At 62.9% G+C, this 55,553-nt stretch carries 58 protein-coding genes and 1 tRNA gene (2 of these 59 only partly in view); 23 read left to right on the top strand and 36 right to left on the bottom strand.

Translation table 11 applies throughout. From position 1 onward, the window contains the following. The 8 genes from ACVJGD_RS11085 to ACVJGD_RS11120 all read right to left on the bottom strand — a co-directional run. A protein-coding gene (locus tag ACVJGD_RS11085) for a glycosyltransferase (RefSeq protein WP_456634373.1) crosses the window boundary here: on the bottom strand, nucleotides 1-609 show its start. 714 nt of this gene lie to the left of the window's left edge; 609 of the gene's 1,323 nt are visible here — the first part of the coding sequence; it begins with the start codon at nucleotides 607-609; the stop codon falls past the left edge of the window. Nucleotides 610-810: 201 nt separating this feature from the next. Then, nucleotides 811-1,074 carry a hypothetical protein gene (locus tag ACVJGD_RS11090; RefSeq protein ID WP_456634374.1) on the bottom strand — a complete coding sequence of 88 codons (264 nt, stop codon included), beginning with the start codon at nucleotides 1,072-1,074 and terminating at the stop codon, nucleotides 811-813. Between the two features lie 92 nt (nucleotides 1,075-1,166). Next, nucleotides 1,167-1,370 (bottom strand): MscL family protein, encoded by a 204-nt coding sequence (locus ACVJGD_RS11095; protein WP_456634375.1) that lies wholly within the window; start codon nucleotides 1,368-1,370, stop codon nucleotides 1,167-1,169. A gap of 194 nt (nucleotides 1,371-1,564) precedes the next feature. Next, nucleotides 1,565-2,071, bottom strand: a complete 507-nt coding sequence (locus ACVJGD_RS11100; protein WP_456634376.1) for an ADP-ribosylation factor-like protein — start codon at nucleotides 2,069-2,071, stop codon at nucleotides 1,565-1,567. Then, a complete protein-coding gene (locus ACVJGD_RS11105) occupies nucleotides 2,071-3,798 on the bottom strand; it encodes an OmpA family protein (protein ID WP_456634377.1) in 1,728 nt (575 codons plus the stop codon). Before ACVJGD_RS11105 ends, ACVJGD_RS11100 begins: the two co-directional genes overlap by 1 nt. A 1-nt stretch (nucleotide 3,799) precedes the next feature. Then, the gene (locus ACVJGD_RS11110; protein WP_456634378.1) at nucleotides 3,800-4,090 is read right to left on the bottom strand and encodes a hypothetical protein; all 291 of its coding nucleotides are present in this window, start codon (nucleotides 4,088-4,090) and stop codon (nucleotides 3,800-3,802) included. Nucleotides 4,091-4,315: 225 nt separating this feature from the next. Next, nucleotides 4,316-4,969 (bottom strand): response regulator transcription factor, encoded by a 654-nt coding sequence (locus ACVJGD_RS11115; protein WP_456634379.1) that lies wholly within the window; start codon nucleotides 4,967-4,969, stop codon nucleotides 4,316-4,318. Between the two features lie 55 nt (nucleotides 4,970-5,024). Further along, nucleotides 5,025-6,101, bottom strand: a complete 1,077-nt coding sequence (locus tag ACVJGD_RS11120; protein WP_456634380.1) for a sensor histidine kinase — start codon at nucleotides 6,099-6,101, stop codon at nucleotides 5,025-5,027. Between the two features lie 69 nt (nucleotides 6,102-6,170). Here ACVJGD_RS11120 and ACVJGD_RS11125 point away from each other — a divergent pair, with 69 nt between their 5' ends. The 3 genes from ACVJGD_RS11125 to ACVJGD_RS11135 all read left to right on the top strand — a co-directional run bounded on the left by ACVJGD_RS11125 (nucleotide 6,171) and on the right by ACVJGD_RS11135 (nucleotide 7,951). Continuing rightward, nucleotides 6,171-6,566: a hypothetical protein gene (locus ACVJGD_RS11125; RefSeq protein ID WP_456634381.1), complete on the top strand. Its 396-nt coding sequence runs from the start codon at nucleotides 6,171-6,173 to the stop codon at nucleotides 6,564-6,566. Between the two features lie 62 nt (nucleotides 6,567-6,628). Beyond that, entirely contained in the window at nucleotides 6,629-7,096 is a 468-nt protein-coding gene (locus ACVJGD_RS11130) for a hypothetical protein (RefSeq protein ID WP_456634382.1), read from the top strand. Nucleotides 7,097-7,877: 781 nt separating this feature from the next. After that, nucleotides 7,878-7,951, top strand: a tRNA-Gly gene (locus ACVJGD_RS11135). A 139-nt stretch (nucleotides 7,952-8,090) separates the two neighbouring features. Here the strand turns inward: ACVJGD_RS11135 and ACVJGD_RS11140 are convergent. Next, nucleotides 8,091-8,420, bottom strand: a complete 330-nt coding sequence (locus ACVJGD_RS11140; RefSeq protein WP_456634383.1) for an addiction module antidote protein — start codon at nucleotides 8,418-8,420, stop codon at nucleotides 8,091-8,093. A gap of 5 nt (nucleotides 8,421-8,425) precedes the next feature. After that, on the bottom strand, nucleotides 8,426-8,722 hold the full coding sequence (locus ACVJGD_RS11145) for a type II toxin-antitoxin system RelE/ParE family toxin (protein ID WP_456634384.1): 297 nt from the start codon (nucleotides 8,720-8,722) through the stop codon (nucleotides 8,426-8,428). A 287-nt stretch (nucleotides 8,723-9,009) separates the two neighbouring features. Between ACVJGD_RS11145 and ACVJGD_RS11150 the strand changes: the two genes are divergently transcribed. Beyond that, nucleotides 9,010-9,405: a YciI family protein gene (locus ACVJGD_RS11150; protein WP_456634385.1), complete on the top strand. Its 396-nt coding sequence runs from the start codon at nucleotides 9,010-9,012 to the stop codon at nucleotides 9,403-9,405. A gap of 317 nt (nucleotides 9,406-9,722) precedes the next feature. Here ACVJGD_RS11150 and ACVJGD_RS11155 read toward each other — a convergent pair whose 3' ends face one another. Together ACVJGD_RS11155 and ACVJGD_RS11160 are read right to left on the bottom strand one after the other, a co-directional pair. Continuing rightward, nucleotides 9,723-10,127 (bottom strand): cupin domain-containing protein, encoded by a 405-nt coding sequence (locus ACVJGD_RS11155; RefSeq protein ID WP_456634386.1) that lies wholly within the window; start codon nucleotides 10,125-10,127, stop codon nucleotides 9,723-9,725. 2 nt (nucleotides 10,128-10,129) lie between these two features. Continuing rightward, nucleotides 10,130-10,522, bottom strand: coding sequence for a hypothetical protein (locus ACVJGD_RS11160; RefSeq protein ID WP_456634387.1), 393 nt, complete (start codon nucleotides 10,520-10,522; stop codon nucleotides 10,130-10,132). Between the two features lie 111 nt (nucleotides 10,523-10,633). Here ACVJGD_RS11160 and ACVJGD_RS11165 point away from each other — a divergent pair, with 111 nt between their 5' ends. Next, nucleotides 10,634-11,254, top strand: a complete 621-nt coding sequence (locus ACVJGD_RS11165) for a helix-turn-helix domain-containing protein (protein WP_456634388.1) — start codon at nucleotides 10,634-10,636, stop codon at nucleotides 11,252-11,254. Between the two features lie 10 nt (nucleotides 11,255-11,264). Here ACVJGD_RS11165 and ACVJGD_RS11170 read toward each other — a convergent pair whose 3' ends face one another. From ACVJGD_RS11170 to ACVJGD_RS11190, 5 genes are all read right to left on the bottom strand, one after another. Beyond that, a complete protein-coding gene (locus tag ACVJGD_RS11170; RefSeq protein WP_456634389.1) occupies nucleotides 11,265-13,541 on the bottom strand; it encodes a xanthine dehydrogenase family protein molybdopterin-binding subunit in 2,277 nt (758 codons plus the stop codon). Further along, nucleotides 13,538-14,020, bottom strand: coding sequence for a (2Fe-2S)-binding protein (locus ACVJGD_RS11175; RefSeq protein ID WP_456634390.1), 483 nt, complete (start codon nucleotides 14,018-14,020; stop codon nucleotides 13,538-13,540). The genes ACVJGD_RS11170 and ACVJGD_RS11175 overlap by 4 nt, the downstream gene beginning before the upstream one ends. Next, nucleotides 14,013-16,328, bottom strand: coding sequence for a xanthine dehydrogenase family protein molybdopterin-binding subunit (locus ACVJGD_RS11180; RefSeq protein WP_456634391.1), 2,316 nt, complete (start codon nucleotides 16,326-16,328; stop codon nucleotides 14,013-14,015). Before ACVJGD_RS11180 ends, ACVJGD_RS11175 begins: the two co-directional genes overlap by 8 nt. Further along, nucleotides 16,325-17,179 (bottom strand): FAD binding domain-containing protein, encoded by an 855-nt coding sequence (locus ACVJGD_RS11185; protein ID WP_456634392.1) that lies wholly within the window; start codon nucleotides 17,177-17,179, stop codon nucleotides 16,325-16,327. Before ACVJGD_RS11185 ends, ACVJGD_RS11180 begins: the two co-directional genes overlap by 4 nt. Nucleotides 17,180-17,346: 167 nt before the next feature. Next, a complete protein-coding gene (locus ACVJGD_RS11190) occupies nucleotides 17,347-18,021 on the bottom strand; it encodes an isochorismatase family cysteine hydrolase (RefSeq protein WP_456634393.1) in 675 nt (224 codons plus the stop codon). A 414-nt stretch (nucleotides 18,022-18,435) separates the two neighbouring features. Here ACVJGD_RS11190 and ACVJGD_RS11195 point away from each other — a divergent pair, with 414 nt between their 5' ends. Genes ACVJGD_RS11195 through ACVJGD_RS11210 form a run of 4 tightly spaced genes read left to right on the top strand, consistent with a single transcriptional unit; the run spans nucleotide 18,436 to nucleotide 23,128 of the window. Further along, nucleotides 18,436-19,515 carry a BMP family ABC transporter substrate-binding protein gene (locus ACVJGD_RS11195; RefSeq protein ID WP_456634394.1) on the top strand — a complete coding sequence of 360 codons (1,080 nt, stop codon included), beginning with the start codon at nucleotides 18,436-18,438 and terminating at the stop codon, nucleotides 19,513-19,515. A 16-nt stretch (nucleotides 19,516-19,531) separates the two neighbouring features. Further along, nucleotides 19,532-21,034: an ABC transporter ATP-binding protein gene (locus ACVJGD_RS11200; RefSeq protein WP_456634395.1), complete on the top strand. Its 1,503-nt coding sequence runs from the start codon at nucleotides 19,532-19,534 to the stop codon at nucleotides 21,032-21,034. A gap of 22 nt (nucleotides 21,035-21,056) precedes the next feature. Beyond that, a complete protein-coding gene (locus ACVJGD_RS11205) occupies nucleotides 21,057-22,133 on the top strand; it encodes an ABC transporter permease (RefSeq protein ID WP_456634396.1) in 1,077 nt (358 codons plus the stop codon). Beyond that, complete coding sequence (locus tag ACVJGD_RS11210) at nucleotides 22,130-23,128, top strand: ABC transporter permease (protein ID WP_456634397.1); 999 nt, start codon at nucleotides 22,130-22,132, stop codon at nucleotides 23,126-23,128. Before ACVJGD_RS11205 ends, ACVJGD_RS11210 begins: the two co-directional genes overlap by 4 nt. A 90-nt stretch (nucleotides 23,129-23,218) precedes the next feature. Here the strand turns inward: ACVJGD_RS11210 and cutA are convergent, their stop codons facing one another. The 5 genes from cutA to ACVJGD_RS11235 form a co-directional block, all read right to left on the bottom strand. Then, nucleotides 23,219-25,612, bottom strand: coding sequence for an aerobic carbon-monoxide dehydrogenase large subunit (gene cutA / locus ACVJGD_RS11215; RefSeq protein WP_456634398.1), 2,394 nt, complete (start codon nucleotides 25,610-25,612; stop codon nucleotides 23,219-23,221). Continuing rightward, complete coding sequence (locus tag ACVJGD_RS11220) at nucleotides 25,612-26,139, bottom strand: (2Fe-2S)-binding protein (protein WP_456634399.1); 528 nt, start codon at nucleotides 26,137-26,139, stop codon at nucleotides 25,612-25,614. The genes cutA and ACVJGD_RS11220 overlap by 1 nt, the downstream gene beginning before the upstream one ends. Then, nucleotides 26,139-27,017, bottom strand: a complete 879-nt coding sequence (locus ACVJGD_RS11225; protein WP_456634400.1) for an FAD binding domain-containing protein — start codon at nucleotides 27,015-27,017, stop codon at nucleotides 26,139-26,141. The genes ACVJGD_RS11220 and ACVJGD_RS11225 overlap by 1 nt, the downstream gene beginning before the upstream one ends. A gap of 138 nt (nucleotides 27,018-27,155) precedes the next feature. Further along, nucleotides 27,156-27,920, bottom strand: a complete 765-nt coding sequence (locus ACVJGD_RS11230) for an alpha/beta fold hydrolase (protein WP_456634401.1) — start codon at nucleotides 27,918-27,920, stop codon at nucleotides 27,156-27,158. 14 nt (nucleotides 27,921-27,934) lie between these two features. After that, a complete protein-coding gene (locus tag ACVJGD_RS11235; protein ID WP_456634402.1) occupies nucleotides 27,935-28,906 on the bottom strand; it encodes an isopenicillin N synthase family dioxygenase in 972 nt (323 codons plus the stop codon). A gap of 407 nt (nucleotides 28,907-29,313) precedes the next feature. Here ACVJGD_RS11235 and ACVJGD_RS11240 point away from each other — a divergent pair, with 407 nt between their 5' ends. Continuing rightward, nucleotides 29,314-29,685: a BA14K family protein gene (locus tag ACVJGD_RS11240; RefSeq protein ID WP_456634403.1), complete on the top strand. Its 372-nt coding sequence runs from the start codon at nucleotides 29,314-29,316 to the stop codon at nucleotides 29,683-29,685. A gap of 156 nt (nucleotides 29,686-29,841) precedes the next feature. On the opposite strand, the gene ACVJGD_RS11245 is transcribed toward ACVJGD_RS11240, so the two are convergent. The 5 genes from ACVJGD_RS11245 to ftsH all read right to left on the bottom strand — a co-directional run bounded on the left by ACVJGD_RS11245 (nucleotide 29,842) and on the right by ftsH (nucleotide 32,774). Further along, entirely contained in the window at nucleotides 29,842-30,054 is a 213-nt protein-coding gene (locus ACVJGD_RS11245; protein ID WP_456634404.1) for a hypothetical protein, read from the bottom strand. A gap of 173 nt (nucleotides 30,055-30,227) precedes the next feature. Beyond that, a complete protein-coding gene (locus ACVJGD_RS11250; protein ID WP_456634405.1) occupies nucleotides 30,228-30,395 on the bottom strand; it encodes a hypothetical protein in 168 nt (55 codons plus the stop codon). A 117-nt stretch (nucleotides 30,396-30,512) separates the two neighbouring features. Beyond that, nucleotides 30,513-30,686, bottom strand: a complete 174-nt coding sequence (locus tag ACVJGD_RS11255) for a hypothetical protein (RefSeq protein ID WP_456634406.1) — start codon at nucleotides 30,684-30,686, stop codon at nucleotides 30,513-30,515. Nucleotides 30,687-30,763: 77 nt separating this feature from the next. Beyond that, nucleotides 30,764-30,982, bottom strand: a complete 219-nt coding sequence (locus tag ACVJGD_RS11260; protein ID WP_456634407.1) for a host attachment protein — start codon at nucleotides 30,980-30,982, stop codon at nucleotides 30,764-30,766. Continuing rightward, complete coding sequence (ftsH, locus tag ACVJGD_RS11265; RefSeq protein WP_456634408.1) at nucleotides 30,930-32,774, bottom strand: ATP-dependent zinc metalloprotease FtsH; 1,845 nt, start codon at nucleotides 32,772-32,774, stop codon at nucleotides 30,930-30,932. The genes ACVJGD_RS11260 and ftsH overlap by 53 nt, the downstream gene beginning before the upstream one ends. 210 nt (nucleotides 32,775-32,984) lie before the next feature. On the opposite strand from ftsH, the gene ACVJGD_RS11270 reads away from it, so the two are divergent. After that, nucleotides 32,985-33,254 (top strand): hypothetical protein, encoded by a 270-nt coding sequence (locus tag ACVJGD_RS11270; protein WP_456634409.1) that lies wholly within the window; start codon nucleotides 32,985-32,987, stop codon nucleotides 33,252-33,254. Between the two features lie 3 nt (nucleotides 33,255-33,257). On the opposite strand, the gene ACVJGD_RS11275 is transcribed toward ACVJGD_RS11270, so the two are convergent. Beyond that, nucleotides 33,258-34,088 carry a c-type cytochrome gene (locus ACVJGD_RS11275; RefSeq protein WP_456634410.1) on the bottom strand — a complete coding sequence of 277 codons (831 nt, stop codon included), beginning with the start codon at nucleotides 34,086-34,088 and terminating at the stop codon, nucleotides 33,258-33,260. Between the two features lie 16 nt (nucleotides 34,089-34,104). On the opposite strand from ACVJGD_RS11275, the gene ACVJGD_RS11280 reads away from it, so the two are divergent. Continuing rightward, nucleotides 34,105-34,266 (top strand): hypothetical protein, encoded by a 162-nt coding sequence (locus ACVJGD_RS11280; protein WP_456634411.1) that lies wholly within the window; start codon nucleotides 34,105-34,107, stop codon nucleotides 34,264-34,266. 117 nt (nucleotides 34,267-34,383) lie between these two features. Here ACVJGD_RS11280 and ACVJGD_RS11285 read toward each other — a convergent pair whose 3' ends face one another. Continuing rightward, nucleotides 34,384-34,992, bottom strand: a complete 609-nt coding sequence (locus ACVJGD_RS11285; protein WP_456640226.1) for a sigma-70 family RNA polymerase sigma factor — start codon at nucleotides 34,990-34,992, stop codon at nucleotides 34,384-34,386. A 389-nt stretch (nucleotides 34,993-35,381) separates the two neighbouring features. On the opposite strand from ACVJGD_RS11285, the gene ACVJGD_RS11290 reads away from it, so the two are divergent. Next, nucleotides 35,382-36,308, top strand: a complete 927-nt coding sequence (locus tag ACVJGD_RS11290) for a catalase family peroxidase (protein ID WP_456634412.1) — start codon at nucleotides 35,382-35,384, stop codon at nucleotides 36,306-36,308. 31 nt (nucleotides 36,309-36,339) lie between these two features. Here the strand turns inward: ACVJGD_RS11290 and ACVJGD_RS11295 are convergent, their stop codons facing one another. Beyond that, on the bottom strand, nucleotides 36,340-37,269 hold the full coding sequence (locus ACVJGD_RS11295) for a helix-turn-helix domain-containing protein (RefSeq protein ID WP_456634413.1): 930 nt from the start codon (nucleotides 37,267-37,269) through the stop codon (nucleotides 36,340-36,342). A 651-nt stretch (nucleotides 37,270-37,920) separates the two neighbouring features. Between ACVJGD_RS11295 and ACVJGD_RS11300 the strand changes: the two genes are divergently transcribed. The 8 genes from ACVJGD_RS11300 to ACVJGD_RS11335 all read left to right on the top strand — a co-directional run bounded on the left by ACVJGD_RS11300 (nucleotide 37,921) and on the right by ACVJGD_RS11335 (nucleotide 46,995). Then, a complete protein-coding gene (locus tag ACVJGD_RS11300; RefSeq protein WP_456640227.1) occupies nucleotides 37,921-38,571 on the top strand; it encodes a response regulator transcription factor in 651 nt (216 codons plus the stop codon). Nucleotides 38,572-38,652: 81 nt separating this feature from the next. Continuing rightward, nucleotides 38,653-39,045, top strand: a complete 393-nt coding sequence (locus ACVJGD_RS11305; RefSeq protein ID WP_456634414.1) for a response regulator transcription factor — start codon at nucleotides 38,653-38,655, stop codon at nucleotides 39,043-39,045. Between the two features lie 14 nt (nucleotides 39,046-39,059). Further along, the gene (locus tag ACVJGD_RS11310) at nucleotides 39,060-40,379 is read left to right on the top strand and encodes a sensor histidine kinase (protein WP_456634415.1); all 1,320 of its coding nucleotides are present in this window, start codon (nucleotides 39,060-39,062) and stop codon (nucleotides 40,377-40,379) included. Between the two features lie 670 nt (nucleotides 40,380-41,049). After that, nucleotides 41,050-42,255, top strand: coding sequence for an NAD(P)/FAD-dependent oxidoreductase (locus ACVJGD_RS11315; protein WP_456634416.1), 1,206 nt, complete (start codon nucleotides 41,050-41,052; stop codon nucleotides 42,253-42,255). 90 nt (nucleotides 42,256-42,345) lie between these two features. Continuing rightward, the gene (locus tag ACVJGD_RS11320) at nucleotides 42,346-43,302 is read left to right on the top strand and encodes an MBL fold metallo-hydrolase (protein ID WP_456634417.1); all 957 of its coding nucleotides are present in this window, start codon (nucleotides 42,346-42,348) and stop codon (nucleotides 43,300-43,302) included. Between the two features lie 140 nt (nucleotides 43,303-43,442). Continuing rightward, complete coding sequence (locus tag ACVJGD_RS11325) at nucleotides 43,443-44,519, top strand: HlyD family secretion protein (protein ID WP_456634418.1); 1,077 nt, start codon at nucleotides 43,443-43,445, stop codon at nucleotides 44,517-44,519. Then, nucleotides 44,516-46,123: a DHA2 family efflux MFS transporter permease subunit gene (locus ACVJGD_RS11330; protein WP_456634419.1), complete on the top strand. Its 1,608-nt coding sequence runs from the start codon at nucleotides 44,516-44,518 to the stop codon at nucleotides 46,121-46,123. The genes ACVJGD_RS11325 and ACVJGD_RS11330 overlap by 4 nt, the downstream gene beginning before the upstream one ends. 215 nt (nucleotides 46,124-46,338) lie before the next feature. Next, nucleotides 46,339-46,995 (top strand): SDR family NAD(P)-dependent oxidoreductase, encoded by a 657-nt coding sequence (locus ACVJGD_RS11335; protein ID WP_456634420.1) that lies wholly within the window; start codon nucleotides 46,339-46,341, stop codon nucleotides 46,993-46,995. Nucleotides 46,996-47,055: 60 nt separating this feature from the next. Here ACVJGD_RS11335 and ACVJGD_RS11340 read toward each other — a convergent pair whose 3' ends face one another. The 4 genes from ACVJGD_RS11340 to ACVJGD_RS11355 form a co-directional block, all read right to left on the bottom strand. Further along, on the bottom strand, nucleotides 47,056-48,333 hold the full coding sequence (locus ACVJGD_RS11340) for a cystathionine gamma-synthase family protein (RefSeq protein ID WP_456634421.1): 1,278 nt from the start codon (nucleotides 48,331-48,333) through the stop codon (nucleotides 47,056-47,058). A 174-nt stretch (nucleotides 48,334-48,507) separates the two neighbouring features. Further along, entirely contained in the window at nucleotides 48,508-49,278 is a 771-nt protein-coding gene (locus ACVJGD_RS11345) for an SDR family NAD(P)-dependent oxidoreductase (protein ID WP_456634422.1), read from the bottom strand. A gap of 46 nt (nucleotides 49,279-49,324) precedes the next feature. Then, complete coding sequence (locus ACVJGD_RS11350) at nucleotides 49,325-50,818, bottom strand: aldehyde dehydrogenase (protein ID WP_456634423.1); 1,494 nt, start codon at nucleotides 50,816-50,818, stop codon at nucleotides 49,325-49,327. A 76-nt stretch (nucleotides 50,819-50,894) separates the two neighbouring features. Continuing rightward, nucleotides 50,895-52,115 carry an ABC transporter substrate-binding protein gene (locus ACVJGD_RS11355; RefSeq protein WP_456634424.1) on the bottom strand — a complete coding sequence of 407 codons (1,221 nt, stop codon included), beginning with the start codon at nucleotides 52,113-52,115 and terminating at the stop codon, nucleotides 50,895-50,897. A 287-nt stretch (nucleotides 52,116-52,402) separates the two neighbouring features. Between ACVJGD_RS11355 and ACVJGD_RS11360 the strand changes: the two genes are divergently transcribed. Next, a complete protein-coding gene (locus ACVJGD_RS11360) occupies nucleotides 52,403-53,146 on the top strand; it encodes an IclR family transcriptional regulator (protein ID WP_456634425.1) in 744 nt (247 codons plus the stop codon). 55 nt (nucleotides 53,147-53,201) lie between these two features. On the opposite strand, the gene ACVJGD_RS11365 is transcribed toward ACVJGD_RS11360, so the two are convergent. Beyond that, on the bottom strand, nucleotides 53,202-53,552 hold the full coding sequence (locus ACVJGD_RS11365; protein WP_456634426.1) for a 2Fe-2S iron-sulfur cluster-binding protein: 351 nt from the start codon (nucleotides 53,550-53,552) through the stop codon (nucleotides 53,202-53,204). After that, nucleotides 53,549-55,249, bottom strand: coding sequence for an FAD-binding protein (locus ACVJGD_RS11370; protein WP_456634427.1), 1,701 nt, complete (start codon nucleotides 55,247-55,249; stop codon nucleotides 53,549-53,551). Before ACVJGD_RS11370 ends, ACVJGD_RS11365 begins: the two co-directional genes overlap by 4 nt. A gap of 227 nt (nucleotides 55,250-55,476) precedes the next feature. Here ACVJGD_RS11370 and ACVJGD_RS11375 point away from each other — a divergent pair, with 227 nt between their 5' ends. Further along, nucleotides 55,477-55,553: the 5' portion of a hypothetical protein gene (locus ACVJGD_RS11375; RefSeq protein WP_456634428.1), read on the top strand. It continues 55 nt past the right edge of the window; the window shows 77 of its 132 coding nt (coding positions 1-77); its start codon is at nucleotides 55,477-55,479; the stop codon falls past the right edge of the window.

The raw sequence follows: 55,553 nt of genomic DNA on the forward strand, positions 1-55,553 counted from the left end.
CGGCATGGACAGCGGGCCCACGCCAAACTTCGCCAATACACCGTTCAGGCGCTCCGCCACGGGCTCGTTGACGATCCCGTCGAATTCCTGAGCGATGACGGCATACTTGTCGCGGTCGGCCTGGGTAGTTGCGGGCGGCAGCCCAAGAAAAAGTGGCGCGCCATCATCGCGGGTCCAGTGCAGGATCGAAGTCCCGCAGAGAACGACGGGAGGCCGGTTTGCGCGCTGACCGAGCAGCATCGGAAGCACGCCGAAGATCATGTCATCGCCCACGACGACGTCGGGCCTGACGTCCCGCAACGCGAGCTGCAATCCGGCATGTTGCGCCGGTATGGCGTCCACGAACAGCCGCTCCATGGCGATGCGAAGCCATTGCGGTCCCGGCGCGATAGTCTTGAGCTCGGGAACGACCTCATCCATCACGCGCAGATCGAAGTCGGCGCCGGCGGGAAGCGCGCGGAACCCCGCACCGATGGCCTCTACCCGCGACCGCAGCACGCTGCCGGTCAGGAATGTAACGTCATGTCGCTCCTCGATAAGTCCGCGAGCGACCGCAAGCAGCGGATTGAGATGGCCGGTTGCGGGCGTCGAAGCGATGAGAACTTTCATTGTGATCCTCCAGCGAGAACATCGGCGCGGAAGACCATCTCGCCTCGAGAAGGCCCGGCCGGCTCAAGGAGGACTTTGGCGGAGCATCGCTACGCTTCGGCTTCGAACAGCGACAGAATGGTTACGGATGAAATCGGTTTGTGTCAGCGGAGCGCGACCCGCCTCATATTCGCGAGCCGGCGACACCACACGCCCGCGGCATCAAGCTTTCTTCTTCTTGGCCGGCTTTGCCGGCGGCTTCTCTTCCGCCGCCTTCTTCATCGATCGCGCATAGCTGTCGGCCGCATTCTCCGCCGTGATCTGCAGCCGCCTTGCCGCCGCCGCTGCCGATGCGAGCGTGTTCTTGGCGAGGTGCTTATGACGCTCCCTGGTCTCCTTGTCCTTCGCCTTGGCGGCCAATCCCATGAGACGGCCGTGCCGCTTCCTGGCGGCATCGGTTAAGGCCTTGACCTGCTTTTTTGCCATCGACCGAATCAGAACGTCCAAATCCCCTGCCGCCATTTCTGTCCTCTGCGCTCAGATCTTGCGCAGCTTGATACACCGGCCTCCCGTTTCGATCAATTTGCCGTGCGCGCCCGGCGCAATCTCAATGTCCTGTGTGCCTTTTTGAATACCTGGATGACGACGAATACGACCACGACCGTGATCAAATCGTTGACCATCGACGACACGATCACGCCAAAGGCGCTGCCGGCAATGATGCCGATCGTGCCGTCGACTGCCCCACCCCTTCGTGCGGGTTTCCTGCGTTCTTCGAACATGGCGTCTGCTCAAGCTTCAGCGACGCCTCCGACGCTAGGCTGGCCGATACGCGGGCGGAAGATGACTTCCGTCACTTTCGGAAAGTCGAACAACGTGGTTCAGATTGGCAGTTCGCCGAGTCCCCCGAGCACGGCGAACGCGGCCGCCCCGGCACCCACCGAAGTCCACCCGCAGCCGGGGCGGCCGACGAAATTTAGAGCCGCCGGCGACGAATGGTCTCGGTCAGCTCCGCAAAGCTTTCCGCAATCCCGTTGCCGGTCTTGGCGCTCACGAATTTGAGGCTCGACTTCGCAAGCTCGTCGATAAGCCCGGCGCTTCCCGCGGCTTCCGGGAGATCGATCTTGTTCACCAAGGCCTTGTAGGGCCGTCCCGGAAACCTTGTCTCGAAGCCGTGAACCAATTCGACCATCCGCGTGATCGTTTGAGGCCGCGTTACATCGGATACGATGATCGCGGCCGAAGCACCGGTAACGTAGACGGTATCGAAAATCTGCGTGCCAAAATCGCCGTCTGTGTCCCACAGCACAAGACGCATCGCTTCGCTGCCGTCCCCGGCTGCGGGAGAGACGTCATGGCTGAGAACTTCGACGCCCAGCGTCGACTTGTACTGCCCCTCGAAACGATCGTACACGAGGCGGTACAAGATCGACGTCTTGCCGACACCCATGTCACCGAGCAGCATGACCTTTGCCGTAAGCATCAGCGGGGCACTTCAGCTCGGAACACGTTTTCAAAAGTTACCCTGCGGTTGCCGCCAATCGCGGCACCGACCCGGTCGGTGATCGGCATCGACGCCGAGCGCGAAACGACAAACAGCCTCGAAGACTCAATCCCGAGAGAGGTCAATCTCCGCATCACCAGCTCTGCCCTCTTGCGGCCCAGCGTCCTGTTGGTGGCGTCCGAGCCGGTCTCGTCCGCATATCCGACGATTCGAATTCTCAGATCGTTGTCTGCCAGCAACCCGGCCAGATCGCGAAGCTGCTGCTCGGCCTGTCCGCTTTCGAGAAATTCGACCTCATTGCCGAAAAAGATCGCCGTCGAAGCCATGAAGCCCTCGAGGCGCAAGGTGGGGCTGTCGACGACGGACTGTAGCCTCGCATATTGCTCGCCCAGCCCGGCGTATTGCTCGCGCAGTTTGGCGTATTCCTCGTTCCGGGATTTCGATTCCGCGGCGAGCGCTCCAAGCGTCTCGTCGAGACGCGCCTGCGTACGCGCAAGCGATTGCTGAGCGGTCGTGACATCGGAATGCAATGCTGCCGACTGCTCCAGCCCGGGCACGATGCCAATCCGGTTGACAAGCCGGTACGGAGCTGCGGCCTTGGCCAATGCCTCGGTCAACGGCGCGACATCGAGCTGACTGGGCTCGATGCCGGAAACCGAGAGACTGCGATTGCGATGATCAAAGTCCAACCGAAGTGGAAACGAGGCAAGCAGCGGCTGCTCTCCGACCAGTTGCTCCAGTGCCGCATTGGTCCTGCGCTCCAGCATGCTCCTGGTCACCCATATTCCGGCGAGCCAGAGGAGCATCGCGACACCGAGGGCAAGCAGGATAAACAGAACAACCCTTCCTCGCCGGCTCTTCTTGCGCGAGAGATGACCGGATTCGATCGAGGCCGCCAATGAGGCGAGTATCGCCGGATCACAATTCGCGCTGCTGTCGATGCGCTCGATCGTGTCGAAGAAGAGCGAATTGATCTTGGCATTGTCGGCGGGGCGGAGCGGACCGACGCACTCCGCCGCGAGGATGAACTGCGGCGATGCGCGAAGCACGATCTCCCTGCCGCCGAAGTCGAGCGTTTGCAGGTTGCCTTCTCCGGCCAGCGCCTGAAGGGAGAATTCCAGAATCGCCGCCACCATCGCACTGAGCAGGTCCGTGCGTTCGTCGGGGGTCTCGTCGCGCTTCCAGGCTGCGATCAACCGTCCATTGCCGCGCTCGAGCAGCAGCAGCCGTTTCACTCGCGGCGGGTTGCTGTCGGCCAATACGAACTCGCTGATCGGACGGCCGGTCACCAGCGACTTGAGGCGCCCGACCCAGAGTTCAGTGGACGTCAGCGCGCTGATGCGCTGCTCCAGAAACGCCACCAGTTCCTTGAAGGCATTCGCGACCGCCGCGCTCACCAGCCGGCCGGTAATGGGGTAGAGCGCATCAACCATCAAGTCGCGCGAATTCCTGATCTCGCTTCTGATCGCGGAGATCACGAGGGGCGCGACCGCGTTGGCGAGTTCCCGCGGCCGGCTAACTTCCGCGCGCTCCAAAGCCATAACCAACACATCTGCCGTTGCCATTTCGAGGCGGTCGGCAGTGCCCACATATTGCTGAAGGCGAGCAACATCCGTTTCAAGCGTCTGAAGACGCGACGCCTCCGGTTGAAACAGCAATGTCTTGAGCTGCTCGATCTCCCGGTTCTCGCCGACGGGAGCTCCCATGCTATCTTCCCGTGAGGCCGGATCCCAATCCACTAATGGTTGCACCGAGCTGCGAGATTGCCGCGCCGACGTCCTTCAGCGAAGCGAGCCGCTTCACTTCGGTGTCCCGCTCGAGTTCCGTGACCTTCGCTTGAACCGCGGCCAGTTCCTTCGCCAGGTCCGCCTGGAGTTGCTTGAGGGAGGCCTGCATCTCCTCGCGCAAGTCGGTCAGCTTGCTTTCGATCGACCGCTGCGCTCCGCCAAACAGGAGATCGCGGACCTGATCAATCGCCGCCTCGCCTTGCGCGGGCATGTCCGCCCCGTTGGTTGGGGCCGCCGAATTCGCAATTCGGCCCGTCCCTTTTCCCTGCTGCTCGATACCCTTCATAACCACTCCCTTATCCGACGCTACCCAAGTCTGCCGCCATCCGGAAAAAACAAATCGAAAGCGACCCCACAGCCAAGCTGTTCGGCCCAGAAAAAAGTAATCAATCGGAACAGGACAAATCCATCATTTGCCAGATCGCAGCGCCACCTCCTATGTTATTGCCCTTATTGCCAACTCTGTTCGGTTCTTCGCCTGGCATTTGTCCAGGATCACGCTGACATAGTTCTTTACCGTACCTTCAGCCAAATGCAGTTGCTCGCTGATCTCGGTATTGCTCTTACCCTCGACGATCAGCCTGAGAATTTCATTCTCACGCGCCGTCAGGTCATCACGAACCGGCGGCTTCGTCGCGCCGAGCGGACCACGCAACCGCTTGAACTCGCCGAGAAGCCGCGCGGCAACTCCTGGCGAAAGCCGCGATTGACCGTTCATCACTGCCCGGATCGTCGTTGCTATTTCATCGGTCCTCGCGTCCTTCAGCAGATATGCCTTCGCACCGGCGCTGACGGCTTCGAAGATCAAATCATTTGTCTCAAAAGTGGTGAGAACGACGATGTTGGTATGCGGGAACTCGCGCAGAATCCGCTGGATTGCGATGATGCCATCGACGCGCGGCATCTGCAAATCCATCAAAATGACGTCGGGCCGATATCGACGCGCAAATTCGATCGCCTGCTCGCCGTCGGCTGCGCCCGCGAGAAGTTCGAAGTCGTCGTTCTGTTGGGCGAGGAGCGTGGCAAGGCCTTCCCTGATCAGCGCCTGATCTTCGGCAATCAGCACCCGAATCTTTTCGATACTGCTCACGGGTGATCCTTAATCCTCTCGAAGATGCTGCGCTCCGCGCGCGGCGCCCAGTTGTTCAATCGGTCAACGCGCCTGAAGACGGCGCAACCGGCAGCCCTGCCAATGGCAGCGATATCCGAACCAGCGTTCCCGCCCCGAGCGAGCTCTCCACCGAGCACTCTCCGCCGACAAGTTCAGCAAATTCAACCATTCCGATCAACCCGAAATGTCCGGGCTTCGAGACGGCCGGATCAAAGCCGCATCCGTTGTCGCTGATCTCGACAACGAGTCTGCGGCCGACTGCAGTCTGCGCTTCGACTGCGCGAAAGCCAACTCGCCGTGCCTTCGCGTGCGTCTCGATGTTGCGCAGCGCCTCGCCGAGGATGCGCTGAACCGTCATCCCGAAGTTGCGCAATCCTTCGCGAGCTCCGTCTTCGATCTGCACCGACACCTCGGCGCCGGTGCGTTCGGCGAAGTCGGACAGAATCCTTTCAGGGTCCGGCGCAAGTTCAGGTTCATCGGGGATCCGCAGGCGCGCAATTGCTTCGCGCGCACGCGCCAGGCCGTTGATAGCCGCTTCCTCGGCAGTCGCGAGGCCATCGGACACACGAGCGATATCGGTTGCTAGAAAGTGCCGGGTCAACCTGATCTGGGTCAGAAGTGCCATGATCGAATGCACAAGCGTGTCGTGAAGGTCGCGTGCCAGCCGCAGACGCGTCCGCGCCAGCGAGGCAAAGCGCACCTCGGAGCTCGCGGCCTCGAGCTGTTGCTCGATCAGGCGTCGGGCGCGGCGCTCGCTCCCGAGCAGGACTTCGACCTGGCGCGCCGCAAAATCAAGCATCGCGATCACAAGGTAATGCGAACGATCCTTGTTCCACAGGAAGACCGCCGTCACCGGATGGTCCAGCCCCGGTGAGGTGCCACGCACGCCCGCCAGCGCAAGTACCTCCCGCTGCCCTTCAGCCAAAGCGGTCAATTCGGGTTCCATCCCGACAAGCAGCATGCACTGGCAGCAGTCCACACCGACCGCCGGAAGCCATTCGACCAGGCGTCCGATTTTCTGGAGCATCGTTCTGTCGGCTCCGACGACGGCGAGCCCTATGACGTCGGCTTCTGCGGCCGGAAGCAGCAACTCCGCGTTGAGGTCGATCATTCGCTGCTCAAACCAGTTCCAAGCGAGGCATGCCATTCTGGCGTACGCCCACGTCGATCGCAAACAAATATGACTTTCGTCACGATCGATCCTGACTTTCGTCAGATGCATCCGCCGCTCGAAATGCGCTTTGTGGTCCGCGAAAGTGCAAAGTCGGGGAGAGCCATGAAGATCGCGCCACAAGAATCGTCGCGCACGCAACAACGCGATATGGGTGGCGGGGCAAGCCCGCCGAAGCATCATTCCCTGAGCGCGCGACAGAAGGCCGTACTGCGTGCGGCGCTCGCCGGACGCCTGCAGCTCTATCCGCGCGGATATGCCGCGAGCAAATCCGGACCGTTTCATCCGCGAGGAGTCGTCGTCTCGCTTGCGCGCGCAGGTCTGCTGACGCTCAGCGCGACGAAGCGATTTGCGACGGCAACCGAGCGCGGACGCGATATCTATTCAGAGCAGACATCGGAGTGAAGCGAATGCGAGGATGCGCGCTCACGCTCTGGATCGGTGGGTTGACATTCGTTGGCGCCGGGTTGGCCGCCGTCTTCTTCGGATTTCGGGGACTGGAAACGCGGTTCGGAAGTTTGATGGTCATCGGCGGGCTGATCTTTGTTTCCTCCGGGTTCATGATCGGGACGCTGGGTCTTGTGCTCCGGCAACTCAACAGCGTGCGAAACGCCCTAAAGGCGGGTGTCGAGACTCCGCGTGAGGCGACCGCTGAAACCATTCCGGTCATCCCAACCGCGACACTGGAGCGTCCGTCTCCTGCAGGTCCAAGCAAGCCGAAAGCAACTGTCGCCCGAAATGCCGAGCAGGCCTTCGCGGTCGTCCGGTCCGGCACCGTCAACAATATGAATTACGAGCAGCGAGCCGATGGCACGATCGTCGCGACGTTGTCCGACCAAACGTTTGAATTCCGCTCAATCGACGAGCTTCGCAGATATCTGGCTGCGCTTTCGCAAGACAATGGAGATGCGGCTGCCGGCCGACGCTCGGTTTGATCCGAGACGCACGTTCAGCTCGAACGTCGCCGTCTCGATCTACAAAGCGATGACCAATTGCACGCTTGCGCATGACCAATCTCATCTTCCGTCGCCGTGGCAAGACCTGCAATGTCCAGTGACGAGAACGGCGGCCGCCGTCGCGGCCTCGCCACCACACTCGCTCGCTCGGTTTCGCTGTGCAGAAAGATTGGGCGCAAGACCATGTTGGACATGCTGAAGTGTATCGTGAGCAGGAAGCCTGGTCCCGCACGTGACAAACCTGCGAGGGCAGTCCCGCACACGGCCAAGCCGGACGACCGTGTCAAGCTTGGCCGTACAAGTCGCAAAGAGCCCGATCCGCTGAAATCTGCCACTGCCCGGCGCTGGATCGATGGGCCGCTGAAGCCGCCATCGACGAAGTAAGCGATGCGGAGTGCGCGGCACAAACCCGCGCAACAACCCTCGCAAGGGTCCAGACGCATCCAAGCCTGGGCCGATAAGCCGATAATAAAGACGCGGCGGAATCGCTCCCGCCGCGCCCGGTTCTCGTGCTCGCTGGTCCAGGGCTGAGAGCGCCCCGATGCCAAGCTTTGGACTGCTTAGCGGGCGATCCCAGCGAGGTGACAGCGCTTGAGATAAGACACTGGATCACCTCCTTTCATTGTTGATGGGACACGCAATATAGGCAACCGATCCGCGCCTGTTAAGGCCCGAAGGCGGATCGGCCGGAACCTGGCTGTTTGTAACGGCACAGGGCGGTTGAGGCCGCCGTCCCGGCATGATAGTGGATCGTTCCTACGCGGGTGTAGCTCAATGGTAGAGCAGCAGCCTTCCAAGCTGAATACGAGGGTTCGATTCCCTTCACCCGCTCCAATAAAATCAATCAGTTAGACGCCGTTTGTTTGAGCCCTAAGATTCAGAGGGTACTCCCCGGTGTACTAGCGAAAAACTAGCAGTCGCGGTCGCGACTAGAGCGCCAAGCGCAGCACCTGCGTCGACATTCCGTTCTGAGTCACGCGGCCCTCGCGCGCTTGCGTGGTGGCTGCTTCTTAGTGGCGGCACTGGCCGTCAGCTTCATGCCCATGGCGCGCATGATGGACAGCACGGTGCTGAACTCAGGGTTGCCGCTGTCGCCCAGCGCCTTGTAAAGACCCTCGCGCGTGATGCCCGCCGCCCTGGCGATCTCTGCCATGCCTCGCGCGCGGGCCACAGTCTTGATTGCCTCGCGGATTTCATCGGGGCTTCCGTCCTCCAGGACGGCGGCGATGTATTCCGCCTGAGCCTCTGGTGTCGCCAGGTATTCGGCGGGGTCGAACTTCTTCAGGTCTTTCACTCTAACCATGGCGGTTACTCCAGTGTGGCTGCGATAGCAGCCGCGCGCTTGATATCCTTGCTTTGCGTCCGCTTGTCGCCGCCGGCCAGCAGCACGACGACGACAAGGCCACGATAGGTGAAATAAACACGATAGCCTGGGCCGTAATCCACGCGCGGTTCATGAATGCCGGTTGCGCTGGTGGCCTTGACATCGCCAGGGTTGCCGCCGGCCAAACGTGTCAGACGGGCGGCAATCCGTGCAGCGGTGCGGGTGTCTCTTAGACCGGAAAGCCAAGCGCCGAATTCATTAGTGCGGCGGACTTCGCCCATATTCCCTGTTTGTAAACCATGGTTCACAGCACATCAAGCGAAATCGTGAACCATAGTTCACAATGAAAACCCCGCCGAAGTGACGGGCTTTGACGTAACATGAAAGTCCGTTAGCAACGATCATATGCAATTATTGCGTCGCGCTTCACATGGAACGACGCCGAAGACAGCCATGGAGGGCTGGCGGCGGCTCCGAAGGCCGGCCGCGAACACTCGCCGCGGCCATGTGTCGGATTCGGCCTGCCCCAGACGTCCTTTGCCCGGCAATCCAGCAACAAGAGGTCCCGATGCTCTACGCCATCCTCGCCTATCACGTCGAAACGGAGGTCATGTCCTGGACGCCGGAGGAAGATGCCGCGCTGATGGTCGACCTGCATAAGGTCCACGACCGCCTGACGAAGCAAGGCTGCCTCGGGCCGGCGGCGCGACTCGGCGAGACCGGGAAAGCCCGCACCCTGCGCGGTCCGGGCGCAGGCGTCGTGATCGACGGCCCCTTTGCCGAAACCAAGGAGCAACTGCTCGGCTTTTACGTCGCCGACTTCGCCAGCGAAGATGCCGCGATCGAGGCCGCGCGCGACCTGCGCCGGGTCAATCCAACGGCGGTGTACGAGATCCGGCCGATCACGCTCTATCTTCCGGGCACAGCCTTTCCGCTGACGGAAGCTGCAGGCGACAGCGATTAGAGCGGTTGGAGAAGAACCGAAGCTCGTCCGCCTTGCTCATCTCATCCGCGCTTCTGCTCGGAAACGATCGCGGCGAGAAACTCCGCGAGAGCGCTCTTTCCGGCCTCTTCCGCCGCCCTCTGGGATGAATATCGATCTCCGATCACTCTGACCCCCATCGGCGCGCCTCTGCGCTTGATTTCCCACTGCCACGCGGAGCGACACTCATCGCTGAAGGTCACGATGTAATATTCTCGCCGGACCACGAGGCGGCTAGCATCGTGCACCTCTTCCTGTTCGCCCATGCCACGGAAGCCCAGCTTCATGCGCCGGCCCGGTCACGCCGAGAGCGGCGGCGCCGCATCCGCCGGCAGCGCTCCGACCTTTTTCAAGAGCGGAACGTCGGCCGGACAGGGACCGCCGACGCTGACGATATGGCTGCCGCGATCGGCCGCGACGGCATGCTTGACGCCCACGGGCACGTGGACGATGCAGCCGGCATGGAACGGCAGCGCGATGTTATTGGTGTAGTCGTGGATCGTCCCCTCGCCTTCGAGGATGAAGATCGTGTCCTCCGACTGGGTGTGGATGTGCGGGACGTTGGCCTCGCCGGGTTCGAGGCAGACGTAATTGAGGTTCGCCTGCCAGGCACCGACACCGGGCCAGACCACGAAGCGTGCGTCCTTGGAGATCAGCGGCAGGCGCAGTGTCGGATGGTCGCGATGAAACAGGCGAATGGCCATGGTCAGCTCGCTGCGATGCTTGAATAGAGACCGGCATCGGCCGGGCACGGCCCGCCGATCACCTTGATGCCGGCTGCACCCGCCTCGATACGATAGCGGTCGCCGGCATCGATATGGACCATGTGCCCTTCGGCGACCTCGTAGCGCGAGCCACCGGCCGCATCGACAATCGCGCCCTTGCCCGCGATCACGTAGTATACGCAGTCGGACGCATGGCCGAGCTCGATGGTGCGCGCATTCTGCTGCAGCGACACCAAATGAAAACTGCGGAACATCGCGCCATTGTGCGGCGACAGCACAACCTTCGCGTTGCCCTCGCCTTCCACGATCGGTATTTCTGGACATCCGGCGGCGCTGTCGATGACTCGAATCTGGGAATATGAGGGATTGGCCATCGCCGCCTGTTTTTTATCACAACTAAAGTGTTTTTAGTATATTCAAAATCATACGACACGCAACGTCTTCTTTGCGAAGACCAGGACGAACGGCGCCGGGAGCGTCAGCACATGAGTCAATCCGAGACTGAGGCGAACACCGATCTTCCCCATCTATCGGAGGAGATCGCCGAGACCACCGCGAACACGCTCGCCGCCATTGGCGTCCGCATCCGCGAATTGCGGCAGGCGCGCGGGCTGACGCTGCAGGAGCTCGCCGACGTCTCGGGCCTCAGCACCTCCATGCTCAGCCTGGTCGAGCGCGGGCGCGCCTCGCCCTCGATCGGATCGCTGATCGTGATCGCGAGCGCGCTCGGCGTCACGATGTCGGATCTGCTGGTCAGCGGCAGTCTTGCCGAGGAGAAGATCGTGGTGCGCGCCTCCGAGGCCCGCGTCGTCGAGACCGCGCAGCATGTCGTGCGGCGGCTGATGCGCGAGGACCGCAGCCGTGGCGTCTCGGTCGCCGTCAACGAATATGCGCCGCATACCGGCAGCGCGGAACATCCGATCACCCATGACGGGTTCGAATATGGCTTCGTGCTGCAGGGGGAATTGACCGTCGAGGTCGACGGCATCAAGCACGTGCTGCGGCAGGGCGATCTCATCGCCTATAGCTCCCGCCGCAAGCACAAGCTCTGGAACCACGGCAAGACCAAGGTCCGCACGCTCTGGTTCAACCTCGATCGCGATTGACCGGCGAAAGTCATGACCGGTCCCCGCGCAGGATGGCATGCAGGCGGCCGGGCGTGATTGGAAGCTGCGTGACTGCCCCGGGCTTTTCGATGGCAGCGTCGATGGCGCCCGCAAGCGCCGCGCCGGCCGCATTGATGCCTCCCTCGCCCGCGCCCTTGACGCCGAGCGGATTGAGCGGCGACGGCGCATCCTCGCGCAGGATCACTTCGACCTCCGGCACCTCGTGACAGGTCGGCATCAAATAATCGGCAAAGCTCGCCGCCAGCGGCTGGCCGTTCTCGTCATAGACGAACTCTTCCAGGAACGCGCCGCCGACGCCCTGCGCCACGCCGCCCACGATCTGCCCTTCGATCAGCATCGGATTGACGGCCCGCCCGACATCGTAGGCAACCACATAGCGTTCGATGGCGACGGCACAGGTTGCGGGATCGACGCGGACCTGCGCGGCGTGGATGCCATATGGATAGGTCATGTGCGAGGAGGCGAAGCGCCCCTCTCCCGTCAAGCCACCCGTCTCCTCCAGATGCGCAGCGATATCGCCAAGCGGGAGCGAGGCACTGCCGTTGACGGTCTCGATCAGGCCGTTCGACAGCCGCAGCGCCTCCGGCGTGGTCTGCAACAGCTTTGCCGCCGCTTCCAGCGCGCTGGCGCGCAGCGCTTCGGCGGCGATCTTCACGGCCGAGCCCGCCATGACCGTGACGCGCGAGGCGAAGGCGCCAAAGCCGATCTCGATCCGGTCGGTCTGGCCATGGATCACGCGGATGCGCTCGATCGGCACCTGCAGCGTCTCGGCACAGATCTGCGCCAGCGCAGTCTCGACGCCCTGCCCGACCGAGGCAACGCCGGTGACGATCTCGATATCGCCCTCCGCATCGACCCTCATCCGCACCAGATCCTGCGGACCGAGGCCGCTCTTCTCGACGAAATAGCCAAGGCCCAACCCGACCAGCTCGCCGCGGCGCCGTCTTTCGGCTAGCTGCTGCTGCCGGTCATAATCGAGATGCGCCAGCACACGTTCGAGCAGATCGGCGTACTTGCCTGAGTCGTAGACCACCTTGGTTCCGAGCGTCTCGACGCCGCGATCGAACGGCATCGCCGCCTCGCCGATCAGGTTCACGCGGCGCACCTCGACCGGCGACAGGCCGAGCTCGGCGGCGATCTGATCGATCAGCCGCTCGCGCGCGAACGTCGACTCGTAGCGGCCGGGCGCGCGATAGGTGCCGGCCGGCGTCTTGTTGGTGAGCCGGATATGGCCGGCGACACCATAGGCCGGAATGACGTAAGGGCCAGGCAGCAAACCAGCCGAGAGATCGGTGACCGTGGTGCCGTGGGTACGGACATAGGCGCCCTGGTCGGTGAAGAAATCCGCCCTTAAGCCAAGGATGAATCCGTTCGAGTCGACCGCCGCCTTGAGCCGGTAGACCTGGTCGCGCGAATGGTTGGCGGCGAGCAGATGCTCCCTGCGATCCTCGATCCATTTCACCGGGCGCTTCAACCGCAGCGCGGCGGCGCACACCAGCACGTCCTCGGGATAAAGCTCGCCGCGAATGCCGAAGCCGCCGCCGACATGGCCTTCGCTGAGCTCGAGCCGTCCCGGCGCAAGGCCCAGCATCCTGCTGATGGCATCGCGATTGTAGTGCGGGACCTTTGAGGCGCCGTAGAGCCTGAGCGTATCCTTGCTAACATCGTACACGCACAGTCCGCCGCGGGTCTCCATCGGCACGCCGGTGTGGCGCCCGACCTTCACCTCCAGCTCGACGACCCGGTGGGCGCGGGCAAAGGCCGCGTCGATGTCGCCGTAGCCGCGGCGGATCACGGCTGGTTCGGACATCAATCCGGGGTGAACATCGGGCATGAACGCCGCCGGTTCGGCGGTCGCGTCGAGCTGCGGCTCCAGTTCCTCGATATCGCAAAACACGAGATCGGCCGCGTCCTCGGCGACGTAGGGATCGACGGCAACGACAATGGCCACGGGCTCGCCGACATAACGCACGTAGTCGCGCGCCAGCACGAATTGCCGGTAGGGCGCGAGCCGCTCAAGCCCCATCTGGCGGAAATCGATCGGCGGCAGATCGTCGACGTCGGCAATGGTCCAGATCGCGACGACGCCCTCGAGCGCGGCGGCCTCTTCGGTTTCGACGCCGATAATGCGGCCGAAGGCGACCGGCGAACGCACCACGCGCATGTGAAGCTGGCCGGGCCAGTTGCAGTCGGCGGCGAACGCGCCCTGCCCTAGCAGCAGCGGACGGTCCTCGATCCGCCGGAGCGATCGGCCGACAAAACTCATGCCCGCGCTCGCATCTCGCGCGCTGCCAGCCGCACCGCCTTGACGATGTTCTGATAGCCGGTGCAGCGGCAGAGATTCGACGACAGCACGTCCTTGATGTCGTCGTCGGACATATCAGGATTTTCCTGCAGCGCGCCGGCGGCGAGCATCAGGAAGCCCGGCGTGCAGAAGCCGCATTGCAATCCGTGATTCTCCCAGAACGCCTGCTGCAGCGGATGCAGTGTCTCGCCGTCGGCCAGTCCTTCGACGGTGCGCACCGTCTTGCCCTCGGCCTGCACGCCGAACATCAGGCAGGAGCGGACCGGCTTGTCGTTCACCAGCACGGTGCAGGCGCCGCAGACGCCGTGCTCACAGCCGAGATGGGTGCCTGTGAGGCCGCAATCGTCGCGCAGAACGTCGGCGAGGTTTTTGCGCGGCTCGATCGATACCGCGTAGCTCTTGCCGTTCACGGCAAGGGTGACGTCGCGCTTGTCAGGCATAGCTGATTACTCCGGCCCGGCGCAGCGCCTCGCGGATCCGCTGCGGGGTTGCAGGCAGTTCGAACAGTTCGATCCCGAACGGCGACAGCGCATCGCAGATGGCGTTGATAACGGCGGCCGGCGCGCCGATCGCCCCGCCCTCGCCGACGCCCTTCGCCTTGGTCACGCTTTCGGGCGACACGGTTTCCATATGCATGATCTCGATCTCCGGAATCTCCGCCGCGGTCGGCGGCAGATAGTCGGCAAAGGATGCGGTCAGAAGATTGCCGGTGTCGTCGTAGACGATCTCCTCGAACAGCGCGTTGGCGATGCCCTGGGCGACGCCGCCGGCGATCTGGCCATCGACGATCATCGGATTGATCAGGACGCCCGCGTCCTCGGCGACGAGAAAGCGATCGATGCGGACGCCGCCGGTCTCGATGTCGACTTCGACAAAAGCGATATGGCAGGCATTGGAGAACGTGCCGCCGGGATCGTAGACCGCGCTTTCGTGCAATCCGGGCAACAGCCCCTTGAAGCGGTGGCTCTGGTGATAGGCGGCACGCGCCAGCGCGCCGATCTCCATCGCCTGGTTGGAATGGCTGACCCGCGCCCAGCCGTCTTTCAACTCGATATTGTCAGGCGACGTTTCCATCATTGTTGCGGCGATCGTCTTGAGCTTCACCGCGACCTTTCCCGCCGCGAGCTTCGAGGCGCCGCCGGCGATCACCATCGAGCGGCTGGCGAAGGTGCCCCAACCGTAGGGCGTCGCGTCGGTATCGCCGGAGATGATCCGGATGCGCTGCGGCTCGATGCCAAGCTCATCGGATACCAATTGGGCAAGACTGGTCTTCAATCCCTGGCCATGTGGCGACGAGCCGATGCGCAGCACAACGTCGCCCGAAGGGTCCATGGTGCAATCGACGATCTCATAGCCCGGCACGATCTCCATGCCGCGCGCGGCATAGGCCGGCGTGCCGTAGCCGGTGCGTTCGCTGAACACGGAAAGACCGACCCCGAGATAACGTCCGCGCTCGCGCATCGCCGCCTGCCGCGTCCGGAACGTGGGCAGATCGGCAGCATCGATCGCGACCTCCATGGCCTGCAAATAGCTTCCCTCGTCATAGACGAGGCCGATCGGCGAGCGATGCGGAAACGCCTTGATCAAATTGCGGCGGCGGATCTCGGCGGCGTCGATGCCGAGCCGCTTCGCTGCGACGTCCATCATCCGCTCCATGGAGAAGGTCAGCGTCGGCCGCGACACGCCGCGATACGGCGCCATCATGCAGGTGTTGGTGGTCACGCCGCGCGAGCGGACACCATACTCGGCGAAGTCATAGGGGCCCGGCAGTTCGGCAAAGGCCATCAGCGGCTCGACGCCGCAGGTCACGGGATAACAGGAGAAGGCGCCGATGTTCGAACGCAGATCGGCGTCCAGTCCGATCAGCCTGCCGTCTCTCGCAAAGGCACCACGCAGGCTGAACGCCTGGTCGCGGCTGTGGGCCGAGGCGAGCAGGTTCTCGCGGCGGTCCTCGATCCAGGCGACGCTCCGCTTCAGCTTTCGCGCCAGCCACACCAGCACGACATATTCGGGGAATAGCGACATCTTCTGCCCGAAGCCGCCGCCGACATCGGGCGCGATCACCCGCAAGTCGGACTCGGCGATGCCGAGCGTGTCAGCGATGCCGGTCCTGAGCATATGCGGCATCTGCACCGAGGCTGTCAGCGTGACGCGGCCCGACGCGACATCATATTCGGCAAGCCCGCCGCGGTTCTCCATTGGCGCGGCCGATTGCCGGTGTGAGCGCACTTCCAGCGCAACGATCTCGGCGGCATCCGCAAACGCCTTGTCGAGCCCTGGCGTCTTCATGCGCCCTTCGACCAGCACGTTCGACGTAGCTTCGGGGTGAACCGGCGCGGCGCCCGGAGCCAGCGCCGTATCGAAATCGACGATGGCATCCGCGACATCGATATCGACGAACACCTGCTCGGCGATATCTTCTGCGAGCGCCGCATCGTCGGCGACGACGACCGCGATCGCCTGCCCACAGAAGCTGACGCGATCGACCGGCAGCACGGGCTGGCCGATCGCGATATAATCGGGCCGATGCAAGATGGGGCGGATCGGCTTCACGTCGGCGAGGTCGCGCCCGGTGAAGACTGTTCCATCGGATGGCATCTCGATATTGACGATCGTCCCGCGCGCCACCGGGCTGCGCACGAAACTGACGGCAGCCACCTTACCTGCGCGATCGGCCACATAGCTGCCACCGCCTTTCAGCAGCGCCGGATCTTCCAGCCGTGGCAGCCGTCGGCCGATCCAGTTCATGCCAGCGCCTCGCTCAATGCGCGCTTGACGGACGCGGCAATCAAGTCCCGCCGATACTCGGGCGAAGCATGGATGTCTCCGTTCGGCTCGATCATGCCGCGCGCCTCGCGGGCGATGCCGTCGATGAGATCAGACGACGCAGCCTTCCCAACGAGCTGAGCCTCCAGCGCCCCAAGGCGGATCGCGCGGTCGGAGACACCGCCGACGCCCAGCCGGGCTTCGCGGATCGTGCCGCCTTCAACCCTTGCCGCCGCCACCGCCATGCCCAGGGCGAAATCGCCGGCACGCCGCGAGAACTCATAGAAGCCGACGCGCCAATCCGGCGTCATCGCTGGGAGGCGGATTTCCGCCAGGATTTCGTCGGGTTCGAGCGCCGTCGTGAACGTGCCGCGGAAGAAATCGCTAGCCGCAATCACCCGTTCGCCGCGCGCGCTCTTTGCGACCATCGCGGCGCGAAGTGTCGTGGCGACGAGGCACCATTCCGAGGCGGGATCGGCGTGCGACAGGCTTCCCGCAAAGGTGCCGCGCTGGCGGATCGGATAATGCGCGATGTGGCGCACGACCTTTGCCAGGAGCGTGCCGAGCGGCCCCTCGACCACCGGTCGATGGAACGCGGCGTGCCGCGTCAGCGCGCCGATCTTCAACTGACCAGAGTCCGCCCGCAGGTAATCCAATTCGTTGAGGTCGTTGATGTCGATGAGGATGGCCGGCCGCGCCAGGCGGAAATTCATCGCCGGAACCAGGCTCTGACCGCCGGCCAGGATCTTGCAATCGTCCTTGTGTGTCGCGAGCAGCGCGAGCGCTTCGGTGAGATCGGCCGGCCTGAGATAGTCGAACGCTGCAGCCTTCACATTTCAACCTTGCTCAATATTATTGAATCTGATTAACATGACCTCATTGCGGTGTCTACTGTTCGGACGGTGAGTTTTGCATGGGTTGGGCCAGGGCCCCAGGACAAAAGCGCAGAGCGGCCGGCGGCCGCCCTCTCCTTTCTCCTGATGCGCCGCGTGGTTTCAGTTCAGCGGGCGCGCCATTCCGCAAGCAGGTCGGCGGCGTCGGCGACCACGCCGAGATGCAGCGACACCATCTTCAGCGCGGCGTCCTCCATCTCCTCATTGGTGCCGCGCACGAGATCGCGCAGCACCACGACGCGATAGCTGAGATTGCTGGCATCGAACGCCGCGTTGAGGATGCAGCAATCGGTCATGCCGCCGTCGAGCACCACGGTGCGCACGTTCATCTGCCGCAGCAGGAAATCGAGATCGGTGGCGAAGAACGGCGACAGCCGCTTCTTGCCGGCGACGACCAGGTCCTGCGGCTCGACACGCGTGACGAATTCGGTCCAGCGCGAACCTTCGATCACATGCGCATCGGAATTGGGGATCGCACCGACATGGAGCGGAAAGGTGCGCCGCCACGCCGAGGGAATGCCGGCGATGTCGTCGACACCACCTTTGCGCAGCACCGACTTGACGTGGATCACCGGCACGCCGATCGCGCGCGCCGCGGCATGGAACTGATCGATCGGCGCCACAATCTCTCGCGCGCGCGGCGCGGGACACGGACAATCCGGCGTATCGGCGAGATGTCCCTGGTGCATATCGACGGAGATGATCGCGGTCCGCGCGGCTTGCGTGAAATCCTCGAACCCCTGCGGCAGTTCGCGTTTCGCACCGTACACATAAGCCTTCATCACGTCTCCTATCGCCTCGCCGAAGCAGTTCGCTGTTGCGCGTCAATGCACGCATCGATCACAGCGCATCGGCGGCCGCCAAGCAATATTCAAGCCGCGACGAGGCGCGCGCGCAAACGCGCGCGCCGCGCGCCAACATCAATCACACACCAATTTTCGGTTGCGCCTCGCGTGCGACCGGATGCCGCCGGGCAACACAGTGGAATGCGCGAGCCGAACGCAAGCTCGCTTCGCTCATTCCTGCGCGATACCGCAAACGGTCGTGCGACAAAGAGGCTGGAGGGGACTGCCCATCGATTGGCTCGACGGTGACTAAACAATTGGCGTGCTATTTTTTCCAACAATGCGAAGATTTTTTCGGAACCCGTCCTGAACGGTCGAAAAATTTCCGCACAAGCCAAGAGGATCTGCGTGATGCGCTGGACTACAATTCCTGTTCTTGCCGCTGCCCTGACGGGCGGCGCGGCAGTCGCCTATGCCGCCGGGTTCACACTCCCTGCGCCGCCGAAGATCGCGTTCCTGTATTTCGCCGACAAGACCGACGGCGGCTGGACGCAGGCCTTCGACGAAGCCCGCCCGAAGATCGAGAAGGCGGTCGACATGCAGATTCCCTTCGTGGAAAATGTGCCTGAGGTTGCGGGCCAAATCACGCCAGCCGCGGAGCGCTTCATCCAGCGCGGCTACAACGTGATCATCGGCACCGCGTTCGGCTATTCCGACACGTTCAAGGAGCTGTCGAACAAATATCCGAAGGTCGCCTTCCTCAACGCCTCCGGCACGACCAATGGATCGAACCTCGAATCCTTCTACGGCCGCACCTATGAGAGCCAGTATCTCTGCGGCATGGTCGCCGGCGCGATGTCGAAATCCGGCAAGCTCGGATTCGTTGCCGCGCATCCGATCGGCCCGGTGAACTGGACCATCAATGCCTATGAATTAGGCGCGCAGAAGATGAATCCGAAGGCCACCGTGACCGTGATCTTCACCGGCGCCTGGAACGATCCGGTCAAGGAGCGCGCCGCGGCGCAGGCGATGGCCGACCAGGGCATCGACGTCATCGGCCAGCACGTCGACACCCCCACCCCGCAGATCGTGGCGCAGGAGCGCGGCATCTACGGCACCGGCCATCACCGCGACCTCCGCGAGTTCGCGCCGAAGGCAACGCTGTGCTCGTCGGCCTGGACCTGGGACAAGTTCCTGTCGCCCGAACTGAAGAAGATCGCAGCGGGCAATTGGGAGCCCAGCCCCTATGGCGCCTTCCCCGGCATCAAGGATGGCGGCACCGACATCGCCTGCTGCAACACCGTGGTGCCGAAGGACGTCGTCGACAAGGTGATGGCCGAGCGCGACGCGATCATTGCCGGCAAGCAGATCTTCGCCGGTCCGATCAAGGACACCGCCGGCACCGTTCGCGTCGCCGAAGGCAAGTCGCTCGACGATGCCGGTTTCTGGAAGATGGACTGGTTCGTCCCTGGTGTCATTACCCAGAAATAAGCGAGCATAGCTTCTGATGAATTCGGCCCTGCAACTTGCCGGGATCAGGAAATCCTTTGACGGGGCCTTGGCTCTCGATGGCGCGTCCTTCGAGAGCCGCTCCGGCGAGGTCCATGCCCTGCTCGGCGAAAACGGCGCCGGCAAATCCTCGCTGATGAATGTCGCCGCCGGCCTCTACGCGCCGGATGCCGGATCGATCTCCATCAATGGTGCACCGATCTCACTGAGCGGGCCAGCGTCAGCCCGCTCTCACGGGATCGGCATGGTGCACCAACATTTCAAGCTGGTAAGACCCTTCACCGTGGCCGAGAATGTGCTGCTCGCCAATCCGAAGGCCCATTTCGCCTCCGGCCTGCGCGACATCCGCGACGCCATAAGAGAGCAGGTCGATGCGCTGAAATTCTCGATCGATCCCGATCGCCGCATCGACAGCATGACGGTGGCCGAGCAGCAGCAGGCCGAGATCGTCAAGGTGCTGGTCGGCGGCGCGAGGATCCTGATCCTCGACGAGCCGACGGCGGTGCTGACCGATGCGGAAGCGATCGGTCTGCTCGAGATCGTGCAGCGGCTGGCGCGCTCCGGCACTGCGGTGGTGCTGGTGACGCACAAGCTGCAGGACGTGAAGCGCTACGCCGATGTCGTGACCATCATGCGCGGCGGCAAGACGGTCGCGACGCTCGATCCGCGCCATTCAACCGCGGAAGAATTGACCGAGCTCACGGTGGGCCAGACCTCGGCGCTGCCGGAGCGCACACCGCATCAGGGCGGCGCGACGCGGCTCAATGTCGGCGCTCTCACCTACACGCGCGCCGACGGCCGCACCATGCTGAACAACGCGAGCTTCTATGTCCGCGCCGGCGAGATCTACGGCATTGCCGGCGTCAGCGGCAACGGCCAGGCCGAGCTCGCGGAAGCGCTGATCGGCGCGATCGAGCCCTCCTTAGGCGAGATATGGGTCGATGGCACCGGCGACATCAGCCGCGCCGGCCAGGCCAGGCGGCGGGAAGCTGCGATCGCCGCGATCCCCGCCGACCGTTATGCCTACGCGCTCGCCGGCAGCCTGCCGATACAGGACAATCTCGCGGTGGCGCAGATCCGCTCCGGGCGCTACGGCAGCGTTGTCAGGCTCGATCGCGCGGCGATGCGCCGCGACGCCATCGCGGCGGTGAAGGATTACGACGTGCAGGGCGTGCGCAGCGTCAAGCAGAAGGCTTCGCTGTTGTCCGGCGGCAACGCGCAGAAGCTCGTCATCGCGCGCGAGTTCAGCCGCGAGCCGGAGGTCGTCGTCGCGCACAGCCCGAGCCGTGGGCTCGATGCGCGCGCCTGCGCCGCCGTGCACCAGCGGCTGATCGCGGCGCGCGAACGCGGCGCCGCCATCGTCCTCATCAGCGAGGACCTCGACGAGATACTAAGCCTCTCCGATCGCATCGGCGTGATGACCCGCGGCGCCATCGTCGCCGAATTCGAACGCCCCGCGGACCGCCAGGCGATCGGCCGCGCCATGGTCGATCATGCATGACATCTTGCGCCGAGCCGAACCATTGACCTCGCCTGCCCCCGCTGCCCCGCGCGGCTTCGGCCGCCTCACGCTCGACGTGCGCCAGAACCTGCCGCCGTGGAAGCAGGCGGTGTTCGTCGGATCGTCGCTGATCCTCGGCCTTGCGATTTCGGTTGCGATCCTCGCTCTCGCCGGCATCCCGCCCTTGACGCTCGCAAGCGAGCTTGCGGGCGTGCTGACGGCGGAGAACCTGCGCGGCGTCCTGATTCAGGCCGCGCCGTTGATCCTGGTCGGCCTGGGCGCCAGCCTCGCCTTCCGCATCGGCTTCTGGAATCTCGGCATCGAAGGCCAGATGATTTTCGGCGGCATCTTCGCCGCCGCGATCTCGATTTATGACATCGGCCCGCCGGCCACGCGGCTTGTGCTGATGGGAATAGCCGCCGCGCTCGGCGGCGGGCTCTGGGTGCTGCTCGTCGTGTTCCTGAAGCTGCGCTTCCGGGTCAACGAGATCATCGCGACGCTGCTTCTCAACTACGTCGCGATGTATTTCCTGTTCCACCTGCTGTACGGCGCCTGGCAGGACTCCAAGACGGCGTTTCCGCAATCGACACCGTTCCGTCCCTTCGAGCGGCTGACCGATATCGGCTATGGCGTCAACAGCGGCCTGCTGATCGCCATCGCCGGCGTGCTCGCGGCGGGCTGGCTGATCCATCTCAGCCGGATCGGCTTCTACACCCGTTTCATCAGCGCCAATCCAAAGATGGCGAAGGTCGTCGGCGTTCCCGTGCAGACGGCCACGATCTGGATCATCGCGATCTCCGGCGCCTGTTCGGGCCTCGCCGGCTTCGTCAATGTCGCCAGCCAGGAAGGCCGGCTGACGCAATCCTTCGCCAACGGTTACGTGTTCTCCGGCGTCCTGATCGCGTTCCTGTCGCGCAATGATCCGATCGTGGTCGCGATCGTCGGCTTCCTGATCGCGGTGCTCTTCATCACCGGCCAGACGCTGCAGGTGTTCTACCAGATCCCCTTCACCATGGTGCAGATGATCGAGGCGATCATCGTGATGGCGGTCGCGTCGTCGGAATTCCTGATCCGCCACCGCATTAGATGGATTCGATGATCGATTTCCTCGTCAATTGGCTGGCCAACACTCCCGTCACCGCGGTGCCCTACGCGCTGGCGGCGCTCGGCCTGATCATCGCCGAACGTTCCGGCGTGCTGAACCTCACTGCGGAAGGCTTGATGCTGGTCGGCGCGCTCGCGGGCGCGGGCACCTGCCTCATGCTTGGCGGCTATCCGGCGGTGGCTCTGGTCGCAGCGATGGTGGCGGCAAGCGTGGTCTCGCTGCTGTTTGCGGTGCTGGTGGTGGTGCTGCGCATCAACCAGGTGATCGCGGGCCTGTCGGTTGTGTTCTTCTGCCAGGGCTTGACCGGCCTCGTCGGCACGCTGGCGAAATGGCAGAACAAGCAACTGACGGGACTGGCGCCGCTGAAGATCTGGCCGCTGTCGGAAATCCCCGGCATCGGGAGGATATTCTTCCAGCAGGACCCGATCGTCTATCTCACCATCCTGATCTTCTTTGCCGTCAACTTCCTCTTGTTCCGCACCATGCTGGGCCTGTGCATCCGCTCAGTCGGCGAGAATCCGGGCGCAGCGGACGCCGCCGGCGTCAGCGTCACCTTGCATCGCATCTTCGCGATCGTCGCCGGCTCCTCACTGATCGGCCTGGCCGGCGGCTACATCTCGGTCGTCAGCGTCAAATTATGGGTGACGGGGATGACCGGCGGCCGCGGCTGGATCGCGGTGGCGCTGGTCGTGTTCGCGCGCTGGGCGCCGTGGCCCGCGCTCGCCGGCGCGCTGCTGTTCGGCTGCATCGAGGCGCTGATTCCGCAGATCGCAGCGGCGGGCATCCGCGTGCCGCAATATCTGATGCTGATGACGCCGTATCTTGCGACCATCGCCGTCATGATCTGGGTCGGCACCAAGGATTCCGGGCATCACGCAGGAGCCCGGCGCGCTGGGGCAGCCGCATGTGCGCGAGGAGCGGAGGTGACGTGTGGCACCGTCCGGGGCTTCATCCTTCGAGACGGTCGCTGCGCGACCTCCTCAGGATGAGGTCTAGACCCCCAATGAGGTCTTAGACCCTCATGGTGAGGAGGCGCGCAGCGCCGTCTCGAACCATGAGGCCACAGACCGAACGGGAGCTCAGTGCCCCGCCTGCTCCAGCGCTTGCGAGATCATGTTCGGCGACAGCGGCACCTGGCGGAATTTCAGCGCGCCGAACGGACGCAGCGCGTCCTCGACGCCTGATGCGACGACCGCGCCGACGGCGATGCAGCCGGCTTCGCCGACGCCCTTGACGCCGAGCGGATTGAGCGGCGTCGGCGTCTCCAAATGCAGGATCGAGACGTTGGGAATCTCGGTCGCGTAAGGCACCAGGAAATCCATCAGGCTGGCATTGGCGAGGTTGCCGTCGGCCTGGTAGTCGAGATGCTCATAGAGCGCCCCGCCGATCCCCTGCGCGATGCCGCCGAGCACCTGTCCCTCCACGATCATCGGATTGATCATGTTGCCGCAATCATGGATGCAGACGTATTTCCTGATCTTCACGGTGCATAGGCCCGGATCGACCTCGATGATCGCGCCATGCACGCCGTAGGCCCAGGTGGATTGCGACGGGCTGTAATAGTCGGTGGCTTCCAGTCCCGGCGCCTGGCCGTCGGCGAGCGGCGGCCCGTCATGCTTGCTCGCCGGCGCAAACTGCGTCGCCGCCTGCGCCGCCTTGTTGAAAGCGTAACGCAGCGGATTGCTCGCGGTCGCGATCGCGGCCAGCGGCGCAAAGCGGTTCGAGCCCTTCACCCAGGCCGCGGAATCGCGCAGCTCGATCTGGTCGGGGTCGACATCGAGCATGTTGGCGGCGGCTTCGATCACCTTCTTGCGCACGATGAGCGCGGTCTTGTGGATCGCATTGCCGCTGACGACGGCGGCGCGGCTCGCAAAGGTTGCCACGCCCCAGTCGAACGCCTTGGTGTCGCCCTCGACCACGATGACGTCCTCTGGGCTGACGCCGAGCTGATCGGCGACGATCTGCGCGAACACCGTGTCGTGCCCCTGCCCCTGGGTGCTGAGGCCGGTGTTGACATAGACCTTGCCCGTGATCGGATGAATCTTGACGTGGCCACCCTCGTAGGGACCAAGGCCCGTACCCTCGACGTAGCATGCGAGCCCCAGCCCGAGATAGCGTCCCTCGGCGCGCGCTTTTGTCTGCTCGGCGGCGAAATTCTCCGCATCCAGTTCGGCTGCGGCCATCGCCAGCGCCTTGCCATACTGGCCGCTGTCGAGCGTGACCTTGAGCCCATCCGCGAACAGCAGCCCCTCGCGTTCATAGGGAAACTGGTTCTCGGCGATCAGGTTGCGGCGGCGGATCTCGAAACGGTCGAGCCCGAGCTCCTCGGCGAGCTGATCCATCGCGCGTTCAATGGCAAAACACGCCTGAGGTCGGCCGCAGCCGCGATAGGGCGTCACCTGCACGGTCGGCGTATAGACCGCCTTGAACTCCACGAAGATGTTGGGGATGCGGTACGGCCCCGCGATCGAGGTGGACGCGACCTGCGCCACCGCGATGCCATAGGGAATGAAGGCGCCGGTGTCGTGCAGGAAGAAATCGCGCAGCCCAATCACCTCGCCGGTCCTGAGCGCGGCAAGCTCGATGGTGTGGATCTGGGTCCGCTCCTGCGAGGAGCCCAGGAAATTCTCGCGGCGGTCTTCGATATATTTGACGGGGCGCCCGAGCCGCATCGCCGCCATCGGCACCAGCAGTTCATCGGGATAGAACAGCAGCACCTTCTGCCCGAAGCCGCCGCCGACATCGGGGGCGATGACGCGGATCTTGTCCTCGTCGAGCCCAAACACGGAGGCAAGCCCGCCGCGTACCGAGATTGGCGCCTGCGTGCCGTCCCACACCGTGAGTTCGCCCGATACCGCATCCCAGCGCGCCGCCACCGCGCGGCACTCCATCGGCGCCGCGGTCGAACGGTCCACCTGCACGGTGATCTTGATGACGTGCTCGGCGCGCACGAAGGCGTCATCCGGATTGCCGCTGGTCTGGATGAAATGCGCGGCGAGATTGTTCGGCACGTCGGCGTGCACAAGCGGCGCATCGTCCGTCAGCGCCTTCGCCAGATCCATCTCGAGCGGCAATGGCGCGTACTCGACCTCGATCAGGGCTGCAGCATCTTCCGCGGTATAGCGATCGACGGCGACCACCATCGCCACGGTCTGCCCGACATAATGGACATCGCCCCGCGCCAGCGGACGCTGGGTTTTTGGATTCCTCATCGAGGGATGCGGGATCAAGAGCGGCATCTCGACATCGAGCCCGCCGATGTCGTCGCTGGTATAGACCGCCGCGACGCCGGGGTGGCGCTTCGCCGCCGACGTGTCGATGGAGACGATCCGCGCCCGCGCATGCGGGCTGCGCAGGAAGGCGACGTGCAGCGCATCCGGCAGCGGAATGTCGTCGACGAAGGCGCCCTCGCCCCGCAGCAGCTTGGGATCGATATTGCGCTCGACGCGGGCTCCGAACTGGCGTGTCGACATCAGGCCCGTCCGAGCAGTTCGGCGGCGCGGCGCACCGCGGCGATGATGTTGAGATAGCCGGTGCAGCGGCAGAGATTGCCCGACAGCAAATCCCTGATGCCCTCGTCGGAAAGATCGAGCTTTCCGGGTTCCTCGAAGCGGGCGACGATGTTCATCACCATGCCGGGCGTGCAATAGCCGCATTGCAGGCCGTGGCACTCCTTGAACGCCTGCTGCACCGGATGCAGCAGGCCGTCGGCCGACGCGACCGACTCGATGGTGCGGATATCGTAGCCGTTCGCCTGCACCGCCAGCGTCAGGCAGGAACGGCCGGCCCTGCCATTGATGAGCACGGTGCAGCAGCCGCAGACGCCATGCTCGCAGCCGACATGGGTGCCGGTCAGCCCGAGCTCATGCCGCAGGAAGTCGCTGAGCAGCATGCGGACGCTGACGGCGCGGCTGACGGCCTCGCCGTTGACCGTCATCGACACATCCACTTCGACATCCGCCGAGCGATCGGGGATCGCGGCCTTCATCGTTCGCGCCATCAGGCGGTCTCCATCTGCCGGGCGCGTCGCGCGGCCGTCGTCACCATCCTGCGGATCAGCGTGCCGAGCGCCCTGCGGCGATAGGTTTGGGACACATGCATCTCGTCGGGCTGGGTTACGACGGCAGCCGAAGCTGCGACCGCGGCGTCAAGATCGGACGCGTCGAGCGCCGTGCCTGTGAGGATCTCCTCGGCCGCCTTCAGCCGCACCGGCGTATCGGCAATGCCGCAGGCCGCAAGCTGCACGCGCGACGCGCGGCCGCGGTCGTCGAGCGACAGCACGCAGCCGACGCCCGCGATCGCGTAGTCGCCATGACGCCGCGTCACTTCGTCGAAGGCCCATCCCGCGCCTTTCGGCAGCACCGGAAAGCGCGCCTCGACGACGATCTCGTCGCGTTCGCGCGCGGTGCTGAGGAACGACTGAAAGAAATCTTCGGCCGCGATCTCGCGCCGGCCCGACGGCCCCTGCGCGATCACGGAGCCGCCGAGCAGCACCAGCAGCAGCGGCATCTCGGCAGAGGGATCGGCATGGCAAAGACTGCCGACCACCGTGCCGCGGTTGCGGATCGGCACATGGGCAACGTGCTGCATCACTTCGGCCACCAGCGGATTGACGCGTGCAACCTCCGCATCGAGTTCGAATTCGCGGTGGCGTGCCATCGCCTTCACGATGATGAGGCCGGGGCCAAACTCGATGCCATGCAGATCGGCCACATGCTGGATGTCCACCAGCGTGGACGGATTGGCCGCGCGAAAATTCATCGCGGGCAACAATGTCTGCCCGCCGGCGAGCACGACCGCGTCGGGATCGCCGGCCAGAATGCTGATCGCCTCTTCGATTGATGTTGGCGCCTGGTAGCCAAAGATGGAGGGCTTCATCTGATCTCTTCAGCTCGCCAAAACTGCAATCAGGATAGGTGGCGCGAAAACCCTGTCAACGAAGTGAAATGAGCACCATTTGCCCACAAATGAAGCATCGATCTGCGTGCCGCGATTGAAGCGCGGTCGCGAGATCCGTCACAGCGTGCGGGCGTGCTCGGCGACCGCCTTCATGAACAGCGCGACCAGCTCGTCAGGCTGCGAGAGCTGCGGGGCGTGGTCGCTGTCGAGGCCGTAGACCTCGCGGCACGGCGACAGTTCCTGCATCTTCCGCTGCAGCGGCAGGTGCACCGAGCGATCCTCGCGCGCCTCGATATAGACGCGCGGCACGGTGCCGAAACGCTCCGGCGACAGCTTCAGTTGCGAGCGGCGGCCGCCTTCGGGCTGCGGCGTCAGGCGACGCGCGGCGGCTTCGGCGAGAGAGCGATCGGCCTTCTGATAGAACACCTCGACAGCCGAGGCTGGATCGATGCGTGACAGCAGGCCCGCGTCGTCATAGGTGACGCGCGCATGCGCGCCGCGCATCCACGGCTCCAGATAGCGCTCGTAGAACTGCAGCACGGACATCCCATCGGGCAACATGAATGCGCAGAGGAAGATCGCGAGCGCGACCCGTTCGGGGCGCAGCTCAGAGGCCTGCGCGGCCGCCGTGCCGCCCATGCTGTGTCCCACCATGATGATCGGACCTTCGGTCCTGTCGATGATGTCGACGACATGCGCCGCGTAGCGTTCCAGATTGACCTGCTCGGGTGGCAGCGGGTTGTGGCCGTTACCCGGCAGGTCGACGGCAACAGCCTCGTGCCCGAGTGCCTTCAGGCGCGGAACGATGGTCTCCCAGGCCCAGGCGCCCTGCCAGGCGCCGTGGATCATGATGAAGGTGTAGCGCGGAGATGGAGTAGCCATGGCAACACTACGGACTACTTGTAGGTCCGCTTGTACATCGCGCGCATATGTTCCTCGACCGTTACAGGCGGATATTTCGGCTGCTCGCCAGCCGCAAGGCAGGTCGGGATGCATTCGACGTTATGCGCGTAATTGCCGGTGTAGAAGAACGGCACCGAATAGCGCTCGCGGCCTGATACGTTGACCACGCGATGCAGCGTCGAGCGGTATCTGTCGTTGGTCCAGCGCGCGATCATGTCGCCGAGATTGACGACATAGGTGCCGGGCACGGGGTCGGCGTGGATCCAGCCGCCGGTGGCCTGGTCCCAGACCTGCAGGCCGCCGACGTCGCCCTGGCGCAACAGCGTCAGCCCGCCGAAATCGGTGTGCGCGCCGGCGCCCTTCTGATCCGGATTGCCGTTGGCGAGCTGCGGCGGATAGTGCAGCAAGCGCACGGTCGCCATCGCGTCGGTGCAATAGCCCCTAAAATAATCTTCGGGCAGATCGAGCGACAGCGCGATGCCTCCCATCATCCGCGCCGACAGATCGAGCATCACGTTGAGATAGGCTTCCATCACCGGCTTGAAGTTCGGCCGCGACGACGGCCACTGGTTGGCACCGTGATTGAACATGCCGGCGAGCACGCGCGGATCATCCGGCGCATGCTCGGGCCCGACATAATAGCCTTCCTTGAGGTCGGGCGGCGCGCCGGGCTCCAGCGTCTGGCCCTGCAGCGGCTCATAGCCGCGATTGGCCTTCGAGCGCGACTTGTCGACCTCGGCCTTTGTTTCCGCCGGCAGGTCGAAGAAGGCGGCGGCCTCGGTGAAAACGTCGGTAACGAGGCTCTCATCGACGCCATGGTTCGAGATGTAGAAGAAGCCGTTGTACAGGCAGGCCTCACGCAGCTTGGCGGCAACCGCCTTGCGGTCCGCGAGGTTTGGCGACGACAGGCCGGAGATATCGATCACCGGCAGACTGGCCTGGGCAACCCGTGCTGCTTCAAGCATGTTGGTCACTCTCCCTCGTGCGTCCGCCCCACGACCATGAAGCGCTCCCCTCGCCCGCACCTTCTAGGTAGCGCGGCAAGCGCGATCACGCGCGCTGAAAGTTTCGGCAAATATTGGCGTTTCCGGCCCAAAAAAGCATCCGAACCCAAAGCGAATCACACGGCAGAGATGCAGCGGCGTTCGTCATACCCCCACGTGAGTTGCATCCAGTGCGATCGAACTCGAGGCTGTTTCCGATCGACCTCGAATTGACCGACTGATCTTGTGATGACCCCAGCGTCGGAATCCTGTACTGGCTATTGAGGCATCGCCGACTCTCTGATGTCGGCAGCGGGAAGTCCCGGGAACCGTTCGGCTGCACGGCCGTTGTGTTCCCAACTTAACAAGAAAAGGAGCAAGCCGTGAACATGCGTAGGATTTTCTTGATGGCCGCCGCCACAGCGCTGACGATATCGGCATCCCTACCTGTTCGAGCCGCGCCCATGATGCCGTCCCCCATGGTCCAAGAGTCTTCGGCACAGCAGGTGCAATACCGTCGCTGGCATGGTGGTCCCGGATACCGCCACTATGGCTACCGGCGCGGGTATGGAGGCGGATATGGAACTGGCGCTGCGGTGCTTGGCGGACTCGCCGCCGGCGCCATCATCGGCGGTGCCATTGCATCCAGCCAGGCACAAGCCGCCAACGCCCAAGCCTACTGCGCGCAGCGCTTCCGCTCCTATGATCCCTCCTCGGGTACCTATCTCGGCAATGACGGTTACCGTCATCCCTGTCCGTAACCAGGCCTTAGCCGAACGCAACTGTGATTCCGGGATGCGTGCATAGCACGCAGGCCCGAAATCCATTGGGCCGCTCTGGAGGTGGTGAAATGGATTCCGGGTTCGCGCTCCCGCGCGCCCCGGAACGACGGAGGATGCCGCGCGCTGCTCCGTCGTCTATGACGGAAAGTCGGCCGGCTTCACTTCAATCCGGTCGGCGTGCAGGGTCCAATCATGAATCCCGTGCATGTCGCAGAATTTCTGCTTGGCAATTTCCACTGCCTGCGCGTCGTGCGGGACATCGAGGTCAACCGTACACTGGCAGATGTCGCCAACCTGGCCGTTCTCGCCGAGCACACGTTTGTAAAATCGGGCAATGAAGCGCGGCATCCGCTTGGCTCCCTCTCTTCCTATGCTAGCTGAGCCAGCGCGGCGCAGGCCCCGCGTTGATCTCGCGCAAACCGAATGGCCGATGACCTGACCTGAAACTGCAACGCAGATCCTCGCCCGGCGCGGATCCGGCGCTATCAAAGCCGACGGGATTTTCGAAAAATTGCGTTGGATCAGGACGGTGTGCGATCCGCTCGCGTGGTATGCGACAGGGTGGCTTCCTTCGCTTCCTCATCCGCCAACAGCCTGAGAATAACCTCGCGCTCCGCCTCGCTGATGTGCGGATCGCTCAGCTTCTTCTTGAACAGCGCGAGGTTCTGATTGTGAATGAATTTCTCCACGGGACCTACCTCCATCCGCGGGATCGAGCATCACAACATTTGCTAGATTTACCGCATGAGGGTCGGCGAGACCAGAACATTTCCAGGCGGCGCTTGGCCACACTGATCACGAGCGCATCACTCCTCGAACGAAGGCGGGTCGGGCCGGTCACGCGGCTCGCGTTCGACCGGCTCATTCTCGCCGAGCGGCTCGTCGCGCTCGACGTCAACCTGATCCTGATCGATCAAGCCCGGCGCCTCATCGGCCTGGTCGGCAGGTTCGCCGCGTCGCTTTCGAGGGACGGAGGACATCGTTTTCTCCCGCGGGGACGGGTGAGAGCACGTCATGCCATCAATCGCATCAACGGTCGGCGGGCATCATTCGCGGATCATCCAACGAGATGCCTTTCGATTTCGCCGACAGGATGCCTGGTGAGATCCTTGTCGAACTCGGCGAGGATATGCCGTTTCACATCGGGATGAAAGGCAGGTCGAAGCTCAGTCAGGGTTCGCGGGGGGGGGGGCACGACGACGAGGGCCTGGAAGCCGACGTGGTCAGGCAGCGGCTTTGCCGCTGGCCGCAGCTCCGGGTGCGCGCAATGGAGCAAATTGCTCCGCCGTCAAGGTTTCCTGCGCGATCAGCAGCTCGACGCCGGCCTCGAGTTCCGCACGACGTCTCTCCAGGATCTGGTAGGCCCGATTGGCTCCCTCATCGATCAACTGCCGCACGGCGAGATCGATTTCGCGGCCCGTCGCCGCGGATGCACTGACGACCGCATCCTGTATTGCCGGCATGAAGACCTGAGGCTTGGGCGCGTAGGTACGTTGACCGACCGTTTGATCCATCCCGTATCTGGTGACCATTTCCATGGCGATCTCGGTCGCGCGCACCAGATCGTCAGCCGCGCCCGTCGAGACGTCGCCGTCGAAGATCAGTCGCTCCGAGGCCCGTCCGCCCAGCAGGACGGCGATGCGGTTCTTGAGCTCGCTTACGGTGAGAAGGAACCGGTCTTCGGTCGGACGCTGCATGGTGTAACCCAGCGCACCGATGCCGCGGGGAATGATCGAGACTTTCTGAACGGGATCGACGCCGGGCAGGCTGGCGGCCACCAGCGCGTGCCCCATCTCGTGATAGGCGGTCCGGCGGCGTTCTTCCTTGCTCAGGACCCTGCTCTTCTTCTCGATCCCGGCGACAATGCGCTCGATCGCCGCGGTGAAGTCGTCGAAGGTCACCTGATCGCCGTTGCGCCGCGTCGCCGCGATCGCGGCTTCGTTGATCAGATTGGCAAGATCGGCTCCGGTAAAGCCGGTGGTGAGGCCCGCGATCTTGTCCAGGTCAACGTCAGCGCCGATTTTGATCTTGCGGACATGCACCTTCAGGATGGCAACCCGGCCGAGCTTGTCGGGGCGGTCGACCAGCACCTGCCGATCGAACCGGCCAGCGCGAAGCAAAGCGGGATCGAGAATCTCCGGACGGTTGGTGGCGGCGAGCAGGATGACGCCGGAACGCGGATCGAAACCGTCAAGCTCGGCCAGGAGCTGATTGAGCGTCTGCTCCTTCTCGTCATAACCGCCGAGCGCGTTGGCGCTGCGGCTGCGCCCGAGCGCGTCCAACTCGTCGATGAAGATGATACAGGGCGCGGACTTGCGCGCCTGCTCGAACAGATCGCGCACCCGCGCGGCTCCCACGCCGACGAACAGCTCGACGAATTCGGAACCGGAGATCGAAAAGAAGGCGACACCAGCTTCGCCGGCAACCGCGCGCGCCAACAAGGTCTTGCCGGTGCCGGGAGGACCGACCAGCAGGATTCCCTTCGGCACATGCGCACCCAATCGGCCGTAGCTGCCCGGATTTTTCAGGAACGATACGACCTCCTGCAGCTCGAACTTCGCCTCGTCGACACCGGCCACGTCGGCAAAGGTCACCTTGATGTCCTGCTCGACATAGATCTTGGCGCGCGATTTTCCGATCGACATCAGCCCACCGAGACCCTCGCGTCCGCCCATGCGATTTGCCATCAAGATCCAGACTCCATAAAGCAGGATCGCCGGCAATATCCACGACAGCAACGTCGTTAGCGTACCGCCCGACGATATGCCGGTGACCGCGATCCCCTTCGCTTCCAGCTCCTTGGCCAAAGCCGGATCAACACGCGTGGTGACGAACGCCGTCTTCCCGTTGGGCAGCTTGTCCTTGAGCTTGCCCTGGATCGTATCCTGCCCAACCGCCACCTCGGTGACAGCACCCTGCGCCACCAACTGCTCGAACTGGCTGTAGGGAATGACTTCGACCGAGGCGTAGCTCGTGAGCAGCCACTGCGCCGCCAACAGCCCAAGCGCTCCGGCAGTCAGCGTCACCAGCAAAAGAGAGCTTTTGCGGTTAGACGGCTTGGTTTCCATTGCCTGCGCTCCATTGAACAACAACAACAGGCTATCTCGGTGCGTTCTCCATCGTTTGTTCTGGATCAAACCATCCGGATGCATCGCGGGTCATATGACGGCACCGCGTTGCTGATGCGGGCGATAGCTCTTACGTGCTATTCTCACACCTGACACGCAGAAATTGTCAGAAGCGTACCTGTTGCCGGAGGGACCCGCCGGAAAAACGTGATGCGCCGTGGGGGCATTTCGCCTCCACGGAGCCAAAACCTTGCGCTGGATCAAATCGTCGGATTGCAGATCTTCGACAAAGAGCAGATGAGACATTTTATCTTCGTCTGCCCCAATACCCATCTCAACGTTCAGCACAGCCTGGACGAGGACGATGATACCGACCAGAACGAATTCACCGCGGTAAGCTGCCCTGCCTGCACGCGACTGCATTTTCTGAGCCGCAAGAGCGGCCAATTGCTGGGCGCGGGCTCAACCCCGAAAAACTAGCCCTCATTGCGGGATGCAAGCGCCGCACGGCGCTGTCCAGTCTGCGGGCAGATGAGTCAGATACTCGTAGACGGCCTGAAGATCTTCATCTTCCATCCTGCCGACCGGCCGCCACGGCATCTCATTGCTGAGGGTATGGCCGTTCGGATCGACACCGGTCCGCATGGTGGCGACGAATTCCTGGAATTTCCAGTTCTTTACAACGGAGAGGTCGGGCCCGAGCGGCGCAAGCTGGCCGGGTTTGCCGCCGGTCAGATCCTTGCCGTGGCATTCGCGGCAATCCTGATAGGAGATGAGATATTCGCCGTATTGCGAGGTTTGACCCTTTGGTGGCGCGGTGACGCGTTCTGTTGAGACCGGCTTGCCCGTCGGCAGCATGCCGGCGCCCAGCATTGCGATGCCCAGCAGGGTGAAACGATCGGGCGGATTCATTGTTTTTTCTCCTGCAGCGGGCAGACTGCGGAGATAGGCGATCACGGCTTTGATGTCCTCGTCGCTCAACCTTCCGGCGTTGGTGTAGGACATGATGACCAGCCAACGACCGTCAGGATCGACTCCGTTGCGAATCGCGCGGAAAATTTCGCCGTCCGACCATCGGCTCAATTGCCCGGCCGGTGTCAGATTGGAGGCTACAAACGAGCCGATCGGCAACGAGATCTCCTTGCCGACGTCCATACCGCCGGTGAGTGTGTCGGTCCTGGTATGGCAGCCGCTGCAAAAGCTGTCCGAGATAGCCTGGCCGCGCCGAACCTGCTCCGCGGTCCCTGCAACCGTCACGTTCACGCCGGGCGCGCTCCGCGCGTTCAGCTTGAACAGCCCGAGCGTCAGCAGCACGCTGATCGAGACGGCAATGACGGAAGCCAAAGCTCCCAGACCTGCGCCGCCCCATTTGACGACTGGTTTCTTCGATCGCCAGCTACGAATGGCTGACCATGCCAGCAATCCCGCGATGATGATCAACACCGCGGGCTCGAACCATTCGAACATCCTGTATCGCCCCAAAAATCGATGAACTAGAGCAATGGATGCTATGGGGTGCGCGATACGAAATGATTTCGAGGCCAGCTTATCGAGTTACAGCTGTAACCTGCGAGGCGACCTTGCTTCTGTCCTTCTGTCCGGTGCTTGTTCAGACCGCAGCGGCCTCGAAACCGGCGTTCACGAGCATTTTCGCAAGGTGCTTGCGTGCGTAAAACATCCGGCTTTTCACGGTGGCACAGGGAACGCCGACGATTTCGCTGACTTCGACGACCGACCTCTCGTGATAGTAGACCAGATCGATGATTTCGCGTTGAGCTGGAGAAAGTCTATCTATACACGCGCGCAAGATGGCATTGGTTTCCTTTCGATCAAGCGCCACTTCCGGCGTGTCTGCGTCATCGACGATTCCAACCAGATATTCTTGATCGATGGTCTCATCTGTTCGCCCTCGCAGCGCGCCCAATGCCTTGAAGCGGGCAATCGAGAGCAACCATGTCGAAACTCGCGCGCGATTTTCGAACTTGTTTGCGGAGCGCCAAACATCAAGGAACACCTGACTGACGAGATCGTCTGCAATCGCCGCATTGCGGACGATGCTTCGGATGAAGCGAAATACTCTTAGGCGGTGACGCGCGAACATGATGTGCATGGCGGCTTTGTCGCCCTCCGCAACATTCCGGAGAAGCATCTCGTCAGAGATACGTTCCTCGACTTCCGTCGCATTGCAGACGGCGTAAGCCAGCTTGCCATCGCGCATCGCGACGGACTGCCCGGACGAAGGCTTCCGACTTCTGTCCATGCAGCCAGGCAGGATCGCGGTCGGGCCGAACGAAGCAATCGTCTCCCGCCGCCGCCTCTCTGCTGGTCGCCGCTCGCCGATGAGCATCGTCGCCTCCACTTTGCTTGACGCGACAAGGATGCGTCGCATGGAGTCGTTCGCGCTATCCTACGAGGGGCCCATATCTCTAATCTCCTGGTCTAGGGTGAATGGGCAGAGAGTAGGACGCCGAGAAGCCTGCCGCACTCGCATCATGGAAATGATGGCGACTTGGAGCAGGATCGGGCAAGACATGGCCGCTTTAGGAAAGACACCGGACCCGGACGCCGCTTAGAACGCGCATTGATCACTCAAGCCAAGGTTCCGCCATGTCCCGGTTCCCAACCGGCGCCGCCACGCCCGCGTCCATCGTCGACGCCCTGAAAGCGGTAGCCGGTGATCCGCCAAAAGTGCGCGCGAGCTTTGCCAAGGGCCGATGCGTTCGCGGCACCTATACCCCGTCGGATCGGGCGGTGGAGGTTACGAAATCCCGGAGTTTCACCAGACCATCGCGCGTGCTGGCGCGCTTCTCGGTCGGCGGCGGCAATCCCAAGGTGGCGGACACCAACAGCCTGGTGCTGCGCGGTTTCAGCTTCAAGCTCGGCGACGATCGCCATCGCTCGGACATTCTCGTGGAGAGCGCTCCGGTGCATTTTGCGCGGACACTCGACCAGATGCTGGCTTTCCTCAAGGCGCGCATTCCGGGACCGGACGGCAAGCCGGATATGGAGAAAGTCAAGGCGTTCTCCGCCGCCAATCCCGAAACGCTGCATCAGGCAAACTACATCGCCGGGCGCCCCCTGCCCGGGAGTTTTGCCGGCACGACCTATTGGGGAGTGCACGCCTTCCCCGCAACGAATTCGAAAGACGAGACGCGGTTCATCAAGTTCAAGATCGTTCCGGTCGGAGGAGACGTGACGCTGACCGAAGACGAGGCCAAAGCGAAGTCCGCCGACTTTCTGCACGACGACCTCGAAAACCAGATCGCTGCAGGCGATGTCCGGTTCAACGTGATGGCAGTGCTCGACCGTCCCGGCGACCCCACCATGGACGTGACCATCCGTTGGCCGGATGAGGACAGTCGCGAAGCGGTGCGGCTGGGAACGATCGTCATCACGGGTATTGAAGCGAACGATGCGTGCGACGCGTCCATCTTCGATCCGGCAAATCTCGCCGAAGGCATCGGTCATCCGCCGGACGAGATCTTTGCGGCGCGCCACGCCGCCTACCTGATCTCACTGTCGAAGCGTCGCTGATCTGACGAGGCGCCCCGGGTATTGCCCCTGATCAGGTCTCGCCTTCCGGGGCATCCAGCGCTTCGCGGCGCCATGCTCCCGGGCTGACGCCGACCACGGACGAAAACACCCGCGTAAAGTGGCTTTGATTGGCAAAGCCGGCCGACATCGCAATCTCGGACAGCGGCAGGTCGCGCACGGTCATCAACTGCTTGGCCGCCTTCACGCGCTGGCGAAGCAGCCACTGGTGCGGCGGCAGGCCGGTGGAGATGCGGAATGCGCGCGAAAAATGGCTGACAGAGAGGCCGAACTCAGCCGCGACTTGTTCCAACGAAATTTTCCCAGCGAGGTCGGATTCGAGCCTTTCGCAGGCGCGCTTCTCCTGCCACGGCGCAAGACCGCCGCGGGTCGGTTCGGTATTGCGCTTCAGTCCGCCATAGGTCTGGGCGACGTGCGCGGTGAGCGCGAGCATCATGTGATCGACAAAAAGCTGGTTGGTCTCGTCCGGCCGACGCAGTCCTTCCAGGAACGACGCACCGAGATGACGGATCACCGCATCGTCGTGGCCGACGCCGGGCTCATAGGCAAGTTCACCAACGCGTGGAGCGCCGGCCTGTTTGGCGATGTCGTCGAGCGCCGAGCGCGGCAGATAGAAAAAGATGGAGTGGAACGGCTTGTCGATCACGTAGCGCGGATCGCGCTTCAGGTCGTACAGATAGGTTGCGCCGCCACGGACATCCGTCTTGATGACGCATCGCCCGCGCTCCCAGCACTCGCAGTCCGGATAATCGCGAAATTTGAGGCTGACGAGATAGGCGTCCTCGGAGGGGAACGAGCCAGAAAGACTCTCCACGGGCTCATCATTGCGCGTCTCGGTGACCGCAAGCTCGGCGCTGCGCAGTGAACGCGTGATCAGCGAGGGTGGATCCTTCAACTGCAAGCGCCGCCCGAGCCTCTGTCCGTAGACGCCCGCCTGTGTCATATCGGTATTCCTATTCAGCGGAATTGGACCGGGCAGGCCGTCGCCCCGCGAGGTCGCAGTTCCATTATCGGGGATTGGCGAGCGACTGTCCACGCTCGCTCAGTAAGTGCGTAGCTGTTCTGACAGCATACCAGACCGATTACGGCAGAATGAATTTCAAAGCGATTTCAACCTGATTCGCCGCCACGGCGTGGTCGCGAAAAATATTTCGCCTAGCCGGTCAAACGAACCACGGCTCGATCCCAGCGTGCGTTTTTGAAAAGGCTGACAGCGCCCTCAACCACGACCTGAACTCACGCTTGATCCTTCTACTCGCGAGCTCGCTCAATAAGCCGGCGTGCTCGCCGCGCTTGATTGCGACTTTGGTCGCATGCGGGCGCGCTTACCGCCTCGTTCGGTCATCTTGATCACAAGTTCGAGCGGCCCGGCACATAGTGTCGCAATGGCGCGCGCTTGGAGCAGGTTCGGACAAGACATGACCGCTTTAGGAAAGACACCGGACATTTGCGGGGCCTAGAACACGCACCGAACACTCCGACCAAGAAGCGGCGACGGACCAGCGAGCAAAAGCGATCAGAAGGAGGTGACGCAATGGTTGGGATGACTGCACTCGCCGACTCATTTGCCCTACCACCCGTGCCCCACTTTCCCATGAGCAATGCTGCCGACAATACAGACCGCCCGCTTGTCCTGATCGTGGACGATGACGAGGAGATCCGCTCCGCGCTTCGAGAACTCCTGCTGTCGGTGGGAATCGACGCATGCTGCTTCGGGTCGACGCAAGAACTGCTGCGTGCCGACCTTCCGGAGCGGCCGGGTTGCCTGATCCTCGATGTTCGCATGCCGGGGGCAAGCGGCCTGGATCTCCAACATCATCTCACCTCGAACGGCAACACGAGGCCGATCATTTTCCTCACCGGTCATGGCGACATCGCAATGACGGTCCAGGCAATGAAGGCGGGAGCCGTTGATTTCCTGACAAAGCCCGTGAGGGACCAGACGCTCCTTGACGCAGTCGCGGCCGCGATCGAGAAAGACGTCTTGCAAAGAGCCGCTGCCCGGCTCGTCAAACAACACGTCGACCGCTACGCAAAGCTGACGCCACGCGAGCGGGAAGTCCTGCGCGAAGTTGTGAGGGGCCGCCTGAACAAACAGATCGCGTTCGATCTGGGCATCAGCGAGATCACGGTCAAGTTGCACCGCGGCAACGTGACGAGGAAAATGCAGGCCACGTCCGTCGGTCAGCTCATTCGCATCTGGGAACTGTTACCTGTGGAGATTCGACAGGAGAGGCCAGCCTAGACCAAAGGATGGTTACGAGCGGGCCAGCGATAGGGCCAGATAGGGGATGGCTATCCGGCCATTCTAGCGAAAGACATCCGTTTGTCCAAAGCGCCCTTAGTCGCGATCGTAGATGACGACGAAGCTGTCCGAGAGGCTCTTTCCGATCTCCTTCTGGTGCTGGATCTACCATGTCGCACTTTCGATCGAGCGGAGGCCTTCATGGCGGAATACGCCCCCGGCAGGTTCGATTGCCTGATTACCGATGTGAGCATGCCGGGCCACAGCGGGCTCGACCTGCTGCAGCGGCTGCGGAGCCTCGGCTCCTCGATACCGGTCATCGTCGTCACTGCCGACACGAATCCGGCCACGCGGTTGCGCGCGATAGGTGGCGGCGCTCATGCATATATGACCAAGCCCGTCAGCAGTGCAGCGCTTTTTTGTCATCTGCAATCCGCTCTGAGGTGGGTCGGTCCCTCCTCTGACAGTGATTGAGAGGAGACGCCGTCATGGACATCGTTGAATTCGGACGGAAGGCAGGAGCAACGTCCGAATCGACCGATTGCGAATCCTGTGAACTGCGAGCGAGCGAGGAGAGATACCGCAATCTGATTCAATATCTTCCGACTGCGCTCTGGCAGGTTGATTCCCGTCGCATTGCCGCGATCTTTGAGCAGTTAAAGGCAAGCGGCGTACGCGATATCGCAGTCTACCTTGACCAGAACCGGGACCTGATCAGGCACGCCGGCGATGTTGTGCATGTGACGGAAGTGAATCGGGACGCGGTATCGCTGTTTCGTGCCAACAATCCCGCCGATCTCCTAAAGCCCATTCAGTATCTTTTTGCCGCCGCCCCTGGGTTAGCCAAGCGGGTCATGGCTGCGCACTTCGAAGGCCGGCGGAATTTCATCGAGGAAACCAGGATTCTGGCCTTCGACGGAACAATGATCGATGTCCTGTTCACGGTTACGTATCCAAGACCGCCCGAGCAACTGGACACGACCTTCATCACCATACAGGACATCAGTGAACGATTGAATGCGGAGAAGCAGCTCCGAAAATTGCAGGCCGACTTCTCGCATGCCGGTCGTATCGCAACTCTCGGCGAGCTCGCGGCGTCGATCGCGCATGAAATCAACCAGCCGCTCGCGGCAATCGTCATGAACGGTGAGACGAGCCTGAGGTGGCTGGCGCGAGCCGATCAGAATACAGAAAAGGTTACCGAGCTCACTTCGAGAATCGTATCGAATGCTCGTCGCGCGAGCGAGATCATTCAGCGCATACGCAGCATGGCAGCGAAGCAAGAGCCCGAAAAGCGTCTCATCGATCTTAACGAGGTCGTTGAAGAGGCTCTCCTGGTCATCCGCCATGACATCGATTCGAAGTTGATTACCATGTCAACGACATTCCGCTCCGAGCTCCCCCGCGTGATGGGCGATCGGATACAGTTGCAGCAGGTGATCATCAACCTTCTGGTCAATAGCGTGCAGGCGATTACGCAGTCGGGACAACCAACACGCCGAATCGATATCGAGACTTCGATCGATGAAAGCGGTTCAGTGGTCTTCTCTGTTCTTGACAATGGACCAGGCATCGCCGCCGCGAACCTCGAGCGTATCTTCGACAGCTTCTTCAGCACCAAGGACGCAGGCATTGGCATCGGCCTCGCCATTTGCCAGTCGATCATCTCCGCGCACGGCGGCAGCATTTCGGGTTCAAATCGTGCGAACGGCGGCGCACATTTTCGCTTCACGCTTCCGGCGCCGACGGTCGCCGGGACCGATTCTGGTGTTGTCGACTTCATGCGCCGAACGTATCAGCCTATTTGACGGGCTCTCGCCTCATTGCGCGATCGTCTGTGCGCTGACGCACGTCCCGCGTACTATCCCAAGGTACAGGTCAATCTATCCGGCGAAGCTGCGATACTAGACTCGCTGCACGATACCGCCACGCGGCGTTTTCCAACATCATTGCGAGCACACGAGAGGCAACCGCTCCACGCCTCGTCGGTGCCCACGCCTACAGACGGACGGAGAGAAACGATGGCCTGGAAGAATTTCGGCAGCTCCCTCGCAATCACACGGCGCCGCAGAGTCGTCGCGACCGCACTCTTATACGGGCTTTCACTGACCGTTCGCTTCACCTCCGCAGCGGGCGAAGAAGTCGAAGCTCCGGCACCGGCCGCTCAAGGCGCCAATCCCATGACCTCCATCATGATCAATGATGGCGCCCAAGTCCTCTACAAGAACTGGCCCCCAGGGTTCGCTCAGCCGATTGCCTCTTATCGTGGCTGGCCGCTGGGTCCGACAGGCTGCCGCCCGGCATGTGAATTCCCCATGCCGATGTCGTCAATGCCGAGCTGCCCCGGTCCGTAGCAGCCCGACGGTCTTCGTTTCACGTTTTCGCGTCGTCATCGATCGCAAGAAGCTTCACCGCCAATGACGAGCGGCGGCGGCGCGCGCGTACGTCCAGGAAAATCCAACCACAGGAGTAGATCACATGCGACTTGTCATCATCGGCGCCGGCTTTGCCGGCATGTACGCCGCACTTTCCGCAGCCCGCCTGCGCGACATCCAGGGCGTTTCGCCCGAGGACCTCGAGATCGCGCTGGTTTCACCTGAGCCGACGCTGGTGGTTCGCCCGCGGCTCTACGAATCGAAGCCGGAGACCCTGACGGCGCCTCTCCTGGAGGTCCTCAACGCGATCGATGTTGTCTACGTGCAGGGCAGCGCCGAAACGATCGACACCAAATCCCGCACCGTGCAAATCGTCACGGCGAAGGGCGCACGAAAAACGCTCCCCTACGATCGATTGGTCGTGGCTACCGGCAGCAGGCTGTTCCGTCCGAATGTCCCCGGCCTCGCCGAGCACGGATTCAGCGTCGATCAGCTCGAGGACGCGGTCGCCCTCGACCGGCACCTGCACGCTCTGGCCGATCGGCCGGCATCGAAGGCGCGCGACACGGTCGTCGTTGCCGGCGGGGGGTTCACCGGCATCGAGACGGCCACCGAGATGCCCACGCGGCTTCGTGCGATTCTTGGCAAGGATGCCAAGCCGCGCGTCATCATCGTCGATCGAAACAGTGCGATCGCCCCCGATATGGGCGCCGGTCCCCGCCCCGTCATCGAAGACGCACTGCGCAAGTGCGGGGTGGAGACCCGGCTCGGTGCCGGCGTCGCGTCGCTGGACAAATCCGGCGTCACGCTTTCCGACGGCGAACACATCGAGGCTGCGACCGTGATCTGGGCCGCCGGCATTCGCGCCGCGCCGTTGACCCAGCAGATCCCCGCCGAGCGCGACAATTTCGGCCGCCTGCTTGTCGACCGCGATTTGCGCGTGCCGTCCGTGGCTGGCGTCTTCGCCACCGGTGATGCCGCCAGGGCAGCATGCGACGAGATCGGCAACTACGCGCTGATGTCGTGCCAGCACGCCACGCGGATGGGCGCCTTTGCCGGCAACAATGCCGCCGCTGAGCTCCTGGGAGTCCCGACCAGGCCATATCACCAGAAGGCCTATGTCACCTGTCTCGACCTGGGCGAGGCCGGCGCCCTCTTCACGCGCGGCTGGGAACGCAAAGTCGAGATGGTCGGCGAGCAGGCAAAGAAGACCAAGCAGGAGATCAACACTGTCTGGATCTATCCGCCGCGGCCCGAGCGCGCCGCCGCGCTGGCGTCGGCCGATCCGGAGCGTGTGACCGACCTCTGAACACCACACCAGCATTGACCGCGCTTTCCACGCGGGAAGCGCGCCCCGCTCAGGATCGAGCGCCAAGATCGAACGCAGGAGTTTTCAAAGATGAATCAGACGATCCACAACACTCAGCAGGAGACAAACATGAGCCTAGATATTGCCGCACCCCCCGTTAGATCGAAGCTCGACGAATTGGTTCCGTCGCGCTACGCGCTGAAGGTCGGCGAGATTGACGTGCTGGTGGTCAGCGATGGGGTACTACCGCTGCCCACCAAAATGTTAGGACACAATGCCGACCCGGCCATCCGGGCGGCCTGGCTGAATGACATGTTCCTGCCGCCGGACGCTTTCGACTGGGCGCTGAACGCGGTCGTGGTGCGTAGCGGCGGCAAAACCATCCTCATCGACGCTGGACTAGGGTCCGACCCGGACTTGCATTTGCCGCGGGCCGGGCAGTTGATCAAGCGACTGGACGCCGCCGGTATCGATCTTGCGTCCGTGACCGACGTAGTGCTGACCCACATGCACATGGACCACGTTGGCGGGCTGCTCGTCGACGGGGTGAAGGACCGGCTGCGTCCGGACCTGCAGATCCACGTGGCGGCCGCCGAGGTCAAATTCTGGGAGTCGCCCGATTTCTCCCACACCGCCATGCCGCCGGGATTCCCGGACGCGCTTCGGTCGGCCGCCAAGCGGTTCACGAAAGAATACCACAACCAGTTGCGGCAGTTCGATGAGGAGCACGAAGTGGCGCCGGGCGTCGTCGTCCGTCGCACCGGCGGCCACACCCCCGGGCACAGCGTGGTCCGCCTGGCGTCCGGCGGCGACGCGCTGACGTTCGCCGGCGACGCCGTGTTTACGGTCGGGTTCGAGCAACCCGACTGGCACAACGGTTTCGAGCACGACCCCGAGGAGGCGGCGCGCGTTCGGGTCCGTCTTTTGCGGGAGCTGGCTAAGACCGGCGAGATGCTGGTGGCCACTCACCTGCCATTCCCGTCTGTCGGTCGGGTCGCGGTGGACGGCGACGCGTTTCGTTGGGTACCGGTCTTCTGGGACTACTGACCGCTTGTTGACTCAAATCCGAACTGGGGCGCGTGCTCATAACGTAAAGAGTGCACGCCCCAGCTCGCCTGCGGCCGACCAGATCACGGGGACGGCGATCTCCGTCCATGGCGGCTGGACCGCTCAGTAACTGCGAGTGAATGAGCATAGGTGTCATTGGTGGTACCCATTGCCGGAGGACGTCATGGCGCATCTCAACAAGAAAAAAGATGATCGGCGTGCTGCTGTGCCTTGGCGCCGTCGTGGTCGTGGCTGCCGGCTGGACCTATGCTCGTTCAAACGAGACGTTCACCGATAACGCTTACGTTCGCGGGGACGTGACCTCGCTCGCTCCCAAGGTTGCGGGCTACGTCACGGCCGTAGAGGTCGAGGACAACCAGACCGTCCGGGCGGGTGAGGTCCTGTTCCGGATCGACGATCGGGACTACCGCGCGCGGCTTGCGCAAGCAGTGGCCAATGTCGAAGCTGCCCAAGCTCGCCTCACCAACGTCGAAGCGGAGATCCGACTTCAGCATGCCTTGGTTCGGCAGGCCGAAGCCCAGCGACGCTCCACCGTGGCCGAGATGAACCTGGCCACGAAGGCCTCCGATCGCCGCCGCGAGCTTATCCGCACCAGCGCGGTCAGCCAGGCCCAGGTCGATGAAAGCGACGCTGCGCTGTCAAAAGCGGAGGCGAGCGTGTTGGCGGCATCGGCTACGGTGGAGGCCCAGCAGCAACGCATCGCCGTCCTTGCCGCTCAGCGCGAAGCCGCCGTTGCCGCGGTGGCGCAGGCACAGGCCGCACGCGACCTCGGCCAAATCGATCTCGACCACACTGTCGTACGTGCGCCGGTCGACGGCGTGATCGGCAACCGCCAAGTCCGCGTCGGCCGCCTTGTCGCGCCGGGCGCCTCTCTGCTCGATATCGTTCCGATCAAGGACCTGTGGGTCGTGGCGAATTTCAAGGAAACCCAAATCGAGCATATTCGGCCCGGTCAGCGCGTCCACATCACGATCGACGGCTATCCGAACCAGACGATCGAAGGTGTGGTTGACAGCTTCGCACCAGGCAGCGGGTCTGCCTTCAGCCTGCTCCCCACAGACAATGCGACAGGCAACTTCATTCGCGTCGTTCAACGCGTCCCGGTGAAGATCCGGTTTGCCGGCAATCCACTGGCCGGCCGCCTCGTGCCCGGTCTGTCCGCGCGTGTCGACATCGATCTGGGAAGCGGCTCATGACCACCGCCATCGCCACCACGCCGGGCCGCCCCAGACCTGCGACCGAAGCCCTTCTGCTCGTGGGCATTGTGCTTGCAACGTTGACGGAGGCGATAGCCAGCACCGTGCTGTCGCTCGGGCGCAACGATATCATCGGTGATATCCATGCAACTCCTGATGAATTCGCCTGGCTGGACATCGGGTACACCGCTCCGAAGCTGATCGGGTTCATGGTCGCCCCTTGGCTGATGAACCGTGTCAATCCGCGAGGCCTGATCGTCGGCTCAACGCTGGTCATGGGCACGGCATGCGGCATCGCCGCCATCACGGCTCGCTTGGACCTGCTAGTCGCGCTCCGCATCATACAGGGCATCTCCGGCGGCACCTTGCTTGTCGGGGGCCAGGCGATCATTTTTCTCGCCTATCCGCGATCCCGCCAACCGATTCTTCAGGCTCTGTTTGCAATGGGATCGGTCGTCGCCCCCGCAACCATCGCCCCCGCTCTCCAAGGGTGGTTGATCGACAGCCAATCCTGGACATGGATTTTCTTCAGCATTATTCCGGTGGCTCTGGCGGCTGCGGGGCTGCTGTTGATCGCGTACAGCCCGAGGCCCGTCACAAACGTGCGTCGTCCGTTTGACTGGATCGGCTTCTCACTGATAACAGCCACATTCTTCTGCTTCACCTATGTCTTCAGCCAAGGCAGCCGATGGCGCTGGTTCGAAGAACCTCACGTCGTATGGCTAACGGTGATCGGCGCAACCACTCTGCTGGCATTTCTCGGCCAACAAGTGATCGCCAAAGGCCAAGGCCTTCTCGACTTCACCTTGTTCAAATCGGACGATTTTTCCTTCGCCTTCATTGTCAGCTTTGTCGCCGGCGCCGCATTGTTCGGGAGCGCGTTCCTGATTCCGTCGTTTGCCGTGTCGGTTCTCGCGTTCAGACCTACCGACGCCGGCCGGCTTTTGTTGCCAAGCGGCGCGTTTTTCATCGGCACGCTCCTCATAGCCGCCTTCCTCATGCAGGTCCGCCGCGTTCCCCCGGTCGCCACGGTGCCCTTTGGCATCCTGATGATCATGGTCGCGATGTGGATGTTGTCCGGCTCGACCAGCGAAAGCGGAGCGAACGACATGATGGCTGCCATCCTGTTGCGCGGCTTGGGCCTTGGCTTCCTGTTTCTGTCGATCACCCTGATCGCCTTCGGCAACCTCAGCGACCGCAACCTCGCGTTTGGCATAGGCCTCTTCGATACGGGTCGCCAGCTTGGCGGTCTCATGGGAGTAGCCGGACTCCAGACATTGATCGACCATAACGTCACCGCCAATCTTGCGGTGCTCGGCGCCAGCATCACCGCAGGCGTTCCTGCGGTCGGCGAGCGGCTGACGACCACGACAGCGATGCTCGCTGCAAGAGGAATGGACGCGGTGGCCGCCAACCAGGCTGCCACGAGCCTGTTGGGCAGAGCCGTCACCGGTCAGTCCACCGTGATCGCCTTCAATACGGCGTTCAATGCAGTCGCCCTGCTTTTTGTGATCGCCGCGCCCGTCCTAGTCACGATCAAGATCGGTTTGGCTCGATCGGCGAAGATGCGCGCCGTGCGGTCACTCCGGACCGGGGAGCCGTAGCATGGCACATCCCGCACCGAAGTCCGCTCGACCGGACGCCGCTGAATCGAGATCCGACGCTCGTACCGCACAGTAGCGGACGAAGCAGCGTCATCTTGGCAAGATCCATGGAAGGAGATTGAACATGCTGAGTGAAAAGGTTGTCATCGTGACGGGCGGCAGCTCCGGCATCGGGCGGGCTGCGGCGCTGCGTTTTCGCCGGGCAAGGCGACAAGGTGCTCATCACCGGCCGCCGTACCGGCCTCATCGAAGAAACGGTTGCCGAGCATGCGAACATCACCGGCCTGGTCGCGGATGCCGCCTCCGCCGAGGATGCCAGGCGAACGATCACCATGGCGCTCGATACCTGGGGCCGAATTGATGCCCTGATCAACAACGCGGGCGCAGGTGCAATTCTTCCGCTGGCCGATACGACAGCCGATCGGATCATGGACATTTTCTCTGTCAACGTGCTCGGCCCAAGCCTGCTCGCCTCCGCTGCGCTCCCTCACCTGAAGGCGACGCGGGGCACGATCGTCAATATCTCAAGCACTCTTGGTCACAGGCCAGCGGCTGGACTGTCGCACTACGCAGCCAGCAAGGCAGCCTTGGAGCACTTGACCCGCTGCTGGGCGCTGGAGCTTGCGCCACTCGGCATACGCGTGAACGCTGTCGCGGCGGGGCCCACGGAATCCGGCGCGCTGACTGGCATGATGGGCCTGTCGCCGGAACAGGCTGCGGCCATCAAGGAACAGGAACGCGCGCGCATCCCGCTCGGGCGGCGCGGCGTTCCGGACGATGTCGCAGAATGGATCGTGCGGCTTGCCGGTCCCGCTTCGGAATGGATGACGGGCCAGGTGATCGCTGTCGATGGCGGCTTGGGATTGGCTTAGCTGTCGTTACCGCTGGCCAACCGCATCGCGGTTGAGCCAGCGCTTCCCGTTGCGCCGCACCTATGCCTCAGTCAAAGCTTGCGCAATATCCGCGATCAGATCGGAAGGATGCTCGATGCCAACGGACAGTCGGATCGTGGAGTCGAGAACGCCTATTCTTTGGCGGATGTCGGCCGGGACGCCCGAGTGGGTCATGGTTGCGGGATGGCTGGCAAGCGACTCCGTGCCACCCAGGCTCACCGCCAGTTTCAAGATTTGCAGCGCGTTCAGGAATTTGAACGCGGCTGCCTGCCCACCGACAATATCGAATGAAAACGTGGAGCCTGCGCCGCTGCATTGCCTCGCGAACAGACGGTCGGCCGGGGAATCCCCTGCATGGTGGGCGAGATAATGGACCCTCTCCACTTTGGGATGCTCACGCAGGTAATCCGCGACAAGGTGCGCGTTCCTGTCTGCCTTTTCCATCCGCAGGCTCAGGGTTTCGAGCGACCGGCTGATCATCCAGCAGGAATGCGGATCCAGTTGGGTGCCGATGGCGCCCCGTAAGGCCTTGACGTCCTTCATCATGGCTTTTGAGCCGAGCGCAGCACCGGCGATCAGGTCGGAATGGCCTCCGACATATTTGGTCAGCGAGTATAAGGAGAGATCAGCCCCGTGCTCGATCGGCCGCTGAAACAACGGCCCGAGCAGTGTGTTATCGCACGCGATGATCGGCGTATGATCCTGGACCTGGCCGATCAGCTCGGCGACACGGCGGATCATCGCGATGTCGACCAGGCCGTTGGTGGGATTTGCCGGGGTTTCGATGAAGATCATCGCTATTCGGCCCCTGCGCATGGCGTCCTCCGCCGCGTGCCTGACCGCGGCCTCATCGAGACCGTCGGCGAAGCCCACGGCGCCGATGGAGAGCTTCGCAAGGGTGTTTGCAAACAGCGTTTCCGTCCCGCCATACAGCGGCTGGGAATGCAGGATCACGTCGCCAGGCCGTGCGAATGCCAGGATCGTGGTCGCGATTGCCGCCATGCCCGAGGAAAACAGCGCGCAATTCTCCGTGCGCTCATAGACGGCGAGCCTGTCTTCCACGATCTCGCTGTTGGGATGATTGAACCGCGAGTAGACCAGGCCCGCGCCCATCCCCTCGGGCGGTTCGCGCCGGCCCGCCACGAAATCGAAGAAGTCCTTGCCATCTTCCGCCGTCTTGAAGACGAATGTCGAGGTCAGGAAGACCGGGGGTTTGACGGCTCCCTCCGACAATTGCGGATCGTAGCCGTAGTTCAGCATCAGCGTTTCCGGGTGCAGGGTGTGGTTGCCGATGCGGGTCTTGGACGGTTTCACCATGGCCTGCCTCGCTCCTTTTGAGGGAACATCTTACCCGGCGCCTGTCTACGGCGGTATGAAGTCTCCGATAGTTATAACGCGAGAATGGCCAGATCGAGCCCGTCGGCGCGAGCATAATTCGGCGGGTGGCGCAATCGGCAAGACCACCCGCCGCCCCGTCCTGATCGTCAGGACTCAGCGAGCCGTGAATCCGCCATCAATCGGAAGCGCAACGCCGGTCACGAACGAAGCTTCATCCGATGCCAGCCAAAGAGCCGCATGCGCGACTTCCTCCGCTTTGCAGAGCCGTCCCATCGGGACGGATGCGAGCAGGCGCGCCTGATTGGCGGCAGCCTCGGCAGGGTCACCCGAACGCCCGGTGAATCCGGTCTTCATGGGCGTATCTGCAAGCCCGGGGCAAACGACGTTGACGCGCACATTGTCCGCGGCAAAGCGTTGCGCCAACGATTTGGTCAGCCCGACCACGGCGAATTTTGCCGCCGAATAGACCGGACTGAACATCGAGCCGACCAGACCCGAGACGGATGCCGTGAAGATCAGCGATCCCCCGCCCCGCTTGCGCATGTGTCCGATCACTTCACCTGCCGCCAATGTGGCGGACGTGACATTGAGCGCCATCGCGGCCTCATAGGCCGCCAGATCGAGGTTCTCCACGCCGGCCGGCCCGGGAATTCCAGCATGAGCCCACATCACGTCGATGCCACCGAGCAACGCCGCCGCATCGTTCACCGACCGCCGCACCTCTTCCGGCCGCGACAGATCCGCCTGAACCGTTTCGATCGAGCGGCCATTGGCGCGCATATCCGCCGAGAGCTGTGCCAGGGCATCGCCGTTGATATCGACGGCGACGACCTTGGCCCCTTCCCTCAGGAAGACCTCGACACCGGCACGTCCCATTCCGGATGCAGCGGCCGTTACCACCGCGAGCTTGTTCGCCAAACGCATGATCGTCTTCTCTTCTTGGATTTAACGAGAGGTGCTGTGCTTGATTTCAGTTGGCATAGGCGTTCGGAAAACGCCCGGTCGTGCCGACCACCGTGGTGCGCGTTTCGAGATAGGAGTCGAGAGCTTCGATACCGTTCTCCCGCCCCCAACCGCTGCCCTTGAAGCCGCCATAGGGCGTGGACCAGCGAATGAAACGATAGGTGTTCACCCACACCATGCCGGCTCGAATCCGGCTGGAAACGCGATGGCCGCGTCCGATGTCCTGGGTCCAGAGGCCAGCCGTCAGTCCGTACGCCGTGTCGTTGGCGATTGCGATCGCCTGCTCTTCATCGTCGAACGGGATCAGTGCGGCCACGGGACCAAAAATCTCCTCACGGGCGATCCGCATCTCGTTGGAGACGTTGGCAAAGACCGTTGGCTGGACGAAGTAGCCGTCTCCGTGTACGCCGCCGCTCAGCCGGCGTCCGCCGGTCACCAGTTCAGCGCCGTCGGCGCGTCCTATGTCGATATAGGACAGCGTCTTGGCGAGTTGCTCCTCGTGCGCCTGGGGGCCCATATGCGTGGCTTCATCCAGCGGAGGACCGACCCGCACCTGGGCCGCGCGGCGCGCAAATTCGGCGACGACCTGATCGTAGATCGGCCTCTGGACCAGGACCCGCGAGCCGAGCGCACAGCTCTGTCCGCACAGCGTCCATGCTGAATTGGTCGCCGCGTTCAGTGCCTGTTCGAGATCGGCGTCGGCGAAAATGATATGGGGCGACTTGCCTCCAAGCTCGAAGGTAAAGCGCTTCATCGTGTCGGCACCGGCGCGCAGGATGACCTTCGCCGTTGCCCCCTCCCCGGTGAAGGCGATCTTGTCAACGCCCGGATGAGTGACGAGCCGTTCGCCGGCGCCGTCCTTCCCGTACCCCGGAACGATGTTGACCACCCCGGGCGGAAACCCGGCTTCGTCAAACAATTTTCCGAGTTCAAGCGAGGTGACCGGTGTCTGCTCTGCCGGCTTCAACACCACGGTGCAACCGGCCGCCAGTGCCGGACCGAGCTTCCAAGCTGCAGCCATCAGCGGCACGTTCCATGGCGTGATCGCGCCAACCACGCCGACCGGCACGCGCGTGGTGAATGCATGCACGCTGTCGTCAAATGGAATGGTGCGGCCGGAATGCTTGTCCGCCAGTGATGCCCACCAGTGATAACCATTCGCGTGGCCGCCAATATCGGCACGGGACTCCCGCAGCGCGCGGCCGGAATCCGTCGTTTCCAGAACGGCAAGATCGGCGGCGCGCTGTGCATAGAGGTCGGCGAACTTGCGCAGCAGCGCCGCGCGCTCGTGCCCGGGCATGCGCCCCCACGGACCGTTCAGCGCTTCCCGCGCCGCCGCGACGGCACGGTCGATATCACGAGGGCCGCCAAAGGCGACGCGGGCCCAGGGGCGTCCGGTGGAAGGATCGATGCTTTCGAGAAAACCACCGTCTTCAGGCGCCACCCACGAGCCGCCGATATAGAGGTGATCGTAGCGGGTGAGACGATCGGATTTCAGCACGGGAATGGTCCTCCACAGGTCAACGCAAAATCTGCTTTGAATTGTCGGTTTGCTCGCGTTCGAGCGAGCCAGAAACTCACTTCACGAGCGGGCAACCGCCGTCCTTGAGCGGCCGGAATGCCGCTTCGGCCGGGATGGTCGAAATGATCTTGTAGTAGTCGTAGGGCTTCTTCGATTCGCCGGGCGCCTTGACCTGAACCAGCATCATGTCGTGAAGAACGCGGCCGTCCTCACGCAGCGACGTCTTGCCGAACAGAGGATCGTCAAACGTGCCGAGCTCGCGCATCGCCTTTACAACAGCGGCGCCATCACGCGGCGATCCGACCTTTGCGACGGCAGTCAGATAGGCCATTGTTGCGGAATACGCGCCAGCCTGGTTCATTGACGGAAAGCGCCCGTTGTTCCGGGCGGCGAAGCGCTCGCCAAAGCTCCGCGTCTTGTCGTTCAGGTCCCAATAGAACGCGGTCGTCAGTTGGAGGCCTTGCGCGGTCTTCAAGCCGAGCGAGTGAATGTCGGAGATGAACAGCAGCATGCCCGCGAGCTTCTGTCCGCCCTGAATGATGCCGAATTCCGACGCCTGCTTGATGGCCTTGATCGTATCGCCACCGGCATTGGCCAGCGCAATGATCTCGGCACGCGATGCCTGCGCCTGAAGCAGGAAGGACGCAAAGTCATTCGAATCGGTCGGGTGCTTGACGCCGCCAACAACCTTGCCGCCATTCGCATTCACGACGGCACTCGCATCGCGCTCCAGCGAATGCCCGAGGGCAAAGTCGGCCGTGACGAAGAACCAGGTCTTGCCACCGGCCTTGGTGATGGCATCGGCGGTACCGTGCGACAGCGCCCAGGTATCATACGTCCAGTGCACCGAATTCGGCGTACAGGCCTTGCCGGTCAGATCCGACGTGCCCGATGCGGTGAACAGCGCGACTTTGTTCAACTCCTGAACGAGGGGTGCGATGGCCAGCGAGATCGCACTCGTCGGCAGATCAACGACTGCATCGACATTCTCGGTGTCAAACCACTTGCGGGCGATGCCCCGCGCCACGTCCGGCTTGTTCAGCGCATCAGCGGTGACAACCTCGATCTTGAACTTGTCCGACCCCGGCAGCTTGTTGAAATCCTCGACCGCCATCCTGGTCGCTTCGGCGGCTCCCATGCCCCCGATGTCCGAGAAGATTCCGGACATGTCGGCAAGCACGCCGAGCTTGACACTGGTCTGCGCCAAAGCAGCGGATGCGGTCACCATGCAAACCGACGCCACCGCTGATGAGAGCAAATTCCTGAATGCAGCCATGAAAGGTCCTCCCCCGTGGGCTTTCGCTGATGGTGGCAGCCCCAGCCCTCAGCAAAATTCTTGATTGTGAATTTACAAGACACGTATATGAATTTCGAGTCAAGGCGTTTCGATCCGACCTTTGAGCCAAAGTCCACAGGAGACGCTGGTTCAAATTCCGGAGGAGCTTCGGGCTGAGCGGATGGTGCTATGACCGTGGCAGTCGCCAATCAGCGGCTGAGTGAGCGGGAGTTGTTGTTCGACTTGACGGGGCAACAAACCTTCGCGGGGAAGATTGCGGGTTTCGTATGTTGGTCAGGCAGGCAGCTAACGTTCTAGAACTGCTGGAGTACTTTGCGCGTCGCAAACGACCGGCGACGCTGGCTGAAATCTCGGACGATCTGGGCTGGCCGCGCTCCAGCACCTTCAATCTCGTCGGCACGATCGTCGAAAAGGGATGGCTCTACGAGACGCGGGCGCGAAGCGGCTACTATCCAAGTCCGCGCTGGCTGACGCTGGCGCGCGCCGTTGCGGACGCCGCCCCGCTTCCGGAGGTCGCCTACGCACTCGTGGCGGAAATTGCCAAGGAAACCGGAGAGACCACGGCGATCGCCGCCTTGGCGGGCACCTCTGCGATCTTCCTGCATGTCGAGGAATCCGCACATTCGGTCCGCTACTTCGCTCAAGTCGGCGACCGGGTGCCCGTGTATGCAAGTTCGGTGGGAAGAGCCATCCTGGCGCAGCATTCTCCCGAAGAACGGCGGGCAATCTATCGCAAGATCAAGTTCGAGCAGTTCTCCGAAACCACCCCCATGAGTGCCGACGCCGTGGAGGCTGAACTCGAGATCGCGGCCAAGCGCGGCTATCACCAGAGTTCGTCGGAGTACATTCCCGATCTGGCAGGCGTCGCGCTTTCTCTTCCGCTCAGTTCACGGCAGCTCTCGATCGTCGTTGCCGGACCGACGTCTCGGTGCCTGGAGCGAAGACCACTGACTGCGGCAACGATGCAGAGCGCATTGCGCCGCTTTGCGTCGGAGTTGGAATGCAATTGAGTATTAGGGCCAGGGCTCAAGTCCGGGAGCGCTGTTCCGGCCCTGCCTTCGTCAGCTATCCGACCCCGTTGCTCGCGGCTCGATCGAGGCGTTCGTCAGGAGGTGCGATTTCGGTGACGAGGTCCCGAAGCAACGCCTTCTTGGGCAAGGGCGAGAGAGCGGTGACTCCCTCTTTAAGGCGGACGGTACATGCATAGTCCACTTTGCCGTCGATCAGCATCATGCATTCCTTGCAGGCATTGGCATTGATGCAGGAAAAACGGAAAGCCAGCGAGGGGTCCTGATCGCGGCGGACCAGACGCAGGCCATCCAGCACCGACTGGCCCGGCTCGAACTCGATCTCGAAGCTTTCCACGCGAGATACCTCCTCCGGCCCACCGCGCTGAATGGCAAGTACGGCCTTCATGCGGCAACCCTCTTCCCGAAAGCCTTGATGTTCAGCTTGGCACCCGCAAGTTCCACGACCTGGTGGATACCCCATCCGTCGTCGAGGCCAGGATAATCCTCGCGCTGATGAGCGCCCCGGCTTTCCGTTCTGGCGAGTGCCGGTAACGCGACGGCCTGCGCGACCAGCAACATGTTTCGTAGATCGAGCCAATCGACCAGCACCGGATCGACACCACCTGGCGACGATGCGATCGGATCGCTGCCGAGATCGTTCTTGATCTCGGCAAGGCTTTCGATGGCAGACCGAAGCTTGTCACCGGTACGGAACGGCCCGACCTTGTCGGACATCACGGACTGCACCGACGCACTGACCGCGGCCGTGTTCGGTGCGTCGCGGCGGGTCGCACTGCGCAGAAGATCCATCGTCGGTCCGACGGCATCCGGCGACCACACCACGGATTGTTTCGATGCGTGCAAGGCCGCGTAATGACCGGCCCGCGCTCCGAATACAAAGGTTTCGGTAATCGCATTTCCGGACAACCGGTTGGCGCCGTTGGCTCCTCCGATCGCCTCGCCGCACGCAAAAAGACCTGCGACCCTTGTCTCGAGGGTTTCATCGACGCGGATTCCGCCCATATGATAGTGCGCGATCGGCGCCACCTCGACCGGCTGGCGTGCAAGATCGATCCCGTTCGCCGCGAGCCGATCGACGACGGGCCCGAAGGCACGACGGATCTCGTCCGGCGCCACGTGCTGAAAACTGAGATAGGCGCCTCCCGCCGGACTGCCCCTGCCCGCCTCAACCTCCTTTGAGATCGCATAGGTGGCGAGGTCGCGCGTCAGCACATAGCGGCCGTCGCTGCGGACATCGCGCGTTGCATAGCTCTCTTCGAACTCGCGCATCTCCGAGTTCAGCAGCTTGCCGCCGAGCTTGTAACGGAAAGGGTCCCACATGATCGGGTCCATGCCGACAAGCCGGGGAGCGAGATGGCCGATGGGAAAGAACTGGACAAACTCCATATCGATCAGTTCCGCGCCTGCGCGCAGGGCGAGCGCATAGCCGTCACCGCCCATGTTGGAAGAGGCGCTGTTGCGGCGATAAAGCCGCGTCAATCCTCCCGTCGCGATGATAACGGCTTTCGCCGCGATCGTAACAATGCGCCCCGTGGAGGTATGCAGCGCCGTCGCGCCGCAGACTGCACCATCATGGACGGCAATGTCGACAATCAGCAGATCGCCGATCCGGCGGATGCCGCTGGCCTCGTTCAGGCGCGTCCGCAAGGTTCGGGATACTGCAGGTCCCGTCGACAGAAAGTCCACATATACACAGCGGGGCCTGTCATGACCCGGCGCTTGAACCTGTTTGATATGGCCATCCTCACGCGCCCATCCGACCTTCCAGGCATCCATTTCACGAATGCGGCGAGGGCCGTCCTCACACAGGATCGCAGCAAGCCGTTCATCGCAAAGGCCGCGTCCGGCGGCAATGGTGTCAGCCAAATGACGTTCCCAGTGATCCGGCGTCTGCTCGCCGAGCGCGGCCGCCACGGTCATCTGCGCCATGACGGTCGCGCCGCCGCGACCGATCAGGCTGCGGTCCGCCAATATCACATCGGAGCCCGCACGGGCGGCCTCGAGCGCGGCATACATCCCCGCGCCTCCCGCTCCGACGACGAGGACGTCGGTCTTAAGATGCGTTGTCGCGGATTCCGCCAACGTAGCCTCCTTAACCCAAGGACAGCAAACGCGACAGGCTCGCCGCCGCATCGGCCCTTGATAAGGTGGAATTCGCGGAAATGGCAATGCGATTCGCATGGACTTCGTGCCGAACTTCTAGTCGCGCCCTGCACGTCGATACGGCAGCACGGCTCCATTCGACATGACGCGCGTACGTTGTGAGCGAACCTTCAACGCCGGGAAAGAACTGTTGCTGCAAGGTACGCATGCAAGGCGTTGAGATCATCGCCTTCGCCGGCCTCGATCTCCACAAGGCGCTGGTGGCCGAGACGATGGATGCCAA

The sequence above is a fragment of the Bradyrhizobium sp. USDA 10063 genome (genome assembly GCF_054063735.1).

Coding starts and splice junctions, on each gene's coding strand:
- ACVJGD_RS11090 (WP_456634374.1), bottom strand. CDS start 1,074: ATGGCAAAAAAGCAGGTCAAGGCCTTAACCGATGCCGCCAGGAAGCGG.
- ACVJGD_RS11095 (WP_456634375.1), bottom strand. CDS start 1,370: ATGTTCGAAGAACGCAGGAAACCCGCACGAAGGGGTGGGGCAGTCGAC.
- ACVJGD_RS11100 (WP_456634376.1), bottom strand. CDS start 2,071: ATGCTTACGGCAAAGGTCATGCTGCTCGGTGACATGGGTGTCGGCAAG.
- ACVJGD_RS11105 (WP_456634377.1), bottom strand. CDS start 3,798: ATGGGAGCTCCCGTCGGCGAGAACCGGGAGATCGAGCAGCTCAAGACA.
- ACVJGD_RS11110 (WP_456634378.1), bottom strand. CDS start 4,090: ATGCCCGCGCAAGGCGAGGCGGCGATTGATCAGGTCCGCGATCTCCTG.
- ACVJGD_RS11120 (WP_456634380.1), bottom strand. CDS start 6,101: ATGATCGACCTCAACGCGGAGTTGCTGCTTCCGGCCGCAGAAGCCGAC.
- ACVJGD_RS11125 (WP_456634381.1), top strand. CDS start 6,171: ATGACTTTCGTCACGATCGATCCTGACTTTCGTCAGATGCATCCGCCG.
- ACVJGD_RS11140 (WP_456634383.1), bottom strand. CDS start 8,420: ATGGTTAGAGTGAAAGACCTGAAGAAGTTCGACCCCGCCGAATACCTG.
- ACVJGD_RS11145 (WP_456634384.1), bottom strand. CDS start 8,722: ATGGGCGAAGTCCGCCGCACTAATGAATTCGGCGCTTGGCTTTCCGGT.
- ACVJGD_RS11150 (WP_456634385.1), top strand. CDS start 9,010: ATGCTCTACGCCATCCTCGCCTATCACGTCGAAACGGAGGTCATGTCC.
- ACVJGD_RS11155 (WP_456634386.1), bottom strand. CDS start 10,127: ATGGCCATTCGCCTGTTTCATCGCGACCATCCGACACTGCGCCTGCCG.
- ACVJGD_RS11160 (WP_456634387.1), bottom strand. CDS start 10,522: ATGGCCAATCCCTCATATTCCCAGATTCGAGTCATCGACAGCGCCGCC.
- ACVJGD_RS11165 (WP_456634388.1), top strand. CDS start 10,634: ATGAGTCAATCCGAGACTGAGGCGAACACCGATCTTCCCCATCTATCG.
- ACVJGD_RS11170 (WP_456634389.1), bottom strand. CDS start 13,541: ATGAGTTTTGTCGGCCGATCGCTCCGGCGGATCGAGGACCGTCCGCTG.
- ACVJGD_RS11175 (WP_456634390.1), bottom strand. CDS start 14,020: ATGCCTGACAAGCGCGACGTCACCCTTGCCGTGAACGGCAAGAGCTAC.
- ACVJGD_RS11180 (WP_456634391.1), bottom strand. CDS start 16,328: ATGAACTGGATCGGCCGACGGCTGCCACGGCTGGAAGATCCGGCGCTG.
- ACVJGD_RS11190 (WP_456634393.1), bottom strand. CDS start 18,021: ATGAAGGCTTATGTGTACGGTGCGAAACGCGAACTGCCGCAGGGGTTC.
- ACVJGD_RS11195 (WP_456634394.1), top strand. CDS start 18,436: ATGCGCTGGACTACAATTCCTGTTCTTGCCGCTGCCCTGACGGGCGGC.
- ACVJGD_RS11200 (WP_456634395.1), top strand. CDS start 19,532: ATGAATTCGGCCCTGCAACTTGCCGGGATCAGGAAATCCTTTGACGGG.
- ACVJGD_RS11210 (WP_456634397.1), top strand. CDS start 22,130: ATGATCGATTTCCTCGTCAATTGGCTGGCCAACACTCCCGTCACCGCG.
- cutA (WP_456634398.1), bottom strand. CDS start 25,612: ATGTCGACACGCCAGTTCGGAGCCCGCGTCGAGCGCAATATCGATCCC.
- ACVJGD_RS11220 (WP_456634399.1), bottom strand. CDS start 26,139: ATGGCGCGAACGATGAAGGCCGCGATCCCCGATCGCTCGGCGGATGTC.
- ACVJGD_RS11225 (WP_456634400.1), bottom strand. CDS start 27,017: ATGAAGCCCTCCATCTTTGGCTACCAGGCGCCAACATCAATCGAAGAG.
- ACVJGD_RS11230 (WP_456634401.1), bottom strand. CDS start 27,920: ATGGCTACTCCATCTCCGCGCTACACCTTCATCATGATCCACGGCGCC.
- ACVJGD_RS11235 (WP_456634402.1), bottom strand. CDS start 28,906: ATGCTTGAAGCAGCACGGGTTGCCCAGGCCAGTCTGCCGGTGATCGAT.
- ACVJGD_RS11240 (WP_456634403.1), top strand. CDS start 29,314: ATGCGTAGGATTTTCTTGATGGCCGCCGCCACAGCGCTGACGATATCG.
- ACVJGD_RS11245 (WP_456634404.1), bottom strand. CDS start 30,054: ATGCCGCGCTTCATTGCCCGATTTTACAAACGTGTGCTCGGCGAGAAC.
- ACVJGD_RS11255 (WP_456634406.1), bottom strand. CDS start 30,686: ATGTCCTCCGTCCCTCGAAAGCGACGCGGCGAACCTGCCGACCAGGCC.
- ftsH (WP_456634408.1), bottom strand. CDS start 32,774: ATGGAAACCAAGCCGTCTAACCGCAAAAGCTCTCTTTTGCTGGTGACG.
- ACVJGD_RS11270 (WP_456634409.1), top strand. CDS start 32,985: ATGCGCCGTGGGGGCATTTCGCCTCCACGGAGCCAAAACCTTGCGCTG.
- ACVJGD_RS11280 (WP_456634411.1), top strand. CDS start 34,105: ATGACGGAAGCCAAAGCTCCCAGACCTGCGCCGCCCCATTTGACGACT.
- ACVJGD_RS11285 (WP_456640226.1), bottom strand. CDS start 34,992: ATGCGCGATGGCAAGCTGGCTTACGCCGTCTGCAATGCGACGGAAGTC.
- ACVJGD_RS11290 (WP_456634412.1), top strand. CDS start 35,382: ATGTCCCGGTTCCCAACCGGCGCCGCCACGCCCGCGTCCATCGTCGAC.
- ACVJGD_RS11295 (WP_456634413.1), bottom strand. CDS start 37,269: ATGACACAGGCGGGCGTCTACGGACAGAGGCTCGGGCGGCGCTTGCAG.
- ACVJGD_RS11300 (WP_456640227.1), top strand. CDS start 37,921: ATGAGCAATGCTGCCGACAATACAGACCGCCCGCTTGTCCTGATCGTG.
- ACVJGD_RS11310 (WP_456634415.1), top strand. CDS start 39,060: ATGGACATCGTTGAATTCGGACGGAAGGCAGGAGCAACGTCCGAATCG.
- ACVJGD_RS11315 (WP_456634416.1), top strand. CDS start 41,050: ATGCGACTTGTCATCATCGGCGCCGGCTTTGCCGGCATGTACGCCGCA.
- ACVJGD_RS11320 (WP_456634417.1), top strand. CDS start 42,346: ATGAATCAGACGATCCACAACACTCAGCAGGAGACAAACATGAGCCTA.
- ACVJGD_RS11325 (WP_456634418.1), top strand. CDS start 43,443: ATGAGCATAGGTGTCATTGGTGGTACCCATTGCCGGAGGACGTCATGG.
- ACVJGD_RS11330 (WP_456634419.1), top strand. CDS start 44,516: ATGACCACCGCCATCGCCACCACGCCGGGCCGCCCCAGACCTGCGACC.
- ACVJGD_RS11340 (WP_456634421.1), bottom strand. CDS start 48,333: ATGGTGAAACCGTCCAAGACCCGCATCGGCAACCACACCCTGCACCCG.
- ACVJGD_RS11345 (WP_456634422.1), bottom strand. CDS start 49,278: ATGCGTTTGGCGAACAAGCTCGCGGTGGTAACGGCCGCTGCATCCGGA.
- ACVJGD_RS11355 (WP_456634424.1), bottom strand. CDS start 52,115: ATGGCTGCATTCAGGAATTTGCTCTCATCAGCGGTGGCGTCGGTTTGC.
- ACVJGD_RS11360 (WP_456634425.1), top strand. CDS start 52,403: ATGTTGGTCAGGCAGGCAGCTAACGTTCTAGAACTGCTGGAGTACTTT.
- ACVJGD_RS11365 (WP_456634426.1), bottom strand. CDS start 53,552: ATGAAGGCCGTACTTGCCATTCAGCGCGGTGGGCCGGAGGAGGTATCT.